Annotated in this window: 53 protein-coding genes (2 of these 53 cut by a window edge); 29 read left to right on the forward strand and 24 right to left on the reverse strand. The window is 35.0% G+C overall.

Features of this window, described 5'->3' with window-relative positions; all coding sequences use genetic code 11:
• Positions 1-569, forward strand: partial view of an acyl-ACP desaturase gene (locus AC000W_RS01510; protein ID WP_474745417.1) — the 3' portion only. Its footprint begins 436 nt before the window's first position; the window shows 569 of its 1,005 coding nt (coding positions 437-1,005); its start codon lies beyond the left edge, outside the window; the stop codon is at positions 567-569.
• Between the two features lie 36 nt (positions 570-605).
• On the opposite strand, the gene AC000W_RS01515 is transcribed toward AC000W_RS01510, so the two are convergent.
• Both AC000W_RS01515 and AC000W_RS01520 read right to left on the reverse strand, forming a co-directional pair.
• Positions 606-1,148 (reverse strand): hypothetical protein, encoded by a 543-nt coding sequence (locus AC000W_RS01515; protein ID WP_474745419.1) that lies wholly within the window; start codon positions 1,146-1,148, stop codon positions 606-608.
• A 25-nt stretch (positions 1,149-1,173) separates the two neighbouring features.
• On the reverse strand, positions 1,174-2,076 hold the full coding sequence (locus AC000W_RS01520) for an OmpA family protein (RefSeq protein WP_474745421.1): 903 nt from the start codon (positions 2,074-2,076) through the stop codon (positions 1,174-1,176).
• A 61-nt stretch (positions 2,077-2,137) separates the two neighbouring features.
• Between AC000W_RS01520 and AC000W_RS01525 the strand changes: the two genes are divergently transcribed.
• Entirely contained in the window at positions 2,138-2,368 is a 231-nt protein-coding gene (locus AC000W_RS01525; protein ID WP_474745423.1) for a hypothetical protein, read from the forward strand.
• A gap of 56 nt (positions 2,369-2,424) precedes the next feature.
• On the opposite strand, the gene amaB is transcribed toward AC000W_RS01525, so the two are convergent.
• The 5 genes from amaB to AC000W_RS01550 form a co-directional block, all read right to left on the reverse strand.
• Positions 2,425-3,978, reverse strand: a complete 1,554-nt coding sequence (amaB, locus tag AC000W_RS01530) for an L-piperidine-6-carboxylate dehydrogenase (protein ID WP_474745425.1) — start codon at positions 3,976-3,978, stop codon at positions 2,425-2,427.
• 89 nt (positions 3,979-4,067) lie between these two features.
• Complete coding sequence (locus tag AC000W_RS01535; protein WP_474745427.1) at positions 4,068-4,430, reverse strand: DUF1304 domain-containing protein; 363 nt, start codon at positions 4,428-4,430, stop codon at positions 4,068-4,070.
• 11 nt (positions 4,431-4,441) lie between these two features.
• Positions 4,442-4,981 carry a 3-hydroxyanthranilate 3,4-dioxygenase gene (locus tag AC000W_RS01540; protein WP_474745429.1) on the reverse strand — a complete coding sequence of 180 codons (540 nt, stop codon included), beginning with the start codon at positions 4,979-4,981 and terminating at the stop codon, positions 4,442-4,444.
• A gap of 78 nt (positions 4,982-5,059) precedes the next feature.
• Positions 5,060-5,542 (reverse strand): CAP domain-containing protein, encoded by a 483-nt coding sequence (locus AC000W_RS01545; RefSeq protein ID WP_474745431.1) that lies wholly within the window; start codon positions 5,540-5,542, stop codon positions 5,060-5,062.
• Between the two features lie 214 nt (positions 5,543-5,756).
• Positions 5,757-6,269, reverse strand: a complete 513-nt coding sequence (locus tag AC000W_RS01550; protein ID WP_474745433.1) for a CvpA family protein — start codon at positions 6,267-6,269, stop codon at positions 5,757-5,759.
• 68 nt (positions 6,270-6,337) lie between these two features.
• Between AC000W_RS01550 and AC000W_RS01555 the strand changes: the two genes are divergently transcribed.
• The 3 genes from AC000W_RS01555 to AC000W_RS01565 are packed head-to-tail and all read left to right on the forward strand — an operon-like array spanning position 6,338 to position 8,680.
• The gene (locus AC000W_RS01555) at positions 6,338-6,694 is read left to right on the forward strand and encodes a hypothetical protein (RefSeq protein ID WP_474745434.1); all 357 of its coding nucleotides are present in this window, start codon (positions 6,338-6,340) and stop codon (positions 6,692-6,694) included.
• Position 6,695: 1 nt separating this feature from the next.
• Positions 6,696-7,016, forward strand: coding sequence for an antibiotic biosynthesis monooxygenase family protein (locus AC000W_RS01560; RefSeq protein ID WP_474745436.1), 321 nt, complete (start codon positions 6,696-6,698; stop codon positions 7,014-7,016).
• Positions 7,013-8,680: a glycerol-3-phosphate dehydrogenase/oxidase gene (locus AC000W_RS01565; RefSeq protein ID WP_474745437.1), complete on the forward strand. Its 1,668-nt coding sequence runs from the start codon at positions 7,013-7,015 to the stop codon at positions 8,678-8,680. The genes AC000W_RS01560 and AC000W_RS01565 overlap by 4 nt, the downstream gene beginning before the upstream one ends.
• Here the strand turns inward: AC000W_RS01565 and AC000W_RS01570 are convergent.
• Together AC000W_RS01570 and AC000W_RS01575 are read right to left on the reverse strand one after the other, a co-directional pair.
• Positions 8,677-9,678 carry an NAD(P)H-dependent glycerol-3-phosphate dehydrogenase gene (locus AC000W_RS01570; protein ID WP_474745439.1) on the reverse strand — a complete coding sequence of 334 codons (1,002 nt, stop codon included), beginning with the start codon at positions 9,676-9,678 and terminating at the stop codon, positions 8,677-8,679. The two genes, AC000W_RS01565 and AC000W_RS01570, sit on opposite strands and share 4 nt — an antisense overlap.
• 212 nt (positions 9,679-9,890) lie before the next feature.
• Positions 9,891-10,745 carry an AraC family transcriptional regulator gene (locus AC000W_RS01575; protein ID WP_474745441.1) on the reverse strand — a complete coding sequence of 285 codons (855 nt, stop codon included), beginning with the start codon at positions 10,743-10,745 and terminating at the stop codon, positions 9,891-9,893.
• Between the two features lie 152 nt (positions 10,746-10,897).
• On the opposite strand from AC000W_RS01575, the gene AC000W_RS01580 reads away from it, so the two are divergent.
• From AC000W_RS01580 to AC000W_RS01595, 4 genes are all read left to right on the forward strand, one after another.
• On the forward strand, positions 10,898-11,872 hold the full coding sequence (locus AC000W_RS01580) for a phytanoyl-CoA dioxygenase family protein (RefSeq protein WP_474745442.1): 975 nt from the start codon (positions 10,898-10,900) through the stop codon (positions 11,870-11,872).
• 39 nt (positions 11,873-11,911) lie between these two features.
• Positions 11,912-13,591: a sodium:solute symporter gene (locus AC000W_RS01585; RefSeq protein WP_474745444.1), complete on the forward strand. Its 1,680-nt coding sequence runs from the start codon at positions 11,912-11,914 to the stop codon at positions 13,589-13,591.
• Between the two features lie 15 nt (positions 13,592-13,606).
• Entirely contained in the window at positions 13,607-14,401 is a 795-nt protein-coding gene (locus AC000W_RS01590; RefSeq protein WP_474745445.1) for an SDR family NAD(P)-dependent oxidoreductase, read from the forward strand.
• A gap of 76 nt (positions 14,402-14,477) precedes the next feature.
• Positions 14,478-16,076: a SulP family inorganic anion transporter gene (locus AC000W_RS01595; protein WP_474745447.1), complete on the forward strand. Its 1,599-nt coding sequence runs from the start codon at positions 14,478-14,480 to the stop codon at positions 16,074-16,076.
• An 11-nt stretch (positions 16,077-16,087) separates the two neighbouring features.
• Here the strand turns inward: AC000W_RS01595 and AC000W_RS01600 are convergent, their stop codons facing one another.
• The 5 genes from AC000W_RS01600 to AC000W_RS01620 all read right to left on the reverse strand — a co-directional run bounded on the left by AC000W_RS01600 (position 16,088) and on the right by AC000W_RS01620 (position 22,792).
• The gene (locus AC000W_RS01600) at positions 16,088-16,543 is read right to left on the reverse strand and encodes a DUF6326 family protein (RefSeq protein ID WP_474745448.1); all 456 of its coding nucleotides are present in this window, start codon (positions 16,541-16,543) and stop codon (positions 16,088-16,090) included.
• Positions 16,544-16,569: 26 nt separating this feature from the next.
• Positions 16,570-17,610, reverse strand: coding sequence for a ThuA domain-containing protein (locus AC000W_RS01605; RefSeq protein ID WP_474745450.1), 1,041 nt, complete (start codon positions 17,608-17,610; stop codon positions 16,570-16,572).
• Between the two features lie 119 nt (positions 17,611-17,729).
• Positions 17,730-19,502: a DUF4209 domain-containing protein gene (locus AC000W_RS01610; RefSeq protein ID WP_474745452.1), complete on the reverse strand. Its 1,773-nt coding sequence runs from the start codon at positions 19,500-19,502 to the stop codon at positions 17,730-17,732.
• A gap of 80 nt (positions 19,503-19,582) precedes the next feature.
• The gene (locus AC000W_RS01615) at positions 19,583-21,439 is read right to left on the reverse strand and encodes a hypothetical protein (protein ID WP_474745454.1); all 1,857 of its coding nucleotides are present in this window, start codon (positions 21,437-21,439) and stop codon (positions 19,583-19,585) included.
• A 12-nt stretch (positions 21,440-21,451) separates the two neighbouring features.
• The gene (locus AC000W_RS01620) at positions 21,452-22,792 is read right to left on the reverse strand and encodes a glucuronyl esterase domain-containing protein (protein WP_474745456.1); all 1,341 of its coding nucleotides are present in this window, start codon (positions 22,790-22,792) and stop codon (positions 21,452-21,454) included.
• Between the two features lie 144 nt (positions 22,793-22,936).
• Between AC000W_RS01620 and AC000W_RS01625 the strand changes: the two genes are divergently transcribed.
• Positions 22,937-23,956, forward strand: coding sequence for a DUF8021 domain-containing protein (locus AC000W_RS01625; protein WP_474745458.1), 1,020 nt, complete (start codon positions 22,937-22,939; stop codon positions 23,954-23,956).
• A gap of 4 nt (positions 23,957-23,960) precedes the next feature.
• Here the strand turns inward: AC000W_RS01625 and AC000W_RS01630 are convergent, their stop codons facing one another.
• The 4 genes from AC000W_RS01630 to AC000W_RS01645 all read right to left on the reverse strand — a co-directional run bounded on the left by AC000W_RS01630 (position 23,961) and on the right by AC000W_RS01645 (position 27,587).
• Positions 23,961-25,043 (reverse strand): glycoside hydrolase family 5 protein, encoded by a 1,083-nt coding sequence (locus tag AC000W_RS01630; RefSeq protein ID WP_474745460.1) that lies wholly within the window; start codon positions 25,041-25,043, stop codon positions 23,961-23,963.
• Between the two features lie 80 nt (positions 25,044-25,123).
• Positions 25,124-25,600: a c-type cytochrome gene (locus tag AC000W_RS01635; protein WP_474745462.1), complete on the reverse strand. Its 477-nt coding sequence runs from the start codon at positions 25,598-25,600 to the stop codon at positions 25,124-25,126.
• Between the two features lie 43 nt (positions 25,601-25,643).
• Positions 25,644-26,606 carry a YheT family hydrolase gene (locus AC000W_RS01640; protein WP_474745464.1) on the reverse strand — a complete coding sequence of 321 codons (963 nt, stop codon included), beginning with the start codon at positions 26,604-26,606 and terminating at the stop codon, positions 25,644-25,646.
• A 9-nt stretch (positions 26,607-26,615) separates the two neighbouring features.
• Entirely contained in the window at positions 26,616-27,587 is a 972-nt protein-coding gene (locus AC000W_RS01645; protein ID WP_474745466.1) for an NAD(P)H-dependent flavin oxidoreductase, read from the reverse strand.
• A gap of 132 nt (positions 27,588-27,719) precedes the next feature.
• Between AC000W_RS01645 and AC000W_RS01650 the strand changes: the two genes are divergently transcribed.
• Positions 27,720-28,196: an acyl-CoA thioesterase gene (locus AC000W_RS01650; protein ID WP_474745468.1), complete on the forward strand. Its 477-nt coding sequence runs from the start codon at positions 27,720-27,722 to the stop codon at positions 28,194-28,196.
• Here AC000W_RS01650 and AC000W_RS01655 read toward each other — a convergent pair.
• Both AC000W_RS01655 and AC000W_RS01660 read right to left on the reverse strand, forming a co-directional pair.
• Positions 28,180-29,073 carry a DMT family transporter gene (locus AC000W_RS01655; protein WP_474745469.1) on the reverse strand — a complete coding sequence of 298 codons (894 nt, stop codon included), beginning with the start codon at positions 29,071-29,073 and terminating at the stop codon, positions 28,180-28,182. The two genes, AC000W_RS01650 and AC000W_RS01655, sit on opposite strands and share 17 nt — an antisense overlap.
• The gene (locus tag AC000W_RS01660; RefSeq protein ID WP_474745470.1) at positions 29,070-29,423 is read right to left on the reverse strand and encodes an arsenate reductase family protein; all 354 of its coding nucleotides are present in this window, start codon (positions 29,421-29,423) and stop codon (positions 29,070-29,072) included. Before AC000W_RS01660 ends, AC000W_RS01655 begins: the two co-directional genes overlap by 4 nt.
• A gap of 79 nt (positions 29,424-29,502) precedes the next feature.
• Between AC000W_RS01660 and AC000W_RS01665 the strand changes: the two genes are divergently transcribed.
• Entirely contained in the window at positions 29,503-29,964 is a 462-nt protein-coding gene (locus AC000W_RS01665) for a DinB family protein (RefSeq protein ID WP_474745472.1), read from the forward strand.
• On the opposite strand, the gene AC000W_RS01670 is transcribed toward AC000W_RS01665, so the two are convergent.
• The gene (locus AC000W_RS01670) at positions 29,961-30,704 is read right to left on the reverse strand and encodes a DUF3298 and DUF4163 domain-containing protein (protein ID WP_474745473.1); all 744 of its coding nucleotides are present in this window, start codon (positions 30,702-30,704) and stop codon (positions 29,961-29,963) included. The two genes, AC000W_RS01665 and AC000W_RS01670, sit on opposite strands and share 4 nt — an antisense overlap.
• A gap of 200 nt (positions 30,705-30,904) precedes the next feature.
• Between AC000W_RS01670 and gdhA the strand changes: the two genes are divergently transcribed.
• The 3 genes from gdhA (at position 30,905) to AC000W_RS01685 (ending at position 35,488) form a co-directional block, all read left to right on the forward strand.
• On the forward strand, positions 30,905-32,248 hold the full coding sequence (gene gdhA / locus AC000W_RS01675; RefSeq protein ID WP_474745475.1) for an NADP-specific glutamate dehydrogenase: 1,344 nt from the start codon (positions 30,905-30,907) through the stop codon (positions 32,246-32,248).
• Positions 32,249-32,355: 107 nt separating this feature from the next.
• Entirely contained in the window at positions 32,356-33,075 is a 720-nt protein-coding gene (gene recO / locus AC000W_RS01680; protein ID WP_474745477.1) for a DNA repair protein RecO, read from the forward strand.
• Position 33,076: 1 nt separating this feature from the next.
• Positions 33,077-35,488, forward strand: a complete 2,412-nt coding sequence (locus tag AC000W_RS01685; RefSeq protein ID WP_474745479.1) for a TonB-dependent receptor — start codon at positions 33,077-33,079, stop codon at positions 35,486-35,488.
• Between the two features lie 56 nt (positions 35,489-35,544).
• Here the strand turns inward: AC000W_RS01685 and AC000W_RS01690 are convergent, their stop codons facing one another.
• Positions 35,545-35,958 (reverse strand): hypothetical protein, encoded by a 414-nt coding sequence (locus AC000W_RS01690; protein WP_474745481.1) that lies wholly within the window; start codon positions 35,956-35,958, stop codon positions 35,545-35,547.
• Between the two features lie 187 nt (positions 35,959-36,145).
• Here AC000W_RS01690 and ileS point away from each other — a divergent pair, with 187 nt between their 5' ends.
• The 4 genes from ileS to AC000W_RS01710 are packed head-to-tail and all read left to right on the forward strand — an operon-like array spanning position 36,146 to position 41,266.
• Positions 36,146-39,547 (forward strand): isoleucine--tRNA ligase, encoded by a 3,402-nt coding sequence (gene ileS / locus AC000W_RS01695; RefSeq protein ID WP_474745483.1) that lies wholly within the window; start codon positions 36,146-36,148, stop codon positions 39,545-39,547.
• A gap of 4 nt (positions 39,548-39,551) precedes the next feature.
• On the forward strand, positions 39,552-39,932 hold the full coding sequence (locus tag AC000W_RS01700) for a TraR/DksA family transcriptional regulator (RefSeq protein ID WP_474745484.1): 381 nt from the start codon (positions 39,552-39,554) through the stop codon (positions 39,930-39,932).
• A gap of 38 nt (positions 39,933-39,970) precedes the next feature.
• The gene (locus AC000W_RS01705) at positions 39,971-40,597 is read left to right on the forward strand and encodes a hypothetical protein (protein WP_474745486.1); all 627 of its coding nucleotides are present in this window, start codon (positions 39,971-39,973) and stop codon (positions 40,595-40,597) included.
• A 33-nt stretch (positions 40,598-40,630) separates the two neighbouring features.
• Positions 40,631-41,266, forward strand: coding sequence for a lipoprotein signal peptidase (locus AC000W_RS01710; protein WP_474745488.1), 636 nt, complete (start codon positions 40,631-40,633; stop codon positions 41,264-41,266).
• Here the strand turns inward: AC000W_RS01710 and AC000W_RS01715 are convergent.
• Positions 41,254-41,814: a 5-formyltetrahydrofolate cyclo-ligase gene (locus AC000W_RS01715; RefSeq protein WP_474745490.1), complete on the reverse strand. Its 561-nt coding sequence runs from the start codon at positions 41,812-41,814 to the stop codon at positions 41,254-41,256. The two genes, AC000W_RS01710 and AC000W_RS01715, sit on opposite strands and share 13 nt — an antisense overlap.
• Positions 41,815-42,411: 597 nt before the next feature.
• Between AC000W_RS01715 and uvrC the strand changes: the two genes are divergently transcribed.
• The 9 genes from uvrC (at position 42,412) to AC000W_RS01760 (ending at position 55,482) form a co-directional block, all read left to right on the forward strand.
• A complete protein-coding gene (uvrC, locus tag AC000W_RS01720) occupies positions 42,412-44,199 on the forward strand; it encodes an excinuclease ABC subunit UvrC (protein ID WP_474745491.1) in 1,788 nt (595 codons plus the stop codon).
• A gap of 17 nt (positions 44,200-44,216) precedes the next feature.
• Positions 44,217-46,475 (forward strand): patatin-like phospholipase family protein, encoded by a 2,259-nt coding sequence (locus AC000W_RS01725; RefSeq protein WP_474745493.1) that lies wholly within the window; start codon positions 44,217-44,219, stop codon positions 46,473-46,475.
• A gap of 344 nt (positions 46,476-46,819) precedes the next feature.
• The gene (locus AC000W_RS01730; protein WP_474745494.1) at positions 46,820-47,599 is read left to right on the forward strand and encodes a DUF3108 domain-containing protein; all 780 of its coding nucleotides are present in this window, start codon (positions 46,820-46,822) and stop codon (positions 47,597-47,599) included.
• An 8-nt stretch (positions 47,600-47,607) separates the two neighbouring features.
• Positions 47,608-48,570, forward strand: coding sequence for a tryptophan 2,3-dioxygenase family protein (locus tag AC000W_RS01735; protein ID WP_474745496.1), 963 nt, complete (start codon positions 47,608-47,610; stop codon positions 48,568-48,570).
• Between the two features lie 4 nt (positions 48,571-48,574).
• On the forward strand, positions 48,575-49,837 hold the full coding sequence (locus AC000W_RS01740; RefSeq protein ID WP_474745497.1) for a peptidoglycan DD-metalloendopeptidase family protein: 1,263 nt from the start codon (positions 48,575-48,577) through the stop codon (positions 49,835-49,837).
• 7 nt (positions 49,838-49,844) lie between these two features.
• Positions 49,845-51,482 carry a glucose-6-phosphate isomerase gene (gene pgi / locus AC000W_RS01745; RefSeq protein ID WP_474745499.1) on the forward strand — a complete coding sequence of 546 codons (1,638 nt, stop codon included), beginning with the start codon at positions 49,845-49,847 and terminating at the stop codon, positions 51,480-51,482.
• Between the two features lie 169 nt (positions 51,483-51,651).
• Positions 51,652-54,333: a TonB-dependent receptor gene (locus tag AC000W_RS01750; protein WP_474745500.1), complete on the forward strand. Its 2,682-nt coding sequence runs from the start codon at positions 51,652-51,654 to the stop codon at positions 54,331-54,333.
• A 94-nt stretch (positions 54,334-54,427) separates the two neighbouring features.
• Positions 54,428-54,865 (forward strand): hypothetical protein, encoded by a 438-nt coding sequence (locus AC000W_RS01755; protein ID WP_474745502.1) that lies wholly within the window; start codon positions 54,428-54,430, stop codon positions 54,863-54,865.
• Positions 54,866-54,888: 23 nt separating this feature from the next.
• On the forward strand, positions 54,889-55,482 hold the full coding sequence (locus AC000W_RS01760) for a 3-keto-disaccharide hydrolase (protein WP_474745504.1): 594 nt from the start codon (positions 54,889-54,891) through the stop codon (positions 55,480-55,482).
• Here the strand turns inward: AC000W_RS01760 and AC000W_RS01765 are convergent.
• Complete coding sequence (locus tag AC000W_RS01765; protein WP_474745505.1) at positions 55,477-56,514, reverse strand: endonuclease/exonuclease/phosphatase family protein; 1,038 nt, start codon at positions 56,512-56,514, stop codon at positions 55,477-55,479. The genes AC000W_RS01760 and AC000W_RS01765 overlap by 6 nt on opposite strands.
• 158 nt (positions 56,515-56,672) lie before the next feature.
• Between AC000W_RS01765 and AC000W_RS01770 the strand changes: the two genes are divergently transcribed.
• Positions 56,673-57,671: the 5' portion of a TonB-dependent receptor gene (locus AC000W_RS01770; RefSeq protein WP_474745507.1), read on the forward strand. Its footprint extends 1,704 nt past the window's final position; the window shows 999 of its 2,703 coding nt (coding positions 1-999); it begins with the start codon at positions 56,673-56,675; its stop codon lies beyond the right edge, outside the window.

The raw sequence follows: 57,671 nt of genomic DNA on the forward strand, positions 1-57,671 counted from the left end.
TTGCCGATGGTTTTGATATTGGCACCGATAGAGATCCCTATAAGAATTTTGTTTATACCTCTTTCCAAGAACTGGCAACCAATATTTCCCACAAAAGGGTGGGGCAAATGGCTAAGCAGAAAGGAAATAAACTACTTGGTAAAATGTGTACCATTATTGCAGGTGACGAAATGAGACACCACTTGGCCTACAGAGAGTTTATAAAAACCATTTTTGAGCATGATCCAAGCCAAATGATGTTAGCCTTTGCTGATATGATGAAAAAGAAGATTGTAATGCCCGCTCATTTCTTAAGGGAAACAGGGGAAAGAGCAGGAGTTGCATTTGAAAACTTTTCTGAATGTGCGCAAAAATTAGGAGTATATACAGCACAAGATTATATAGATATTCTTAGTAAGTTGAATGACTATTGGGAAATAGGTAGCATTAGAGCTTTAAATGATGAAGCTGAAAAAGCTAGAGACTATTTAATGAAACTCCCAGATAGATTACAACGTATTTCTGAAAGAATGAAACTCCCAAATGTTGACCATCATTTTAAATGGGTAGAAGCTAATGGAGTGATATAAAAAAAACCGGTTCCATTTGGAACCGGTTTTTTAATTTTACAACTTACCGTGTTTGTGTTCTTCTTGCCATTTATGGAGTTTTTTCCATTCTCCTTTATAGCACATTTTAGCTTGCATAGGCCATGATGCTGGGTCATGAATTTTATAACGGTCTCCACCAGATTCCAGTACTTCTTTACATTTTGCAACCTTGGTTTCAGAAAGAGCTTTCCATGTCTTAATTCCAAAATTATGGAAAAGACCTTCAATCTTAGGTCCAATGCCTTCCACAATTTTGAGGTCATCCTGTTTAATGGTTTTTCCAAAAATGCTCTTTGCAAGTTTGGCGTCAAAAGGAATAGCTGCCAAGGAAGCTACAGGGGCTGCCTTTTTAGTGGGGGCTTTAACTGTTAGTTTTTTGTTACAGGCATCAAGATCGGCCTTTAATTTGGCATTTTTATCGGTCAGAACTTTAAGTTCTGCAGAATTGTCTATAACAGTTTCTTTGCCTTTACCTAATAAGTAACCAAAAAGAGCTCCCAATAATGTGCACAGTAATGGAATTAACCAGCACCAAATGTTTATATTTTCAAAATCCATGTTTTATAATTTAATAGTTAATGTTTTAGTTTAAAGTGACAACCGTTCTTCTGTTAAGTGCTTTGCCTTCTTCAGTATCGTTAGTGGAAATAGGTTCTGTCTGCCCCTTGGAACTGGTCATTAATTTTGCATCAGAAATACCATTTCTAATAAAATATGCTTTAGCAAAATCTGCCCTACTCTGCCCAAGACCCATATTGGTTTCGGCATCACCAGTATTATCTGTGTGGCCCACTAAGGAAGCGGTAGCACCTTCTACTTTGTCCAAGTACCTGGAAATATCTGCAACCTTTTGTCTTTGTTCTGGAGTCAATGCAATAGAAGCTTCACCAGTATCAAAATAAAGAACAAGAGGATTATCTACTATCTTATCATGAAGTGCTTGTAGTTGTTCAGCAGAATCTTCAACCTCTCCATCTATTCCATATCCTAAAGGCCCTAAATACACATTCTCTTTTGGAGCCATTCCTTCTTTTAGCTCTCCATAAATGTTGATGAGGCGAGAAGAAATGCCATTAGAAACCAAATAATTTTTTACATCATTGGCGCGTGCCAGTCCCAAATTTGGAAAGATTGAGTTATTGGTTTCATCAGCAGTATAATAGCCGGTAATATTCACCTCTTTCCCAGGATTATCAGTCAGGAAAGTTTTTAAACTGGTAATACCATCTAATACCTTTTCAGATACGGGAGTCAAAATAGAGGAAGATGACACATTAAAATTAAAGTTGTCATTCGCACTATAAGAGAAATCACCATCACTCAAGGCAAAAGGGTAAGACGTTGCTTCGGGAATAACCTCTTCTACAACAGGAGCCATCTCTTCTTCTGCACCTGTGCCGCATTCACTGCACAAACAGACATAGAAATAGGTTCCTGCGATAATAGTTATCAGGATTCCCAACAGATTTGTTGTTGTTTTTGTCATTGTTAATAAAGGATTTAGTGTTTACGTTACAATGTATTAAAAAAAAGTTAAAAACGTTAAATTGAAATCATTAAATCTTGATTATCAATTGTTCAACGGCGCTGTGGATGGCAAGAATAATATTGAAAAGACTTTGAAAATGACCAGATATACAATATTTGGAACCATTTACAACTTTATAATACCTCCCAAGAAATATTATACTGTACTTCGTATAAGATTTAGAATAGAAACCCGATTTCTCCCAGCAAGGTTTGGCATTGAAATGGGACTATCAAATATTTTGAGTTAGTTTGTTTAGTTTATTAAAACCCGCTATTACTTCTTCCATCTAATTTGCGGGTTTTTTTATAGGTTAAATTTTATGCCTTGTGCTAAAGGCAATTCCGTTGTATAATTTATAGTATTGGTTTGTCTGCGCATATATACTTTCCATGCATCGGAGCCAGATTCACGACCGCCACCAGTTTCTTTTTCGCCACCAAATGCACCACCAATTTCTGCGCCACTGGTTCCAATATTTACATTGGCAATACCACAGTCACTACCAGAAACAGATAAAAACCGTTCAGCTTCCCTTAAATTATTGGTCATAATAGCGGAAGATAGTCCTTGCACTACATTGTTTTGTATGGCGATGGCATTTTCTACTTCACCACTATATTTAAGTAAATACAAAATTGGGGCAAATGTTTCTTCTTGCACAATGGAATATTCGTTTTTGGCTTCAGCAATTGCCGGTCTTACATAGCATCCACTCTCATAACCTTCTCCTTTTAGAACACCTCCCTCAATCAGTAGATTTCCTCCTTCATCTACTATTTTCTTTAATGCTTTTTCATACATTTCTACTGCTTGTATATCTATTAAAGGACCAATATGGTTTTTTTCATCCAAAGGATTCCCAATAGATAATTGCTGGTAGGCATTCACCAAAGCATCTTTTACCTTGTCATATAAAGATTCATGAATAATTAATCTACGGGTGGAAGTACACCGCTGCCCTGCAGTACCAACGGCTCCAAAAACAGCGCCAATAATGGTCATTTTTATATCTGCATCTGGTGTAACTATAATGGCGTTGTTACCGCCCAATTCTAATAATGATTTTCCCAAACGCGCTGCAACTGCTTGAGCCACAATTTTTCCCATTCTAATGGAACCTGTTGCAGAGATAAGAGGGATTCGGCTATCATTGGTCATAAATTCGCCAATTTTATAGTCGCCATTTATAAGACAGGAAATACCTTCGGGAAGGTTATTTTCTTTTAAAACTTCTGCAATAATATTTTGACATGCAATTCCACAAAGAGGTGTTTTTTCTGATGGCTTCCAAATACAAACATCACCACAAATCCATGCTAAAGCTGTGTTCCATGCCCAAACAGCTACAGGAAAATTAAAAGCCGAAATAATGCCTACAACGCCCAAGGAATGATATTGTTCATACATACGATGACCTGGTCTTTCCGAGTGCATCGTAAGTCCGTGTAATTGTCTGGATAAGCCCACGGCAAAATCACAGATATCTATCATTTCTTGAACTTCACCTAAACCCTCTTGATAGGATTTCCCCATTTCATAGGACACCAATTTTCCTAAGGATTCTTTATGTTCTCTTAGTTTTTCACCAAATTGACGTACAACTTCACCTCGTAGGGGAGCTGGTTTTGTTCTCCAAGACTTAAAAGCTTCAGTCGCAGTTTCCATTGTTTTTTCATAGTCGGCTTTGGAAGTCGTTTTTACTTTGCCAATAAGGGAACCATCAACGGGAGAAAACGATTCTATTAATTCCCCAGAACCAAAGTTATTTAAACCTGTTGAAGTACCATTATTTATGCCTAAAACGCCTAATTGTTTTAGGGCTTTTTGTATTCCAAAATCCTGAATAGAAATGTTCATTATATAACTTTTAGATATGTAATTGTTACGATTATTACAAAACTACAAATTAATAGTGGTTTTGTGCAGGGGATTATATTCAATATTTTTTATTGAACAAGTATTAATAAGAGGGCAATTAAAGCAGGGAGTGCTTGTACAAAAAATATTTTTTTGCTAGCAGTAAGAGCTCCATATATTCCAGCTACTGCAACACAACCTAGAAAAAAAATAGCAACATTGTTTTTCCAAATGGGGTCTTCAATAAAAAAAGACCAAATGAGACCAGCTGCTAAAAAGCCATTGTACAAACCTTGGTTGGCGGCCAATGTTTTGGTAGGTTCAAATAGATCTGAAGGAAAATTTTTAAAAACCTTTTTAGCTTTTGTGGTCCATGCAAACATTTCTAGCCAAAGAAAATAAAGGTGTAATAGAGCTACAATTCCGATTAATACATTAATTAATATGTTCATATGTTTTTAATTTATTCTTCAGCTAGAAACCTATCATCCATTGGCATTACTGTGCCACAGTCGTTACATGTTCGTAATTCTTCGGAACTGTAAAAATCTTTGAAATGACCTAAAAAATCCTTTTCAATATCTTCTAATGGAAAATAGACTTCATGCAATAAATTATTACAAGTATCACAGAACCAAAGAAGCCCATCTTTACCTTCTAAATCTGTACGCTTACGTTCTATTACCAAACCAATAGAACCCTCATGCCTTACGGGAGAATGTGGCACTCCAGCAGGATGAAGGTACATATCTCCTGGCCCTAATTGCATGGTTTTTTTGGTACGGTCTTCCTGTATGTGTACTTCTATAGTTCCCTCTAGTTGATAGAAAAGCTCTTCAGTTTCATTGTAATGATAATCTTTCCTAGCATTGGGCCCGGCAACAATCATAACAATATAGTCACCAGCATCTTTGTAGAGGTTTTTATTGCCAACAGGTGGTTTTAGGGAATCCCTGTTCTCTTCAATCCACTTATTTAGATTAAAAGGAGTTTGTATAGGCATAGACTTTTCTTTTGAAATTACTTGGGTTTAACACCAATCAATCAAATTTAAGAAAAGAAAATGGCTTATGGGATTCTTTTAGCGGTAGAACAATTGTGTAAAGTAGAGCTTTCCCTCAGAATTTTTCTTTACACTCACGGCGGTATGGGTAAATTCACCTTCCATTGTTTTGCGGTGATCGGAACTTTTTAACCAATTTTCAAATGCCTTTAAAGCTGATGGGTAATCTTTGGCCACATTTTCTGCCACGTATTGCGCACTTACTTCAGAAGAAATTTTGGAAGCTCTGGAGTTAAAATTATCGTGATTAATATCCCCAATAGATATCATATAATCGGTATGTAAATTGGCATATTCGTATGCCACGGAACTAAAGTCCAATGAATTTTGACCCAGTGAATTTCTATGGTCATTTACAATCGTTAATAACTCCGATTCTACTGCCGTAACATTTACCGCCTCAACACTTATTGTATTTGTATCATCCAAAGGCTCCGTTGTACAAGAGCAAAAAATAATTACAAATAAAACAAGGATAGCATAATGCAATCTCATTTTCATATAATGTTCTATTTGTAAGTAGGAAAGTCATTAGAGTTGGGGGGATACTCTAATTATAAATACGGGTGTTCATATCCGTTAGAGCAAATATTAAAAAAAAAATTAAGCAACCGATGTAGTTGTCTTTTTTTTCGATAATGTGTGCGGTTATGGCTATTATATGCAAGAATTATCGATGAACGGTATTTTTAGGGAAATGCAAAAAAAAGCATGCTTAAACATGCAAATCAGACGTATCTTCTCCCTTGTCTTTCAACACTTTACTAAAGATAAAAGCTCCAATTTCTTTTACAGGCTCATAAAGAATAGATTCTTTTTTAGTGTCTTCAGAAACAATATTTATGGTATTGTTCAATCGGTCAAAAAAGACAAGAATGGCACCCAAGATAACAGCAACTTTTAATGCTCCAAAGATAGCACCCGCAATTTTGTTTATTAATCCTAACAAAACAATATTGGCAACTTTGGTAAGCAATCTCCCGGCAAAGTGCACTACAATTACAATAATTATAAAAGTGATGATAAATGCAGTTGTGTTAATATAGCGTTCATTCCATTCCATATTTTTAGAAAGGTAATCACCAGCAATATAAGAGAAGTGAATAGCACCGTAAATACCAGCAATTAAAGCAAGAATGGCAGCAACTTCAACAAGGAGCCCATTTTTAAAACCTTTATAAAGACCCCAAATAAGGAATATACCTAAAACGATATCCAAGAAACTCATACTCTATTGTTTTGGGCAAATATAGAACTTTGATTTGTACCTTTGAATAGGATTAAAAAGCATAAAAAATGTCCAGAGATACACAGCTTAAAGAAAGGTGGAAAGAATTGGTGGAGAAGCTATCTAGTCAGTTTTCTGATGGAGATATGCTAGAGTTGGATTCCATCATCTATTTAGTGGGTGTACAGGAGTTGGGGCAGTACCATAAAAAATACAAAAAGGATGAAAAACTAAACCTGATGCATATTGCTATTTGTAGGTTGTTGGAGCCTTATGGGTATTATGAGTTTGATTATTTTGATGATGATAAGTGGCCACACTATAAAATAAAACAAGAATTGCCACCCTTAAAAGCCGGAGAGCAAAGTGTACTTATGAAAGAGGCGTTAGTTAATTATTTTATTGAAAAAGAATATATAGAGTAACATGGGCAGTACAAAACCATATTATGCAGTAATTTTTACAAACACTAGAACCAAACAGGATGAAGGTTATTCTGAAATGGCTCAACAGATGGAAGATTTAGCAAGGCAGCAACCTGGTTTTATAGATTTTGAAAGTGCTCGTGATGAAATTGGAATTAGTATAAGCTATTGGGAAACGCTTGATGATATTGCTAAATGGAAAACCAATGTAGACCACAAATTTGCACAAGATAGGGGAAGAAAAGATTGGTATACTTGGTACAAAACAAGAATATGTCTTGTAGAGAGGGAATACGAGTTTGTTAAAACAAAAAAGGAATGAAAGAATGCATACGGTTTTCCAATTTAGACAGAGAGAAAAACATACAGAAACTTTCTAAAGACCCGTATGACCTTATCATAATTGGTGGGGGAATTACGGGAGGTGGAATTGCATTGGATGCTGCTTCTAGAGGTCTAAAAGTTGCGTTGGTAGAAAAAGGGGATTTTGCCTCTGGCACTAGCAGCAAATCTACCAAACTTATCCATGGCGGATTGCGTTATTTAAAGCAGTTTGATTTTTGGCTGGTGAAAGAAGTGGGTTCAGAACGTGCCATTGTACATAAATTGGCACCGCATTTGGTCTTGCCAGAAAAAATGTTGCTTCCTTTAATTGAACATGGTTCGTATGGAAAATGGTTGACCTCAATAGGATTAAAAGTCTATGATATTCTAGCACAAGTGGAAGGTGATGATCAAAGGCGAATGTTAGAAAAGAAGGAAGCTCTAAAATTGGAACCACTTTTACCTAAAAAAATACTAAAAGGGGCAGGATATTATGCAGAATATAGGACGGATGATGCCCGGCTAACCATTGAGAATATAAAAACAAGTCTTAATTATGGAACAGTTGCCTTAAACTACGTTCAAGTTGAGGAATTTGTTTATGAAAATGAAATGATTGCGGGTGTTATAGCCAAGGATGTACTTTCTGGAAAGGAATTCGAGATTAAATCAAAATATGTAATAAATGCAGCTGGTCCATGGGTAGATGAGTTGCGGACTATAAATAAATCCAACCAAGGAAAAAGGCTGCACTTAACCAAGGGAGTGCATTTGGTTTTCCCTTTTGAAAAACTACCAGTTAAACAATCTGTTTATTTTGATATTCCCGACGGTCGCATGATGTTTGCGATTCCAAGAGGAAAGGTGACCTATATTGGCACAACGGATACAAATTACACACTGGATAAAAACAAGGTGAAGGTTGATATTGCGGATGCTATTTATTTGATTTCTGCGGTGAATAATATGTTTCCGGAGATTAATCTAGAAATGAGTGATATTATTTCCTCATGGGCAGGATTACGACCTTTAATTCATGAAGAGGGAAAATCGGCCTCTGAACTTTCTAGAAAAGATGAAATTTTTGTGTCCAAAACAGGACTCATTAGTATTGCTGGCGGAAAACTTACGGGATATAGAAAAATGGCAGAACGTACTGTGGACCAAATTGCAAAAAGAATGAATGAAGAACATAAGATGGAGCTAGAACCTTGTACTACAGATAAAATTCCCTTATGTGGTAGTGATTTTAAAAAGTACAAGCATGTAAAAAGATACATCTCTGAGGTTTTTCAGCGAATTGAAAAGGAAGGTTTTACGGAATATGATGCATGGTTCTTGGTTACCAACTATGGAAAGCAAACGGAAGTGATTCTTGAGATTTTTAACTCAATTAAAGAAGAGGATGTTCATATTAAAATGGTAAAAGCCGAGCTTCACTTTTGTTCTATCTACGAAATGATTCAAACCCCAATGGATTTCTTTATTAGAAGAACAGGGCGGCTCTATTTTGATATTGAAGAAATGAAAAAAATGACGAATTCTATTCTGGAGGAATTTCAAAACATATTCAATACCAAAGATTCAGAGATTTTAGAATATAGAAAAGAGTTGCAAAGTGCAATTGAGGAGCACTCTAACTTCATTATTGCCCGCGCTTAATTTATTTGGTCCGTAAGTTGTTCAAATGTTTTTTTTGGTGATTTGTTCTCATACAAAATCTTGTACACTGCATCTATAATAGGTGTTTTGGATTTCTTTTTATGCTTTTGGTTTAAAAGATGAGCGCTTTTGGTTGCATAGTATCCTTCGGCTACCATACTCATTTCCATCATGGCGCTTTTTACTGTGTAGCCTTTCCCAATCATATTGCCAAACATTCTATTTCGGCTAAAAGTAGAGTATCCAGTAACTAGCAAGTCACCTAAATAAGCAGAATTGTTAATGTTGCGTTTCATTTTGTGAACGCGACCAATAAAGCGTTTCATTTCTCTTATGGCATTGCTCATTAAAACGCTTTGAAAATTATCACCATATCCCAACCCATGTGCAATACCAGCAGCAATAGCATAGATATTCTTTAGCATAGCGGCATATTCGGTTCCAATAATATCATCAGAAATTTTGGTCTTTATATAATCGCTATTTAGGTTACTTGCCACAAGCTCTGCTTTGGCCTCATCGGCACAAGCTATTGTTAGGTAAGATAGTCGCTCTAATGCCACCTCTTCTGCATGGCACGGACCGGTAATAACCCCAATGTTTTTAAACGGAATGTTGTATTTTTCATGAAAATGTTCGCCAACAATCAATCCAGTTTCAGGGACAATTCCCTTAATTGCAGAAAAAATGATTTTATCTTTTATTGAAACTGATAATTTCTGTAATTCAGTTTCCAAAAAAGCAGATGGAATGGCAAAAATTAATACTTCGGCATTGGAAACAGTGGTATTTATATTACTTGTTAAATCCAACTGATTTGTATTGAACTCTACAGAACTTAAATAGTTGGGGTTGTGTTTTTCAATTTTTATATGGTTTAATGCATCTTCATTGCGCATATACCATGTAATGGTATCAAGATTTTCGGCAAGTATTTTAACCAAGGCTGTTGCCCAACTTCCACCGCCTAAAACTGCATATCTCACTTCTTCTTCCATTGAATACTAGTATCACCCAAAAGTAATTAAAAAAAGAAAGACACTAATAGCTATTGATTATCATTAAAAACGATATGATAAGAAAATTAGAATCCATGAGTAAGGGTATTTTTATGGATTACGTTAGGAATGTAGATTATTTACGACCATAAAGGTATTGGTTGGTTATTTAGTTAGAAACCGTCGCGAAATCTCACTATCGGGGCGGTTTTTTATTGATAAGAATTTGAAACCTTTGATTTAAATTTTGAAGGATTTACGCTTGTAATTTTTTTAAAAGTCCGGTTAAAATAGGAAAGGCTTTCAAACCCACATTCGTAGCAGGTTTCCCCCACATTTTTTCCTGATAATAGTAATCGTTTAGCCTGTCCTACTCTATATTGGTTTAAAAAATCTATAAATGTGTTGTTGGTGGCTTTTTTAAAATATCTACAGAAGGCAGCTTTTCCTAAGTTACATATAGAAGCTACTTCAATAAGTTCTATTTTTCTTTGATAATTATCATCTATAAAGGCATATACTTTCCTTAAGCGCTCTTGCTCCTTTTTGTTGTATTTGTTTTTAACTGGATGATCATGTAGCAAAACATACTCATCAGAAGTGGAGAGAATTTCAAAAATGTGTAGGATTTCCAAAAATTGTTGAAATGGGGAGAGGGTATATAGTCTCTTCATACGCTCCCCTATAATTTCTTTCGTCACACCTTTAAAAGCAATGCCATGCTGGGATTTTTCAAAAAGAGCAAATATTTTTGATAGCTCGGGAATTTCATTAAAAAACTTGTTCTTAAAGTTTGATCCTATTTGTAGGACTTCTTTTTTATATTCGGTTTGAATGCCGTAGTCAAAATTTAAATGAGGAATGTTAGAACCAATAAGAACCAAATCACTTTCTTTAAACGGACTAATATGGTTTCCCACATGCCGAGTTCCATCGGCCCCTTCAATATAAACTAGCTCAAATTCTGGATGGAAATGCCAAAAGAATAGGTGATTCAGCTTGGGATTATGTAATAACCTGAATGAACTTTTATCATCTGGACTAATATTTTCAAGTTGAATTTTCACAATTAAATTTAACTAAATTATCGTTATGAAGTAATATATGGTCAAAAAAATCAATATTGTTCAAATAATGGTCAAAATCAAGAATAGACATGTACACAATGAAATATACTTTTACTACATCAATTTAATATGAACCTAGAAGTAATATTCATATGGAAAAAATGAAGACTAAAATAGAAATGGCCAATAAGGCGCATGAAGATATACCTGGAAACCCCTCCACGGCTACAAGCAGTAAAATAAAATTGAACGACCGCTCTAATGGGAAACCTTTGCGGGTTTTAAGTGAAGAGGATTGGGATTTTTGGATAGAAAATGGATATATAGTTATAAAGAATGCAGTTCCAAAGAATCAGGTAAAAGCTACAGCAGATTTTTTGTGGGAATTTGAAGAAAAGGACCCTAATAATCCAAAAACGTGGTATGCTCCACCAAGAGCTGAAATGAAAATGAAAGAATTAACAGGCACGGGCATGGTAGAGGCGTATAATAATCAGCATTTATGGAACAACAGACAAATGCCAAAAGTGTATGATGCTTTTGTAGATGTTTGGGGTACTGAAAAGCTTTGGGTTACAATCGATAGAGCAAACTTAAATTTCCCCATGCGACCAGGACATGAGTATAAGGGTTTTATTCATTGGGACTATGACCCAGAAACTAAACCACAAAATGTACAAGGTGTTTTGGCTTTGGCTGATCAGACTGATGAAAATATGGGGGGGTTTCAATGTATTCCATGGTTATATAGAAATTATGATTCATGGAAATTAACGCAACCAGAGGATAGAGACCATTTTAAACCAAATGTTTCTGGTTTGGAAGACAAGATTGTAAAAGTAAAAATGGAAGCTGGAGATTTATTGATTTTCAATAGTACAGAGCCACATGGCATTAGACCAAACAAATCTGATGATAAAATACGTATGGCCCAATATATTTCTATGATGCCAGCTGAAGAAGACAATAAAGAATTAAAGGAATGGCGTGTAAACTCATGGAAAAATCGCATTGCTCCAGAGGGTTATGCTTTCCCTGGAGACCCTAGGAATTGGGAGCAAACTAAATACGAAACAGCTGTATTAACGGAATTGGGAGAAAAATTATTGGGATTAAAAACATGGTAAATATTTAATATAGTAGATTACTAATCAGACAACTAAACTATGCTAACAAGCCTCGGTATTTGGGATATCGCCATTATTGTTTTTTATTTTATAATAATTTTATGGATTGCCCAATGGGCCTCCAGAAGTAAATCTAAATCTCAGAGCGCAGTAGATTATTTCTTGGCCGGAAAAAATCAAGGGTGGCTTGTGGTAGGCGCTTCCTTGTTTGCTTCAAATATTGGATCGGAAATAATCTTAGGCGTTTCAGGAGCCGGAGCACGCGCCAATATGCCCATGGCCAATTTTGAGATTATTGCAGCATTGGTTTTGATCTTACTGGGGTGGGTATTTGTTCCTTTTTATCTAAGAACAGGAGTGTATACCATGCCAGAGTTTTTAGAAAAACGGTACTCAAAAGCATGTAGAACCTATCTTTCCGTGATTTCTATTTTAGCCTATGTTATCACTAAAATTTCATTAATCATTTTCGCAGGTGCCTTGGTTTTTGAAACCATTGGGGTTCCTTTTTGGACAGGTGCTATAATTACAGTAATTGCCACCGGATTATATACTGTACTTGGCGGACTTAAGGCAGTTATATACACAGATATGGTCCAAGCGGTAATCTTGTTGATTGGAACTATTGCGGTGACTTTGTTCGGACTTCATCATTTGGGTGGTTGGGACGAAATGATCAATACCATATCGCTTGCATCTGAATTGCCAGAAAATCCTCCTGTAGAACGCTTTTTTAACCTATGGAGACCAATGACAGACACTGAATATCCTTGGACAGGAATGCTATTTGGCGCGCCTATTTTAGGAGTTTGGTATTGGTGTACGGACCAATATATTGTTCAAAGAACTTTATCGGCAAAGGATGTAAGTAATGCCAGAAAAGGAGCTCTTTTTGCAGGATATTTAAAATTATTACCAGTTTTCATCTTTTTTATTCCAGGGGTTATTGCCTATGCTTTATTGCAAAAAGGAGAAATTAATTTCTCTATGGAAAATGCTGACCAAGCATTACCAGCCATGATTAATGGTTTTCTTCCCATGGGATTAAAAGGATTGGCAATTGCCGGATTATTAGCAGCCTTAATGAGCTCCTTGTCATCTGCTTTTAACTCTAGTTCTACACTGTTGACCATTGATTTTTATCAAAAATACAGACCCAAAGCCTCACAAAAAGACTTGGTGCGTTTTGGGCAATTAGCCACGGTTATTTTGGTAATCGTGAGCCTGGGGTGGATTCCTTTTATGAGATCTTTGATGGGCGGAGGAATCTTTCATTACCTACAAAGTGTACAGGCATATATTTCCCCACCGATTGCAGCCGTATTTCTTTTTGGATTGCTTTATAAATGGATAAATGCTAGAGGCGCCATTGTGGCTTTATGGACAGGATTCGCAATTGGAATCTTTAGATTGGTCACAGAGTTTCTTGCGAATGAAGGCACTATAATGGTACAAGATGCTTCTTTTCTTGGAATGTTTTTAGGAATCAACTTTTTACATTTTGCTTTGTTCTTGTTTATATTTTCTGCAACTGTACTAATGGTAGTTAGTAAAATGGGTGAGCAACAATCGGAAGCAGTCTTAAAACTGGTTACTTTTCAAAAGAAGGAGAAAAAAACTCCTTTTAAATGGACAAGTGATGTTATATTGACTATTATTTTAATTGTTCTAGTCCTTATTCTATGGTGGATTTTTAGCACATGGGGAATAGCGGGGTAAGAAAAAGCACAGCGGATGGATTTAAAATTAGAAGGAAAAACAGCATTTATTTCAGGATCTACAGCAGGTATTGGTTTTGCAACAGCTAAATTATTATTGAAAGAAGGTGTTAGCGTAATTGTTAATGGAAGAACCCAAAAAGGAGTTGATGCCGCCGTGGAAAAATTGAAGTTGAAGTTTCCAGAGGCAACTATTTTAGGCTTAGCTGCTGATTTTGGGAATGCAATGGAGGTACAATCTTTACTAAAAGAACTACCAAAAATTGATATTCTCATAAACAATGTAGGTATTTATAAATCCGAATCATTTTTTGATTCCACAGATGAGGATTGGTATAATCAGTTTGAAGTCAATATTATGAGTGGTGTTAGGCTATCCAGACATTGTTTGCCCAAAATGTTGAATGCTAATTGGGGACGTATTTTATTTATTTCTAGTGAATGTGCCACCTTGGTGCCAGTTGATTTAATAGGGTATAGCATGACGAAGACCGCCATGTTAGCTGTTTCTAGAGGCTTGGCACAATTGACCAAAGGCACCAATGTTACCGTAAATACGGTTCTTCCAGGCTCTACACTTTCTGAAGGAGCTGAACAATTTTTAAAAGATGCAGCCAAAAAAGAAGAAAAAACAAAAGCTGAAGTAGAAAAAGATTTTTTTACTAATGTCCGTACTTCATCCCTAATACAACGTTTTGCTACAGTGGATGAAGTAGCAAATACCATTACTTATTTGGTGAGCCCACTAGCATCAGCCACCAATGGTGCAGCAATTAAAGTAGATGGTGGTAGTACTGGCGGAATTCTATAAAATTGTTATTTTCTTCTGATAAAATGTCCAAAAAGGTCAAATAGCCCTATTTTTGCGGCTTCTAAGGAAGAAACCAATGAAAAAGTATCTCAACCTTTTTGACTTTTCACAAAAAGTAAACTATAAAACTGAAATTTTATCGGGTTTAACTGTTGCATTGGCACTAGTTCCGGAGGCTATTGCTTTTGCTTTGATTCCAGGATTTTCACCATTAACAGGATTATACGCTGCTTTTATTTTGGCTTTAGTCACCTCTATTTTAGGAGGTAGACCTGGAATGATATCTGGAGCTACAGGAGCCGTGGCTGTAATTTTTGTGGGATTGATTCTTGAATTAAAAAGGAACTTCCCTGGAATAGAACCAGAATCTATTTTGCACTACGTTTTTGCAACTGTGATTCTCGCAGGAGTTTTGCAAATAGCCGCAGGGTTTTTAAAATTGGGAAAATTCATAAGACTGGTACCGCATCCCGTAATGTTTGGATTTGTAAACGGATTGGCGATTATAATTTTTATGGCACAGTTCCCTAACTTTTATCAGAAAGGGACTGAGAATCTTTTGGCAGGAATGGATTTTGGAATTATGCTTGGATTAACACTGTTGACCATGCTCATTATTTGGGGATTACCAAAATTGACCAAAGCCGTACCATCTTCATTAGTTGCTATTTTAGTGGTTTCAGCCATTGTAATTGGTTTTGGTATAGATACGCTGACCGTTGCTGATACCATGAATGAAGGCGAAAGTATAAAAGGTGGTTTTCCTCCTATATCAATTCCTAATATTCCTTTGACGTTGGCCTCTTTAAAAATAGTATTGCCTTATGCTGCTATTGTTGCCGGAGTAGGATTAATAGAAAGTTTATTGACACTTAATATCATTGATGAAATTACCGAAACCCGTGGTAGTGGTAATCGTGAATGTGTTGCGCAAGGAACCGCAAATATCCTCTCTGGGTTTTTATCTGGAATGGGTGGTTGTGCTATGATTGGTCAAAGTTTAATTAACACATCATCTGGCGCTAGAGCTCGCTTATCTGGTATTACCGCAGCTGTAATGTTATTGGTATTTATCATGTTTGGTTCTGGCTTAATAGAACAATTGCCTATGGCAGCATTAGTAGGCCTTATGTTTATGGTGGCAATTGGTACTTTTGAGTGGGCAAGTTTTAGAACCTTTAAAAAAATGCCAACATCTGATGTTATTGTAATGATTTTAGTAACGTTGATAACAGCAATCACTCATAATTTAGCGGTTGCAGTTTTATTGGGAGTTATTATATCTGCATTAGCATATTCCTGGGAAAATGCAAAACGTATTCGTGCAAGAAAGCATTTTGATGATAATGGGGCCAAACATTATGAAATTTATGGGCCTTTATTTTTTGGTTCTGTTACTGCTTTTAATGAAAAGTTTGATGTACAGAATGACCCCGATGAGGTTTTTATAGATTTTAAGGAAAGCCGTGTAGCAGATATGTCAGCTATTGAAGCTTTAAATAAACTTACTGAGCGTTACCAAAAAGTTGGTAAAAAGATTCACTTAAAACATTTAAGCCGAGACTGCATTAAGCTTCTAAAAAATGCCAATGACATTATTGAAGTGAACGTATTGGAAGATCCAACCTATAAAGTTGCGGCGGACCAGATTAGAGAAGGGTATAAAATACTCTAATTAAGACGTAGTTATATTTTAGGCCATTTCCATGCATGCCATACAATTAATAATGTAATTATACTTTCTAAAATTGCTAGAAATACATAAAAGGAATACCAAGCAGAAATAGATGTAAAAGCAATTAATAACATCATTAAGGTATATAACACTCCAAAAATAATATTGAGCCACTTATTAAGCGTTGGTTTTAAGAGAACAGATAGAGCAATCATTATGGCAGGAATTGCCAAGACTACTGATGCCATAAACAATTTAGTAGGGCTGTCTAATATATTTATACCACTTACAAGCCCTTCTACTTTTTTGGGAACGTACAGTTCAAAATAATCTCCATACACATAACAAAACATAACTGATGTCCATAAGACAGCAAGTTTAATTTTAACATCTATTTTCTTATTCTCTAACATTTTAACCCCTTCTTTCTTATAAGACGAATTAATCAAAGAAAAGGTTGCCTGCACTATAAAAATGTATTTTGAATATTATTTTATTTCATGGTCCATTTTCTGGAAACTACTTCTTTATCAGTAGGAAAATCTTCTGGAATAGCTTGTGTAACATTGCCGGTGGCAACCCATTCCGCACCTCTTTGTAGCACGGTAATAAACCCTGAGCATTCTTGGGAATAGTCAAAATGTCCTAGTGTGGTATGAAACACACGCCCTTCTCCATAATTAATTGCCATTAAAGAGGGTACATGCTGCCCCATTCCTTTTACCGCTGGGTTCCAAGGTGGTGCATTGCCTTCAACATCAGAGAAGGCAGTTGCCAAAACCGTTGCGTTTTCAAAAGGACCTCTCATACGCTCGTACATTTCATCTTGAGCATGCATCCATTCCGTTGGTAATCCTTTCATAATAGGGTGTTCTGGCGCGCGTGTTGTAATAACAAAAGGATATTCAGCACCATGCGATCCACTTGGTCCTTGGGAATAGTCTTTTTCCAGTTCACCAGCATCATTGTAATATACGTATGGACCCGTAATACTATCGCGACCACCCCATGCACCAATGCCAATCATTTTATTAAACTCATCCCAGTCTCCCCAAGCATTATCAGCGGCATGCACAACAACCAAGCCGCCACCTTCGCTCATATATTTTTCAAAACTCTTTTCAGTTGCTTCGGGCCAACGTGGTGTGGCTGCGCCCAAATTGGATATAACTAGGTCATATTTGCTAAAATCAATAGAGAAACGAGATGTTTTTATGGGTTTATGAGAAATACCATATTTAGTAGAATCTAAAGGATAGGTTTCTATAAAAGAAGTATAAGGTTCTGGTCTATGTTCTTGGTATTTGGTACCCAACCAAACGGAATCCATTCTATGAATATCCACATCAAAAAGAGCAGTTTCTTCCAAATAATCCTGCATCATCATGGTGGTTTTTGGCCAAACATAATGGTTGTTTTGACCATCTATAATTAGAGCTTTTAGCTTTTCTGGCTGTGGTTCTTCTTTTTCCTTTTTTTGACCGCATGCAGTCACTAATAGTACTACGGCAACAATCCAGATTAATTTTTTCATTTTGTTTTGATTTAATGAGTCTAGTCTGATACTAGAAAGATACGGATAAAATTAAAGAAGGCTAGTCCAGAATGAGAAGTATAGCAACATAAGTGAACCTCAATAAAATTAGATATAGTTTATTTATTGTTGTTTTTTTCCAGAAATGTATATTTTCCAAGTCTTAAAATACAGAAAAAAACTAGTGTGACTGCCTGTAAATTATAGTCCGAATATTGTAAAAATGAATGAGCAATATTATTTCTCAAATTCTTTCCTTTTTGAGTAAAAGTGTATTTAAATAATTCGATGTCCTTTTCCGTAAAATGTTTCTTAGTTGTTGAATTATCTAATAGTTCTTCAAGAAGTTGTTCTTTTATTTCTCCTCTTTTCGAAGTACAAGTATTACCTCCAGATAAACGAATAAAATCTCTTAAAGCTCCTTCAAATTTGATTGTCAATGAATCCATTGCAAGTATGAAATTGTTGATTTTATTAGTGTTCATTAAAATTGAAAGTTCAAATTGAGCAAACAAATTATGAATCCCAGGGGCAAGCATTGTCAACCAAGATGAGTTTTCATCAATTTCATTATCTGTCATTCCTCTTTTGAATTTCATTCCATACCAAGTTTGGGTTTCTAAAAATTCAAATATTTTATAATAGTTTAATTTGCCTGTTAAAATTCCATCAACGAATACTTTTAGGAAAAGACTAAAACATTTTACTCCATGAGCAATTGCATAGCTTTGAATTATTTCTTTATCAATTTTCTCAGAATCTTTAAGGTTTTTAAAATTGCTATTTATATCAAAAACACTAGCGCTAAATAAACTACTAATTGAGTTTTTTATAGATTTTTTTGCATTTTCTTCATTTTCAAGAGGGTCTACCAAAATATCTTCGTTCATTGAAAAAAAAGCAAGTATTTCATCAGTTGTCATATCCAAAATGATTTTTGATTTCATATTTAGATATTCGTTAAACATTTCTGTTTCTTTCTCACCAAGTTGCCAACTTACTTTTCCAAGTTTTACTGTTTGCTTTAATCTATTGTATTCTTTAAGATTTTCTTCAGCTTCCTCTATTTTGCCAGCAAGCCTTAAATATTTTGCCTTTGTACCAATTGTGGTAAACTTGACAAAATTAGTGTCTTCTTGATGTTGCTGTAAAATTAAATCTTCGTTTTTTGCCAATAATTCATATAACTTATTAATCGGAAGTCCAATCAAATTATAAAGTCTTAAACCAATTTCTAATTTGTTTTTGTTTGAGAAATATGAAACTGGTTTATCATCTTCTATCCATTTCGGCAATTTATCAGCTATATCATTCAACTCTAGATTTGAAAGAATATTATTGTCCAAAATAGAACTTAGAATATTTGATTTAAACCAATTCGGTAAATCATTTACCAATGTTATAGCTGTCTCCTTAGCTACTTCTAATTTCTTCTTTGATTTTTTTGATATATATAATATAGCAGAGAGAACAATAGGTAATTCACGAATTTCATCCGCTTTAATTCTATTTATTATTTGAATATAATTATCAATTGCAATTTCAGCATATTTGTTATGCCTTGTTCCTTGCCATAATAAATGTGAATATCTAGATTTGAGCCAAGTATTTTCAGTTACTTCTAATCTGTCTTTTAAATATTCAAAGTCACTTTTATCTAATCCAATACTCACTATTTGACCATTAGTGTCAGTAACTTGAACATTAGTTATTAGTTCTCCTTTATTTAAATTATAGTTTAATGACTTTCTCTCAACGATTAGTTTTTTTTCCCAATCACCATCGATTTTTTTTATTGGCTTAAGCTCCCTTTGAATATTCCAAATACTCAATGAATGAAGATTTTCAATAGAGTTGTAAAAATCAGTTAGTTCTTTTGGAATTTCATTCATATGAGTTTTGTCAAACTTACATCTAGTTTAGGGATAGAGAGTATATGCTCTTTACCTTGTCAAGGCATTAATTCTCTGAATTAATCAATCTTAAAAGCCTTAAACGAATGTGGCAGGATTGTTATATTATAACTATACTTTTCAGGAGCAATAACACGCCCAAAAAACTCAATTTTTGGGATAATTGTTTCCGTAACTTCTGTATTGCCCGTTAAATCGGTAATGGCTTTTTTCTTTTCCTTAAATACTACTTGAACTTCTATGACCTCGTCATTAAATGATTCCAACACAAAAGTGTTGTTATCATAAAGAAACAGTGATGTCTTTGCTGGGCCGTGCAAGGTCATTCCTAGGTGCCCCGTAATTTCATCTCTTAACCTGTTTAATACAGGCACTGGCATTTTGTACAAATCAGTAAAATTTTCGGGGATTACCCAAAGGTACAAATTGCCCTCGCCGTAATCGGCTTGGTGCAACAAGGGCCAGCCCAATTCATCGTCCATACCAGAGATAACCTCCCAAGAATCGTTGGTGGAATATTGTATTTGTGGAATGGTCATACGATGCTCTCCCTCAAGGGCAGACCAACCCATTAAATAATCTTTAATCTCAGCCTTTCTAGTGGTGTATTCCAGATTCACAATGTTTCTGATGCCTCTATCTTGTAGCGCTTCTAAAAGACCAGAAGTAATGACCACATCTTTACCGTTAATTAAACGTTGTTCTATTTTTTGAACGAGCTCTGGGTCTTTGCTAGCGTGTTCGGTCAGAATAATGAGCTCATCTTCCATGGGAAATTCGGGCACCAAATCCATAGGAATACCCATAGTGCCAAAATAGTTTTCTAAAAAGTCCTCTCCGCTGGAATGGTAAGGTTTGTAACTTTTTATTCCGTAAGGTTCTCCCAATTTACCCGCAACTTCATCAACAATTTCCAAGGCATGACCTGCCGCTGCCGCCCAAGTACCACCTTCTTTTAAAGGTAAGAAAGAATCATAATCAAAACTAGTGGTCTCATTTTTCCACGCGGGAATTACATTTTCAGTTAAGGGTGAAAGAATACCACGATAATCGAACAAGGTCTGTTCCGGGGCTTTTGCCAAAATAGTAAGCCACAATTGCTCAGCATAACGGTCTAAATGACTAGAACCATAAATATCTACCCATCCGCCGCCATTACCACCAGGTTTTAGGTTGTTAAAATATCTGTATGCCAAATAACCCAAATAGGGTTGTAAGTGTTGGTTGCTGTTTACGGCATCGCGAGTCTCGGTACCTGTATGTACTCCATCGAACATTTTGGGCTGCGTTTCTAGGTTAAACCCAAGTTCATGAAAATGGTCGTACCAGTTTGGGTATTTTACCACCACTTTTACATTGGGGTTTACCGCCTTGGCGGGATTGATTATGACGTTCTCGGCCGTTTCGGTCATCATTTCCAGTCGGTAATCAGCCCAACTTCGGTCTCCTTTTTTCTCAATGCAGACATTGCATTTGCAACTGGTAAAAAAGAAATCATCTAAAATTAGTTCATCAAATAGGGAAGCTGAGTATTCCACGATTTCCTGTACTTTTTTACGGTCTTCGGGCTTGGAATAGCAAAAGGTTTCAAAATTGTTGCTCTCGTCAATGGTCAAGGTAATTCCCGTAGCTACTTCTAACCCTTTGCTTTCAAAGAATTTTTTTGCCTTTTTCATTGTTCTTTCGTCGACAATCAATAAATCGCGATGCGATTCCAAATAAATTTTATCGACTTTTAATTGCGAAGAAATAGTTTCCCAAGAGTCCTTCATCCATTGGGTGTCTTCCATTTGCTGTACCTCGTAGGCACGTGTGTAAATGGCTACTTTAAAATTATCGTAGTTGTTTTGCGCTGCTATTGGTGTGGTCAAATACAAGCACAAGAGTAAGAAAAAAAATGTTTGTAGTGTTTTCATTAGTTAAGTGTTTTAGTTGAAATATTTCCTAGCAAATTCAATAAAGGTAGCCCAATTTGGAGCTGGAGTGTGCCCTTCGGTATGCTGTCTAAAAGCAACATCACCATCTATTAAAGCGGTTTCAATCTTAGGAAATTCATCTGTACCGACACCTTTTTCCCCCAATAGTTCATATACAGGGCTGGCCATCGCTGCTGCCATAAACATGCCTCTAGAATCTACCCAATGGTCACCATCATTACCACCACCAATAAACACAGGTTTTGGTGCGCAAACCGCTATTAAATGATGCGCATCTACAGGGAGGTCGTTCCAACCCAATGGCCCAGCATATTTTATAAAGTTACCCGCCATCCAATGATACTCGCCAGAACCAGCAACGTTTTCTACAATTTCACCATAGTTTCTACGGAAAAGACTTGCGCCACCCGCTCCCGAGGAAGAAATATACCCGATAGCAAATCGGCTATCATAAGCCAAGGTTACAAGAGCCGCTTTTCCAAAACGGGAATGCCCAGTAATACCAACCTTGGTGCCATCAACCAAATCATCGGTTTCAAAATAATCCAAAGCTCTGCCAGCTCCCCAAGCCCAAGCTTTTAAAGAACCCCAATCATCTGGTTTTCTATTTTTGCCTTTATTGGCAAGACCTATAATACCAGAAGTAAGCCCAGCACCATTATCATCTTGGATACTTCCAGCTTTTAAATCAGCAAAGCCCCAACCTTGTTCAAGCAATTGCATTTGCCATTTAGGCACTTCATTTTGTTCTCTTCTTGGAAACCATGAAGGCCAGCTAAAACCAAATTGCATCATAATTGGAACGGCAGATTTTGCGTTTTCTGGAACCGTTAAGGTTAAATCTATGTCAACCGAAATTTCGGGATACATACTATTATCAACATGACCTATCAGTTTTTTTGTAATGACTTTTATATTTTCTTTTTTCTCTTTTATTTCTTCAACAAGTTCCCATGTAACTCCAGGAAGGTTTTCAGGAGTTCGCCCATACATTTCTCGGTCTAGTTGTTCATAAATTTCCTTTTCTCTGGCCGGCCAATCTTCAATGGAGTTCACCATTTTACCATCATTAAATTGAAGAGGATTGGGGTAATGTGGAAAAGGATTGGCTTTTTCTTCGTCATAATTGGCAGCATTTGAGGCTTCTGGGTCACGACCATTGGCTCCATGGCGCGCTTCGGTAATATGCAATTGAGCAGTCATGTTTTTATAATCCACTTGGGTGCGTGCATTTAATTCATCACGCTGTTTTTGCTGTTCAGGAGTCAATTGAAATTGTGCCGAGGATAAATGAGTGGTGAATATCAACAAGACAAAGAGTAAAGGTTTCATATTTTTAGTTTTATGGTTTAAAGGTTAGATATTAATTGATTGAGTAGTAAGTTAATACAAAAAATTCAGAATACAATTTTGAGCGTTAGAACCTCCTAAAGTGTTAAAATAAGTTATATTTAAAGACACAAACAACCAATTATCATGATTAGAAAGCTTAGAATTATACAAAAGAGTATATATCTACTATTAGTTGTTTTCACTTTTTCTTCTTGTGGAGATAAAGAAGAGAAAACAGTTAAGGAAGTAGTGGATGGTAAAATATATACAAGAGCACAATTACAAACCATGATGGAAGATTACATTGATGCCATGGTGGCTCACGACCCTAGTGCAATTCCCTTGTCGGATAATGTAAAATTCACGGAAAACACCTCTGAAATTAAAGTGGGTGAAGGCTTGTGGGTAGGTGCATCGAAAGCACCAAGTGATTTTAAAATTTTTGCAATTGATTCGGTGAGCAACCAAGTTGGGTTTTATGGTATTATGGAAGAGCGTAATAATCCTGTCATCGCTGCAATTCGGTTAAAAATTGAGCATGATGAAATTACTGAAATAGAGCAAGTGATTTCTCGTAGAATAGGTGATATGAGCACTAAGAAGTTTGATGCTCCAAGAGCTGCATTTTCAACACCAGTTCCTAAAGACCAACGAAACACACGTGAAGAATTATTTAAAATCGCAGACTCTTATTTTGATGCCTTGGAACAGGATGATAGTAGTGTTGCCCCTTTTGCTGATGACTGTGTGCGTCATGAAAATGGCACGCAAACTACAACGAATGAACGCCCAAACCCTGCTGATTTTGGTGATAGTCCAGAAGAGCAAGCTAGATTAGATATGGCCTATGTAGATGCTTGCGGATGTGCGAAGCAGATAGATATTCAAAGCTTGTCTTATATTACTAAGATTCAGCCTAGAAGACTTCATATTATTGATGAGAAACTAGGGTTGGTATTTGGCTTTCCCATGTTTGTACATTTAAGTGATATACAGGCTATAAAATTGGAAGGGCTGCCAGAAGTAGATTCAATTCCAAAACCTTTTCCACCGTTTAATTTACCTGCTGGGGAAATCTTTAAAATTTATGGAGGTCAACTTCATGAAATTGAAGCAAATGGTGTTATGGCTCCCTACGGAATTAAAAGCGGCTGGGACGATTAAGGGTCTATTCTATAATAGTAAGCACTTTAATTAATTCTTTATTTGATTTTTCTGGGTCTGGTAAATGTTCAGAGTCAAAATAGGCGGCATAGGTATCTTCATGGTATGCATGGCACGTATAACTTAATTGGTGTTCATTCGCAATGTCTAAAATGTCTTTTATCCATTGCAACCCTCCTTTGTTATTTTTAAAAGTATGTACACAAGTGCCAAATTCGCCCATATATAGAGGAACTTGCTTTTGGTTAGACCAATTAACATAGCGATCTAAAACAGCTTGCAGATAATTCTTATCTCTTTTGTACGCGGTGTTTTTTGAGTTATCATAACCTTCTGTTTCAATGATGTATTCCGAAATGTTTGTGTCAGGATAACGACCTTCATCACCTAAGCCAGCCCAATCTATTAATTGATGGGTATACAAGTAAGGCTGATAGGTATGAAATTCATAAACCACATTATCATCTTCAATAATTGGAAAGTTTAGGTTTTCATCCTCGATAAAATCCCCTTTTATGTGCTTTGTTCTTTCCACAAAAATGATGTGATTTTTATCAACTGTCCTAATATCGTCTACAAGCCGTTGTGCAAATTGTTGCCATTGAAGAATTGATTTTGTGGGAACAGGTTCGTTTAACAAACCATACCCAGCAATTTGAGGTTCTTCATGATATCTCTTTGCTATTTTGAGCCAAAAAGCAGCGATTCTATCTTGGTAATTGGTTTCATTCCAAATGCCATCACCATCTCCCAAAGATTGGAATCCGCCTGGAGCAATATGTAAATTTAAAACGAGATAAATGCCATATTTTTTTGCCCAGGCAATGTTTTGGTCTAGCCATTTCCATCCTTCAGCTTTATCAGTATAAGGAGCTATATCTTCTTCAAAAGTTCTGTAATTAAGGTAAAACCTAATGGCATTCATTCCCATGCCTTGCAATCGCTCATAGTCAATTTCTGAATGATGGTTTAAAGGAACTTCATCTGTATTCCAAACCTCATTTCCAAAAGCAAAACCTTGCAATCTAATGGGTAGGTTGTCTGCATTTACAATTTTTGTTCCTGAGGCGTGAAGAAACTGAGTCATAGAAAAATTAAGATAAATAAAAAGTGCTTTTACTCCTTAATAAAAAGAATAAAAGCACTTCTATAGGATAATAAATAAAATTACAATGTTCTTAAATACTCAGCAATAGACCTAGCTTCGTCTTCATTAAGATTTTGGTTGAGCATAACGGCATTGTTATATTCTTTAAGAAGCGCTTTTGCAATAGGGTCTTCTTTAATCATCCCATCAGGATTCATAATCATGTTCATAACCCATTCTGGACTTCTTCTATCATAAACACCGGCTAGAGCAGGACCAATCATTCTTTGGTCAGCTAAGTGACATGCAGTACATATTGCCTTAAACTTTTCTTCTCCTTTTGCTGCCATTTCGGTATTTACTACATCACCAAAAGCTACAGCTTTAATTGGACCAACCCCTTTGTTTTCAAGATCCACAGGAACACCCTCAGCTTCCACTACTTTAGGCTCCTCTTTGGTACGGTTAATTTCAAAACCTTCTTTTTTCTCTTCTTTCTTTTCCCCGCAACTTACAATTAGTGTTGCAAGTGCCATTAGGGCGAATATTTTTTTCATTTGTTAAGATTATTTAGCTTATAAATATATGAAATACATGATTCTAAAATGACTCTTGTAGAAACTTTATCACCCTTTTTTCTGTATATGTTATATTATGGCGACCATAAAAGCCTACGTGACCTCCATATTTAGGGACTTCTAAAAACAAATTGGCATTGTTTTCTGCTTCGTGAAAAGGATAGCATTCTGTTCCTAAAAAGCTATCATTCAGAGAATTGACAATTAATGTAGGTACTTTTATATGAGGTAAAAACTGTAGGGAACTGCATTGTTCGTAATAATCCAGCGCATCCTTAAATCCATGTGCTTTGCTGGTATAGATATCATCAAAATCTTTTAATGTTTTAATAGCTTCAATATCAGCATTGGATATCTTATCTGGGAACTTTTGTTGTTTAAGTTTCAATTTTTCTATTAAATGCTTTCTAAACCGGTTTGAATAGAGAATGTTTTCAAACGACATTAACTTCTTAAGAGAACTATAAAGTGAGCACGGAGCTGAAATTGCAAGACCTGCTTTGACTTCTTTTGGAACCTTATCCCTTTCACCTAAATATTTTAGTAGAAGGTTTCCTCCCAAACTAAACCCTTTCAAATATATTTCTGAGTACTCTTTTGTTTCAAGTATATGCTGAATTACAGCTTTTAAATCTTCGGTAGCACCAGAATGGTATGAGCGAAATAAATTGTTGGATTCCCCGCTGCAAGCTCTGTAATTTATAGCACAAGCATCTACCCCTTCCAAATTAAATTGTTTGGCGCTACCTGTTATATAGTGACGTTGCCCATCTCCCTCTAAACCATGCAACAGAATAACTACTTTATTGCTTTCTTTTTTTGCAAAACTCCAATCTAAATCCAGGAAATCTCTATCCTGGAGTAGAATCCGTTCTCTTTCTTGCTTAATCCCATGCACTTGCCTAAAAAGGCCAGCATAGATAGTAGACAAATGCCCGTTTTTAAAAAAAAGGGGAGGATTATAGGTTGATGATATAAGTGGCATTTTTGGGTTTTATGATAAATCTTCCAATAATTTTGCCTGTTCTTCTATAGCCGATTTGTATTCCGATTTTAACTGAGCCACAAGTTCTGATACACTCAAAACATTATCAATAGTTGCCACGCCTTGGCCAGCAGACCATATTGTTTTCCATGCTTTAGCTTCTGTGTCCAATTCCTTTCCAAAATCTATTTTCGTATCTTTTTTTAGGTCTTCGGGCGTAAGACCAGCAGCACTTAAACTAGCACCCAAGAAATTGGCATGTACTCCAGAAATGGCTGCAGTGTAGACTACATCACTTGCACCAGCTTCAATAATCATTTTACGATATTCTTCTGGAGCCTTGCTTTCTTTTGTGTTGATAAAACGGGTGCCCATATAGGCCAAATCTGCTCCCATTTGTTTGGCAGATGCGATATCTCTACCAGTACTAATACAACCGGAAAGTATAATAGTTTTTTTAAAGATTTTTTTAATTTCTGCAACTAAGGTCATAGGGTTTATGGTACCTGCATGACCTCCTGCACCAGCAGCCACAAGAATTAATCCGTCTACTCCAGCTTCAGATGCCTTTTCAGCATGTCTTTTTTTAACAATATCATGAAAAACCAAACCACCATAACTGTGTATGGCATCTACCACCATGGCCACCGCCCCTAAAGAAGTTATAACCAATGGTACTTTATGTTTCATACATAATTTTACATCGGCTTCCAATCTAGGATTGGTTGGGTGTACAATAAGATTTACACCAAAAGGAGCAGCTTTTTTCCCTGTTTCCTCTTCAAATTTTTTAAGTTCTGTTTTTATTTCAACAAGCCATTCTTCAAAACCCTCGCTGGTTCTTTGGTTAAGGGCTGGGAAAGTTCCTACAATACCATTTTTACAACATTCTGTAACCATTTTTGGGTTGGACAGTAAAAACATAGGTGCCGCTATGGCTGGTAAGGAAAGGTCTTTAATAAATGCTGCTTTATTGCTCATTTGCTTGAAAATTAGGTGGACTTAAATTTAGTGATAATCATCAAAATTTAATCTGTTGATACTGTTTCTTCTTCAAAACTATGCTATTTTTGAATATATTATGCACGCATAACAATTAAATATTTTTGATTTATGTATTTAAAAGAGTTTGAAATCCGTTGGAACGATGTTGATGCAAATAGGCATTTGGCCAATTCTGCCTACATCAATTTTATGAGCCATACTAGAATGTCGTTTCTTACTGAAATTGGTTTTGGGCATAAAGAATTTCTTGAATATGGTATTGGGCCAGTCGTTTTTTATGAACACATCTATTATTTTAAGGAAGTCTTTCCTGGGAAACCTGTTAGAGTTTCTTTGGAATTGATGGGAATGAGTGAGGATGGAAAATTCTTTGAATTTCATCATAATTTTTATGATGTTAAAGGGCGAAATGTTGCGCATTGCGAAATGATGGGTGCATGGATAGATATGAAAAGTAGAGCCTTGATGATGCTACCAGATGCTATTCTAAATATTTTTAATCAGATAGAAAAAGCGGAAGGTTTTAAATGGCTTACAAAAGAAGATACCAGAAAATTTGCCAAGCAACCTAAGGACTTGGTTTAGGTCTTTTGCTTGCCAAGTAAACCCCTATCAGCACTAAAGAAGCAGCTACAACTTTTACAATAGTGAGATGGTCCATTCCCATTATTAAGGCAAATACAATACCAATAACGGGTTGCAAATAGGAAAAAGAACCTACTGTAGATGCTTTTAATTGAGTTAGTGCAAATATGTTAAACAAGTATGTTAAAAATGTAGTGCATATTATAACGTATGCAATAGAACCAATAGCTTTTAATGGAAGTTCCGTCCATTGAATTTGGGAAACCTCTGAAAAAGTAATAGGAAAATTAATGACTACGGCGATGGTAAAAAGCCATTTCATAAAAGTAAAAGGATGATACTTCTCAATTAGTTTTTTTGCTAGTATCAAGTAGGTTCCATAACAGATGGAGTTTATAATAAACAAAGTGTTTCCCAAAGGAATGTTTGGTGCATCTTGCCTTATCTCGCTTCCAAAAAGTATCAACGCCAGAGCCCCAATAAAACCAATTATAATACCCGATGCCTTGTATCCTGTAATTTTTTCTTTGATAAGAAAAGCGGATAGGATAACCACAATAATAGGTGTGATGGTGACCAAAACAGAACTGTTAATCGGGGTAGAAAGCTCCAAGCCTTTAAAAAAGGACAGCATATTTATAACCATTCCAAAAACCGCACATATAACTAAGCGCCCCCAATCTTTTTTCTCTATTTTCTCTTTTGGACCAAAAATGGAAACAATCCAAAATAAAATGGCCGCTCCCGTAACCCGAAGCATAATAAAGCCAAAAGGTTTTATATAGGTAGGCATAACCCCTTTTGCAATAGAATGGTTAAGCCCATAAATGGTTGTTGCCCCAATGGCGGCTAATATGGCTAGGGTTCTTTTATTCAAGAGTGGATGACTTCTTTTGCGGCAGCAACTACATTTTTACTATTCCCAATAAATATTTGTTCGTTGACCAAAATTACGGGGCGTTTTAAAAAAGTATATTGTTCTAGAATAAGGTTTTTATAATCGGTTTCGGTAAGCTTTTTTTCATGCAATCCTCGTTGCCTAAAAAGCATCGCCTTTCTACTAAAAAGAGATTCATAACTACCCGCCAAAGCTTTCATTTCTTCCAATTGCGTTAGTGTAATAGGGTCTGTCTTAATGTTCTGTAACTTAAAATCATCTACTGGAGCCAATTCTTTTAAAATTCTTTGACAGGTAGAACAGGTTTTTAGGTAGTATATTTTTTTCATAAAGTGTAAAAGTTGATAGATACAAAGTAACCCATTTAGTGCCAATTGTACTATTTTTATCAGCCTTTAAACAAAGAACATGGAAAAACTATTTGATATCACAGAAAAGAATCGGATTATACTTCATAGGTTCCTAACAGGAACACATAAAGAGCAGTTGTTGAAGATCCCAGAAGGCTTTAATAACAATATGTGGTGGAATATTGCCCATGTTGTTGTTACGGAACAGTTGTTGGTTTATAAAATGAGTGGTCTTCCAATGAATATTGATGACGTTTTTGTGGACAAGTTTAGAAAAGGAACAGCTCCAGATGGTAAGGCAACAGACGAAGAAATAAAGAAAATGGAAACACTACTATTTTCACTTCCAGAGCAGACCAAGAAAGATTATGAAAAAGGTCTTTTTAAAGAGTTTGCAGAGTACACCACATCGCCCAATATTACTTTAACAAGCGTGGAAGATGCCATAGCTTTTAATGCCTTTCATGAAGGTTTACATTTAGGCTCTCTTTTAGCATTGAGACGAGCAACTGCTAATTAAGACTTAATTTTAAAAGAAAGGTAATTTTTCACCTCGTTGAAAGGAATAATTAGAACAATGGGACCATCCGCATAGGATGCTACTTCGTATTGGTTGTAAAGTAGAACAAGACCTTCTTTAGTAAAACCCATATTTTCTGGTAGATGAAATGCATCATCCTCAAACATAAAACCTGTATTGTTAATAGCTCCGTCTTGTGGTATGTTTTCTTGGATTCGAAATTTGGTTTCAGCAAATTTCATAAAATGTTCACTATCCCTAAAAAGCTCCCAATTCTCCAATTCAGTTCCTTTTTTCTTGTCAAAAGTTAAATATCTATTGGAGTTATACCCATGTGCACCGCCGGTGAACATGAAAGAATTGAGTTGTATGGAGAGCAAATTTTTGTCTTCATAAGTTATTTCGCCGGTTATTTCTGCTTCCCAATTTTCGCTTTCATCATGAAATATCTTCTTTATGTCTAAATATCCATTGTTAAAAGATGCAAGGGCTTCCTTAATTGTGGTAATATCTATTTCCTCATCAAAAGTCAATAAAGAAATCAACTCTTCTCTTATGGATGTGTTTACTGTTTGAGCTATTTTGGAGTTATCTAATGCCTTGGGAATATCAATTATAACTTTTGGACAATCTTTACAAGAATCATTGGAAAGATTTAAAGACTCAAACGTTAGCTGATTTTCATTTTTACAACCAAAAACTAGTAGTAATAAAACTAAAAGCAGTGATGTTTTGTACATAAATTTGGGGTATTTTTAACAAAGGTAGTGTTGTAAATGAGATAAATAAAAAGAGCACGATATGAAATCTATCTATTAGAAAAATAATTTTTAGAATAGTTCAAAAAAAAGATAAAAAACAAGCATCAAATTATATTATTAACATAATTTTGCCGTTGTGTTATCAATTTAACAAAATCATACACTAAATAAAGTCTTTTATGGAAGAAAAAATTAAAGGGTTTATGGATGAGGTGAAGGCCCGTAATGGTCATGAACCCGAATTTATACAAGCGGTACAAGAAGTAGCCGAAACAGTTATTCCTTACATAGTGCAGCACGATATCTATTATGGTAAGAACATTCTTCTTAGAATGGTAGAACCAGAGCGGTTGATTTCTTTTAGAGTAGCATGGGTAGATGATAAAGGGGAAATACATGTAAACCGTGGGTATAGAATACAAATGAATTCTGCTATTGGACCTTATAAAGGGGGATTGCGTTTTCATCCTACAGTAAATGCCAGTGTTTTAAAATTCTTGGCTTTTGAGCAGGTTTTTAAAAATAGCCTTACAACACTTCCTATGGGAGGTGGTAAAGGAGGCTCGGATTTTGATCCAAAAGGAAAGTCAGATGATGAGGTAATGCGTTTTTGCCATGCTTTTATGTTAGAATTAAACCGCCATATTGGTCCTAATACAGATGTTCCCGCTGGGGATATAGGTGTGGGAGCAAGAGAGATTGGTTTCTTGTTTGGCATGTATAAAAAAATTAGGAACGAGTTCACAGGTGTTTTAACGGGTAAAGGTCGTTCTTGGGGCGGGTCGTTAATTCGTCCAGAAGCAACAGGTTATGGCACGGTATACTTTGCTCATAGTATGCTACAGACTCAAGGTAAAGATTTTTTGGATAAAAATGTTGTGATTTCTGGCTCAGGAAATGTAGCGCAATATGCGGCCCAAAAGGCAATTCAATTGGGTGCTAAAGTGTTGACGCTATCTGATTCTCAGGGATATATATATGATAAAGATGGAATTGACGAAGAGAAATTAGAGTTTGTAATGAACTTAAAAAACAATAAGAGAGGCCGTATTTCTGAATATGCAGACAAATATAAATCTGCTACTTTTCATAAAGGAAAAACCCCTTGGGAAGTATCATGTGATATTGCATTGCCATGTGCTACGCAAAATGAATTGAATGGGGATGATGCAAAAGCATTGATAAAAAATGGGTGCGTTTGCGTGGCAGAAGGTGCCAATATGCCTTCCACACCAGAAGCAATCCATGAGTTCCATGAAGCCAAAATATTATTTGCTCCTGGAAAAGCATCCAATGCTGGTGGGGTAGCAACTTCAGGTCTTGAAATGTCTCAGAATTCATTGCGAATTAGTTGGACTAGAGAAGAAGTAGATGGTCGTTTAAAAGATATTATGAATGATATTCATGATTCTTGTATTCAATATGGAAAGGATGAAGATGGGTATTGTAATTACGTAAAAGGAGCTAATATTGCTGGTTTTGTGAAAGTTGCGGACGCTATGTTAGCGCAGGGAGTAATTTAAACCGCTTAATAAATTATTTAAAAGGCTTTCCAAGTTTGTTGGAAAGCCTTTTTGTTTTAGCACAAGTTCATTAGGATACTTTTATCTTTGAATATCCAACAATAAATATGCAAGTAACCACCAAGGCCATTGTTCTATCTTCTTTAAAGTATGGAGACACCAGTTTAATTGTAAAGGCATTTACAGAATCTAATGGGTTAAAATCCTATATGCTCAAGGGGATTATGTCATCCAAAAAAGGAAGGTTAAAAACGGCTTATTTTCAACCATTGACACAATTAGAACTAGTAGCCATACATAGGGACAAAGGGACTTTGGAAAGTATTAGAGAGGCAAAAGTAAATTACCACTATAAAAGTTTGCATACGGATATTTCTAAAAATGCAATGACCATGTTTTTGTCTGAAATGTTGGGAAGTAGCATTCATGAGGAGGAGCAAAACCAAGGGCTTTTTCATTTTTTGGAAGCCTCTTTCCAGTGGCTGGACACCCATGATGAAATCTCCAATTTTCACATCTTTTTTTTATTGACTTTAACGAGGTATTTGGGATTCAGCCCCGATACATTGAACAGTGATGCGCCTTATTTTGACCTACAGGAAGGAGAGTTTACGCACTCCATTTCATTGAACCCTATTCTGCAAGGTGAAAATCTGGAATATTTCAAAAGGTTTTTAGGCATAAATTTTGATGCTATACATACAATCAAAATGATGAAAACCAATAGGCAAGAGCTGTTACAATCACTCATTCTTTATTTTGAATTACATTTGCAGGGATTTAGAAAGCCCAAGTCCCTGGCTATTTTGAACAAAGTTTTCAGTTAGCATGCGCAAGTTAAGTTTCTTCATAATTTTGTTATTATTTCAACTGACTTTGGCTCAGGAAGTAACCATTTTAGATGCTGAAACTAAACAACCAATTCCCAATGTCGCTGCTTTTAATTTAGATAAATCCAAAACGGCGATTTCAGATTTTGACGGCAAATGCGACCTTTCCATTTTTAATACAAACGAGCGGATTGTCCTTGCCCATATAAGCTATGAAAATAGACGAACAACAAAAGCCAATTTACTACAGCGAGGAGGTAAAATACACCTTAATTTAAAGGCCGAACAATTAGACGAGGTGGTTATGTCCATTTCTAAATGGGAGCAACAAAAAAAGCACATTCCCCAAAAAATAACTTCTGTTAACGCAAGAACAATTGAGTTTACTAACCCACAGACTTCGGCTGATTTATTGCAGAACAGCGGAAAAGTATTTGTACAAAAAAGTCAATTAGGAGGTGGCAGCCCTATGATTAGGGGATTTGCTACCAATAGATTGTTATTAATTGTGGATGGGGTTCGCATGAACAATGCCATTTTTAGGGGAGGAAACATTCAAAATATTATATCTATAGACCCTTTTACCATTAAAAATACAGAAGTGATTTTTGGACCTGGCTCTGTAATTTACGGTAGTGATGCCATTGGCGGAGTTATGAACTTTTATACAAAAGACCCACAATTTTCTAATAATGATAGTTTATCTTTTTCTGGAAACTCTAAATATAGATATGCTTCGGCGAACAATGAGAGTACAGCACATATAGATTTTGCAATTGGCAAGAAAAAATGGGCATTTTTGACTAGTGTGACTTATAATGATTTTGGGGATTTAACAATGGGAAGTAGTGGCCCAGATTCTTATTTGCGAAACAGATATGTTTCTAAGCAGAATGGACAAGATGTTTTAGAAACCAATAACAACCCTAAAAAGCAAGTTACAACTGGTTACAATCAAATGAACCTAATGCAAAAAGTTGTATATAGCCCCAACCGCAGTTGGAATTATAATATGGGACTATATTATTCTGAAACCTCAGATTATTCTAGATATGATAGATTAATTCGCCCTTCTAGTGATGGCCTGGGACTTCGTTCAGGGGAATGGTATTATGGTCCACAAAAGTGGTTTATGGGAAATTTTCAAATATCTCAAAAGGGAAAAGGAAAGTTTTATGACGGATTAAAAATAACAACTGCCTATCAAAATTTTGAAGAAAGTAGAAATAATCGTGGTTTTGGGAACCCCATTTTATTTTCTACCAAGGAGCAAGTGGATGCCATATCAATGAACGTGGATTTTGAAAACAAAAGAATCGGCAACCTTAGATTATATTATGGAGGGGAATATGTATTTAACAAGGTGCATTCTGATGGAAGTCAAAAAAACATAGAAACAAACCTTATTTCTAATGGGGCTTCCAGATATCCTGATGGCGCTACTTGGCAGACCATGGCAGGCTACATAAATGGAGAATATAAAGCAAAACCCAACCTTACATTTTTGTCGGGTTTACGATACAGTCATGTTTGGATAGATGCCGTTTTTGACAAAACTTTTTTCCCTTTCCCGTTTGATAATGCTGATTTAAGTACTGGCGCACTAACTGGGAGTATAGGATTAAGCTGGTTTCCTAAAGCTAACTTACAATTTACTTGGAATGGCTCTACAGGTTTTAGAGCACCAAATATTGATGATGTGGGAAAAGTGTTTGATTCTGAACCCGGTTCTGTTGTAGTGCCTAATCCCAATTTGGAGCCGGAGTATGTTTACAATACCGAGTTGGGGATACAAAAAAATTTCAATGATAAGGTGGTTTTAAAAGGAACAACATTTTACACATATATGGTGGATGCTTTGGTGCGTAGAGATTATCAATTCAATGGAGAGCCCCAAATAGATTATAATGGGGAACTAAGCAATGTACAAGCAATACAGAATGCAGCAAAAGCGTATGTTTATGGTTTTGAGCTTGGTTTGGAAGCTTTCCTAACTGAGAATTTATCAGTTACATCCAACCTAACAATTACTAAAGGAATTGAAGAGGAAGAAGATGGAACGGATTCTCCCGGACGACATGTGGCACCAGCTTTTGGAGATTTTCATGTAGTTTGGAAAAATCAAAAATTACAAGCAGATATGTTTATTAACTATAATGGGGAAATCACAAATGAAGATTTGGCGCCATCGGAGCAAAGCAAGGACTATATTTATGCTTTGAACACAGATGGCAACCCATATTCACCTTCTTGGCACACTATAAATTTTCGTTCCCAATACAATATTTCAAATTCATTAAAAGTGTCTTTGGGAGTTGAAAATATTACGGATAAAAGATACCGTTCCTACTCATCTGGAATAGTTGCCCCGGGAATTAATCTGATTATGGGATTGGGATATACCTTTTAAAAAGCAAAAAGCCCAGTCATATGACTGGGCTTTTTATATCAAAATAGTGAATAAAACTAGTTGTTGTCCTTTACAACATCTTTTACCTCTTTAGCCGTTTCTTTGGCTTTGTCGATAGCTTTTTCACCTGCTTCTTTTACATCTTTTCCAACTTCCTTGGCAGCATCTACCGCATCACCTGCAGCTTCTTTTGTTGCGTCCACTGCATCACCAGCTGCGTCCACAGCGTCATTTGCAGCTTCTTTTGTTGCGTCAACAGCATCGTCTATGGTGTTCCCAGCAGCATCTACCGCCTCACCTGCAGCATCCATTACGTCTTCACCTGCTTCTTGGAGATCATCCCCAGCCTCTTCCAAAGCTTCACCCGTTTCTTCAACGGCATCTTTGGTTTTGTCTGTACAGTTGTTACAAGATTGAAATGAAAACCCTAGAGCTATCATTAAAACTGAACCTAAAATTACTTTTTTCATTTTGTTTAATGTTTAGTGTTAAAAATTATAGTTAATGTAGATACGAAGTTAATGGAAATTTAGACGACACATAAATATTTCTGTTTTTTGTAAACATTTAGTAATGAAGATTTCATCATGTTATTCAACCGATAATTCAATCTAAATTTATAATTTTGCACCCTTATTTGGAATAAGGAAGGACTATATGAAGTTTGCAGAATATAAAGGGTTGGATTTACCAAAAGTAGCCGAGGAAACTCTAGGCTATTGGAAAGACCACCACATTTTTGAAAAAAGCATTTCTAGCAGAGAAGGCAAAGAGGCGTACGTTTTTTATGAAGGTCCGCCATCCGCAAATGGTATGCCTGGAATTCATCATGTAATGGCTCGTACCATAAAGGACATTTTTCCTAGGTATAAGACCATGAAAGGCTTTCAAGTAAAAAGAAAAGCGGGCTGGGATACACATGGACTTCCTATAGAGTTGGGGGTTGAGAAAGAACTAGGAATAACAAAAGAAGATATTGGCACCAAAATATCTGTAGAAGAATACAATGCAGCTTGTAAAAAAGCTGTAATGCGCTATACGGATGTTTGGAATTCCATGACAGAAAAGGTGGGGTATTGGGTAGATATGGATGACCCTTATATTACCTACAAGTCAAAATATATGGAATCTGTTTGGTGGTTGCTTAAGCAGATATATGATAAAGGGTTAATTTATAAGGGATATACCATTCAGCCCTATTCTCCCAAAGCGGGTACTGGGTTGAGCTCACATGAGCTAAATCAACCTGGAACCTACCAAGATGTAACGGATACTACTGTTACAGCTCAGTTTAAGGCCAAAAGGGAAACCTTACCATCAATATTTGATAAGATTGATGGCGACATTTATTTTCTTGCTTGGACGACCACTCCATGGACTTTGCCAAGCAATACTGCATTGACAGTTGGTCCTAAGATTGAGTATGTTTTGGTTGAATCTTACAATCAATACACTTTTGAACCAATAAGCGTAATTCTTGCCAAGGCCTTAGTGGGGAAACAATTTGCAGGAAAATATGTAGAAGTTGAAAGCAAAGAAGAGTTAAAGGGGTATAAAAAAGAAGATAAGAAAATTCCTTTTATTGTTGGTAGAACTACTTTGGGCAAAGATTTGGTTGGAATCAAATACGAGCAATTATTACCATATACATTACCATATCAAAATCCTGAAAATGCCTTTAGGGTCATAGCAGGGGATTTTGTGACTACCGAGGATGGTACTGGAATAGTGCATACAGCCCCAACTTTTGGAGCAGATGATGCCTTGGTTGCAAAACAAGCAACACCAGAGGTACCGCCCATGCTAATTTTGGATGAGAATGGCAACCCAGTTCCTTTGGTAGATTTGCAAGGAAAATTTAGACCAGAATTACAGGTGTTTGGGGGCAAATATGTAAAGAATGAATATTACGATGAAGGCGAAGCACCGGAAAGGTCCATAGATGTTGAGATTGCCATCAAACTAAAAGAAGAGAATAAAGCATTTAAGGTAGAAAAGTATGTACACAGTTACCCTAACTGTTGGCGTACGGATAAGCCTATTCTGTATTATCCCCTGGATTCTTGGTTTATTAAGATTACAGATGTTAAGGATAGAATGTTTGATTTAAACCAGACCATCAATTGGAAACCTAAGGCCACAGGAGAAGGCCGTTTTGGTAATTGGTTGTCCAATGCCAATGATTGGAACCTTTCTCGTTCTCGTTACTGGGGAATTCCATTACCTATTTGGAGAACGGAAGATGGTAAGGAGGAAATTATCATTGGCTCTGTTACCGAGCTTAAACAAGAAATGAAAAAAGCTTTGGACGTAGGAGTTCTTAAAGAAGATATTTTTGCTGATTTTGTTGTGGGCGATATGAGTGATGAGAACTATGATAAAATAGACTTACATAAAAATATTGTTGATCAAATTACTTTGGTTTCTCCATCTGGAAAACCCATGAAACGGGAAAGCGATTTAATAGATGTTTGGTTCGATAGTGGTTCCATGCCCTATGCACAATGGCACTATCCTTTTGAGAACTCAGATTTTATTGATAAAGGAGAAACTTTTCCGGCCAACTTTATTGCAGAAGGAGTGGATCAGACCAGAGGTTGGTTTTATACGCTTCATGCCATTGCCACTATGGTCTTTGATTCAGTTGCCTATAAAAATGTAGTGTCCAATGGCTTGGTGCTAGATAAGGAAGGCAAAAAAATGTCCAAACGTTTAGGAAATGCTGCAGATCCTTTTGAAACTATGGATAAGCATGGGGCAGATGCAACGCGTTGGTATATGATTTCCAATGCAAACCCTTGGGACAATTTAAAATTTGATGTTGATGGGATTGTTGAGGTAAAACGTAAATTCTTCGGCACACTTTATAATACTTATTCATTCTTTGGATTGTATGCAAATATTGATGAATTTAAATATGAGGAAGCGGACATTCCTTTAAATGAACGACCGGAGATAGATCAATGGATTTTAAGTGAACTACATACGCTTATTAAGAAAGTTGATGAGGCCTATGCAGATTACGAGCCTACTAGAGCCACAAGAATGATATCGGATTATGTTCAAGAAAATTTGAGCAACTGGTATGTTAGGTTATGTAGAAGACGTTTTTGGAAAGGAGATTATGAAAAAGATAAAATATCTGCCTATCAAACTCTATATACTTGTTTGGAAACAGTAGCTAAGTTATCGGCTCCTGTTGCACCATTTTTTATGGATAGGCTTTATAGGGATTTAACCAATACTACTCAAAAAGAGACTTTTGAAAGTGTGCATTTAGCAAACTTTCCAGAATATGATAATTCGTATGTGAATCAAGAACTAGAGGGTAAAATGCAGAAAGCACAGATTATATCTTCTTTGGTATTATCCATTCGTCAGAAGGAAAAAATAAAAGTGCGTCAGCCTTTACAAAAAATAATGATTCCTATTTTAGACCAAAAGCAAAGATTGGAAATTGAAGCAGTTGCAGATTTGATAAAATCGGAAGTGAATGTAAAAGAGATAGATTTATTGGATGATGCTTCAGGAATCTTGGTTAAGCAGATAAAGCCTAATTTCAAGACTTTGGGACCAAAATTTGGTAAAGATATGAAGCAAATTGCGCAAGCAGTTGCAGGATTTAACCAAGAAGATATCCAAAAAATTGAACAGGAAGGCGAAATATCATTAAATATTGAAAATAAAACCATTAATTTACAGTTAGATGATGTAGAGATTTCTTCTCAAGATATAGAAGGTTGGTTAGTTGCTAGTTCAGGCCCTTTAACAGTTGCCTTGGACATTACTATAAATAATGAGTTAAGGGAAGAAGGAATCGCCAGAGAACTTGTAAACAGAATTCAAAATCTTAGAAAAGATTCTGGCTTAGAAGTTACTGATAAGATAGATGTTAAAATAATGAAAGATGGTTTAGTAGAAAGAGCCATCCAAAGCAATATAAATTATATAAAAGCTGAAACATTGACAGCTGAATTAAATTTTGAAGAAAAATTGGAAAAAGGCATAGAAATTGCCTTTGATGAAGTAAATACTAAATTGTTTATCCAAAAACATTAAAACTATGGCACAAGATTTAAAAATAAGATATTCTGATAAAGATTTAGAAGAATTTAAAGTTCTAATAGAAGAGAAAATAAAAAAAGCGAATAGTCATTTAGAGTTGCTTAAAAGCGCCTATATGAATGATGGCAACAATGGTACAGATGATACCTCTCCTACCTTTAAAGCTTTTGAAGAAGGTTCGGAGACCATGAGCAAGGAAGCTAATACTCAACTTGCGATAAGACAAGAAAAATTCATTAGAGATTTAAAGAATGCCTTGTTACGTATTGAAAATAAGACGTATGGAATATGTAGAGTTACTGGTAAGCTCATTAACAAAGAGCGATTAAAGCTAGTGCCACATGCTACACTAAGCATAGAGGCAAAAAATATGCAATAAAATAATCAAAACGCCTTTAGGGGCGTTTTTTTATGTCTATGGTTAAGAGAACAGGAATTTTTATTTGTTGTTTGTTGGCTATTAATTATGTTGAGTCTCAGAAAATTGTAAAGAGGTCTATAATTAATCCTGAGACAAATTTTATTCAGATTGATGTTACTAAGTGTTTTCAATTGAATATGGAAACTAGTGAGTTAGACGAACTAATGGTAGAAGCCATTATTGATGGGGAATATCAAAAAGATTTATTGTTAGATGTTATTGAAGATGGACAAACAGTTAAAGTGAACACAGAGTTTCAACCAAGTTTCATCAATCCAAATGACAAGCTAAGTGCCCACAAAGTAATATCCATAGCTTTGAACATTAAAGTCCCAAAAAACATGAAAGTCCAAATATTTGGCTCTAGTTGTAATGTGGAAATTAGTGGAAATTATAGAAGTTTGTCTGTTACACTAGGAGATGGAAAATGTACTTTAGACAAAGTAGGAGAAGAAGTATTTGTCGCTACGCAGAGCGGGGATATAAATATAAAAAATCCAAAAGGCGAGGTTGATGCCACTACAAAGTATGGAAAAGTATTTAAGAAGATAAACCAAGAAGGAGACAACCATTATAAGGTGAGTTCTGTAACAGGAAACATCTACTTAAGCAAAACCGAATAATATCCTTATTTTTGCGCAATCGATATTTTAAGAATGAATTTAAAAAAGTCTTTGTTGCTGATTGCGGCAATTTTAATAATTGACCAAGTAAGCAAAATATATATAAAAACACACTTTCAACTGGGTGAATCAGTCACCGTTTTTAGTTGGTTCAAAATACTTTTTATAGAAAATGAAGGTGCAGCGTGGGGCACAAAACTAAGTGATTTGTTGCCTATTTCCGACTCCGTTGGAAAACTAGTGCTAACGATTTTTAGACTTTTTGCCATTGCAGGGATTGGTTATTGGTTGTATGACATTATTAATAAAAAAGCATCTAGAACGTTAATATTGGCTTTGTCACTTATTTTTGCAGGGGCTTTAGGTAATATTCTGGACTCGGTTTTTTATGGAGTGCTATTTAACGACAGTTACAATCAAGTAGCCACCTTGTTTTCTAATGAACCTTATGGAAGCGTTTTCTATGGTAAGGTTGTAGATATGCTATATTTTCCAATGATTGACACTACATGGCCAGAGTGGGTCCCTTATTTTGGAGGGAACAATTTTCGCTTTTTTGAACCTGTTTTCAATATTGCGGATACAGCAATTAGCACAGGTGTGGGTATTTTGATAGTATTCAACAAAAAAGCTTTTGGAAAGAAAGAAGAAGAAAATCAGAATTTATAGATTTTGTCGGGAGTCACGCAATAATCCAAAGGAAAATCATACTCATTAATATCAGAAATTTTGTCTTCTGGCTTAAAGAGAGATAACCCTATTTTTATTACGTTGGGTATACATTCTTTTAGAAAAGTATCATAAAACCCTTTTCCATAACCGACCCTATTTCCAAATTTATCGTAGGCAAGCAAGGGAACAAAAACGACATCTATTTTTTCTGACGGAATTTCAATTCCATTTTCCGGTTCGGGCACCCCCCAACTATTTTTTCGAATAATGGTACTATCTGTTAACAGTATATTTGTTAGGGTATTTTGGAAATTAATTTTAGGTAGAATTACATTTTTATCCTTACCATGGAGAATAGATAAAATGAAGCTGGTGTCAATTTCATTTTTTTCTGGGATAGGTAAAAAAATATGATAATTACCATAAAACCAAATAGGAAGTTCTAAGAGGTTGTTGGCAATTTTAATACTTAAATCTCGTAAATTTTCTGAAGATATTTTTCTTCTTTGCTGAATATAGTTTAATCGCAAGTCTTTTTTGAGCATTGGTATTGACTAAACTAGATAATATGGGGAACTGATATATAAACTATTCTTTAACCGATACGGCAACGTATATTTTAAAGAAAAGCATCAAAATCAGGTACATTCCCAAAACGATAACATAATTTTCCATCTGACATTCAATTTTGATGAAATAAATATAACTAAAATATCATTACAAATTCCACGAAAAGCACCCTTTTCTCGACGAAATACACTTTTTTACAAAAAATTTAACGTTAAGAAAATTTATGGCACTTAAATTATTTTTTAGATAAACACGACTATAACGTTGATTATATGTAAATTAACTCCTTTTAATTATCAAAAAAATATTAATTTTTATCCTTTTAAATTTTTACTTTTTTTAACAAAAATCAAAGATTTGAAAAGAAATTATAACACATTTATTCAATTTTTTTTAGGATTTTAAAAATAAGACTAATCATTTTGAGAATATCACATTTAAAAACCACTTAATTTTAAATTTGAAAACCTTTTTTGTTGAAGTTAAAATTAAATATATGTCTATGCATTTTCATAAAAACAAAGTAATTTAACTGTCAGGTATTAATATAAAAATATTCTTCCTAAAGTTACATGACAGATATTCCCATTAAAGTACAACTTGTTAGTTTACCCAGCGGCCCTGGGGTATATCAATTTTATGACAAAGAACATGTAATTCTTTATGTAGGGAAAGCCAAAAATTTAAAAAAGAGAGTATCCTCTTATTTTAATAAAAAACATGAGTATGGTAAGACTAGGGTATTAGTAAAGAGAATAGTAACCATAAAACACATTGTTGTACCTACAGAGTCAGACGCTCTTTTATTGGAGAATAACTTAATTAAAAAATACCAGCCCAGATATAATGTAATGCTTAAGGATGATAAATCCTATCCATGGATTTGCATTAAGAATGAACGTTTTCCAAGAATATTTCCCACAAGAAGGCTTATTAAAGATGGTTCCGAATATTATGGCCCTTATACTAGTATGCATACTGTTAAAACACTTTTAGACCTTATAAAAAGTGTATATCCATTAAGAACATGCAATTATGATTTGTCAAGAGAGAAAATCCAAGCAAAGAAATACAAAGTATGTTTGGAGTATCATCTGGGAAACTGTCTAGGTGGTTGCGAAGGTTTGCAGAAAGAGGAAGACTATCATAAACAGATAGATGATATAAGACAGATTGTTAAGGGTAATTTTAAATCTTCCCTAACTTATTTTAAAAAACAAATGGAGTCACTGGCTAATGAGATGAGATTTGAAGATGCCCAGCGAATAAAAGAAAAGGTGGAGGTCTTGGAAAATTACCAGTCAAAATCTACAATTGTCAATCCGAAAATTAACAATGTGGATGTTTTTTCTATTATTTCTGATGAAAGTCATGCATACATTAATTTTTTACAACTTTCCCATGGTTCAGTAATTAGGTCACATACGGCTGAAATAAAGAAAAAGTTAAATGAAACAGATGAAGAATTACTTCAACTAGGGATAATAGATATTCGGCAACGGTTTAATTCACAATCAAATGAACTTTATTTACCATTTAGAGTTGTTTTGGAACCTCATTTGAAAATTACAGTTCCCAAACTAGGGGATAAAAAGAAGATTTTAGACCTATCAGAGAGAAATGCAAAATTTTATAGGTTAGAAAGGTTTAAACAAATTAAAATTACCGATCCAGATAAACACACAAATAGAATAATGGCGCAAATGAAGAAGGATATAAGACTTTCTGAAGAGCCTAGGCATATTGAGTGTTTTGATAATTCTAACATACAAGGAACATACCCGGTGGCTGCATGTGTTGTTTTTAAAAATGGGAAGCCGTCAAAAAAGGAATACAGGCATTATAATATAAAAACAGTAGAAGGGCCAGATGATTTTGCATCCATGGAGGAAGTGGTCTTTAGGCGCTATAAAAGATTATTGGAAGAAGATCAATCGTTACCCCAACTCATTGTCATAGATGGCGGAAAAGGACAATTGTCATCGGCCTTAAAAAGCTTGGATGTTTTAGGTCTAAGAGGAAAAATAGCCATTGTAGGAATTGCAAAGAGACTGGAAGAAATTTATTTCCCAGGGGACTCCATACCACTTTATTTGGATAAAAAATCTGAAAGCCTAAAAATAATTCAACATTTAAGAAATGAAGCTCACCGTTTTGGAATAACCTTTCATAGAAATAAAAGAAGCAAAGCCGCTATAAATTCTGAATTGGAAAATATTGATGGAATTGGAGGAAAAACAGCAGAGCAATTGCTGAAAAAATTTAAGTCGGTCAAAAGAGTTAAAGAGGCATCTGTTGAAAATTTGGCAGAAGTAATAGGAATGACAAAAGCAATGAAAGTATATGCAACCTTTCACTAAAAATGTATCTTAATTATATGAAAAGCATACTACTACTTTTTACATTTTTGTTTTCAACTATATTATGGAGCCAAGATGTTAAAGATGAGAACATTAAGGTGGGCCTTGTGTTGAGCGGTGGTGGCGCAAAAGGGCTTGCACATATTGGAGCCTTAAAAATTATGGAAGATGCAGGTGTTAAGATAGATTATATAGGAGGTACAAGCATGGGAGCAATTATTGGGGCGCTGTACGCCTCAGGATATTCTGCTAATGAGCTGGACTCGCTTTTTACAAATGTAGATTTCTCCAAACTTATTCAGGATGATTTACCAAGAGACGCCAAAACATTTTATGAAAAGGAAGATGCGGAAAGATATGCGTTAACACTACCCTTCAATAATTTTAAAATTTCATTTCCAGAGGCTATATCTGGGGGACAAAATATTTATAATGAATTGGTGAAAGCATTGTATCATGTAAAGGATATAAGCAATTTTAAGGAACTGCCAATTCCCTTCTTTTGTATAGCAACTAATGTAGAAACAGGTGAACAGGTAATGTTGGACAAGGGATATTTGCCAGAGGCCATTATGGCAAGCGGTACATTTCCTTCACTATTTGAGCCTTCAGAAATTAATGGGCAAATATTGATTGATGGAGGAGTAACAAATAATTATCCAATAAAAGAACTAAAAGATTTAGGGGCCAATTACATCATAGGAGTTGATGTACAACACGGACTTTCTAATAGAGAAGCATTATCGTCTGCAACAGAGGTTTTACTACAAATAAATAATTATAGAACTGTAAGTGATATGGTGGAAAAATCCAAACAAACCGATATTTACATTAAGCCCGATATAGAAAAATTCTCCGTTATAGATTTTGATTTAACTGAAGAAATAATTCAAAGTGGGCAAATTGCTGCTATGGAGAAGTTTGAAGTATTAAAGGAAATTGCTATCAAACAAAATATAAAAGAAAAAAAGGAAAACACCATAACACCAACAGATTCTATAACAATTAATAGATTAAGGTTAACAGGGAACAATAATTATAGTAGGGGTTATATAAAAGGGAAGCTAAGGTTTGATCTTTCAGAAAAGACAACTTTTGAAAAATTGCAAAAAGGGATTGGTAATTTGGCCGCCACAGGAAACTTTAAAACTATAAGATATCACTTAAAATCTAATGGAGCAGGTGAAGACTTAATAATGAGATTAAGTGAAAACCCAAACAAAACATTTATTAGACTAGGAGTACATTATGATGATTTGTTTAAAAGTGCAGCACTTATAAACCTTACTAAGAAAAATTTTTTAATGAAAGACGATGTTGCTTCTTTTGACTTTATTCTTGGCGATAATCTTAGATATAATATGCAGTATTATGTTGATAAAGGTTCCTATTGGAGCTTTGGGGTAAACTCCAAATACAACAGTTTTGACCAAGAAATTAATTATGATTTAATACAGTCCAATTTTAATGTTCCCATTGATGATAATATTAATAATATCAATTTAGATGTAACGGATCTTACTAACCAATTTTACTTACAAACAGTTTGGCAAGAAGAATTTGCCTTTACTGTTGGCATAGAGCATAGGTTTTTAAAATATAGCACTAGAACTTTGGATGAATTTCAAGAAAATAGTCTTCCTCAAAGTTTAACATCTTCTAGTAGTAGAACAATTTTTGATAAAAGTCATTATTATAGTACTTACGGACAATTGACCTTGGATACATATAATGACAAATATTTTCCTTCAAAAGGATTATACTTCAGTGGAAATTTTCATGTATACCTTTTATCTACTGATTTTAATGATAATTTTAAAGAATTCTCTATTGGAAAAGCTAGAATGGGAGCAGCTTTTAAAGTAGCTAAAAATTTGTCTTTGAATGTAGAAACAGAAGGTGGGTTTAAATGGGGAGACTCTAGAGTGACTTCTATGGATTTTATATTAGGAGGTTATGGTAGTACAATGGTAAATAATTTTGTTCCTTTTTTAGGGTATGACTTTCTTTCTTTACCAGGGAACAGTTTTGTAAAGGCCTATAGTAAATTAGATTTTGAATTTGCCCCTGAGAATCATTTAATGTTTGCCGCCAACTTTTCCAATGTGGATGATGATCTTTTTAGAACGGGTGAGTGGTTTACCGCACCAGATTTTTCTGGCTATGGCATAGGTTATGGATGGGAATCTTTTTTTGGACCTGTCCAAGTTATATACTCATGGTCTCCAGAGGTAGATTCTTCAATAGCATTTTTTAGTATAGGGTATTGGTTTTAGACGTGTTCTGGAATGAAAAACTGCATTTAAAACATCATCATTCCTAACAAATCCTTAAATTTTAAATGTAAAATATAAATTACTGTTAAGGCAATAGTTAAAGTACGTTAAAACAGTTTTTGATGTCAAAAGTTACATTATATTTGTGTAAACGTAAGGGGTGGTTCCCTTATAACTTTAAGTATTGGTTTTTCATAATTTAAAGTTTGGTTGGTTATTTAGGAAAAGCCCAGTTTTATAGCTGGGCTTTTTTTATACAATACTTTGGCTTAAATTTTGTTTAAATAATTGTAAACCAGAATTAGTTTAATAAGGTTTTAGTACTTTTAATCTAAGTATTTGCTATGAAAAAGATTTCAATCATACTATTCCTACTTCTTGGAATGTCGCTTAGTGCGCAGAAAAATCGCCCTGCTTTTAAGGCTGGGGAATGGCTTAAATTTAGAATTCACTATGGTTTCTTAAATGCTAGCTATGCTACACTTCAGGTAAAATCTAAGGAATTAGATAGCATTCCTGTATACCATGTTGTGGGACGAGGAAAAACGTCTGGGTTTGCAAGCATATTTTTTAAGGTAGATGATACTTATGAGAGTTATTTTGGCAGATGGGACGGTAAACCGCATAAGTTTGTTCGTAAGATAAATGAAGGTGGGTATACCAAAGATATAGAGATAGATTTTGATCATATTAATGATGAGGCTATCTTAAATGATAAAAAGAACAATAAAAAGTTTAATTTTACCATTCAGGACAACATTCAGGATTTAATTTCTGCCTTTTATTATCTAAGGAACAATTATACTTTTGATGATTTGGTAGAAAATGAATCAATACAATTGAATATGTTGTTTGATGATGATGGAGTTTTTAAGTTCAAGCTTAAATATTTGGGAAAAGAAGTTGTAAAGACCAAATATGGAAAGGTAGAGTGTTTAAAATTTAGACCTTATGTACAATCTGGCAGGGTTTTTAAAGAACAAGAAAGTCTTTCCTTATGGGTTTCCAATGATTTTAACAAAATTCCTATCCGAATAAAAGCGGATCTAGCAGTAGGTTCTATAAAAGCAGATTTGGATGGTTATAATGGGCTCAGAAACCAATTCAAGATTATAATGGATTAAGCCTTTAGATGAAGAATAAAAAGGATATTGACGAAAGAATATCTAAACTTGAAGAAAAATACAAAGACTCTGGACAGGATTTAAATTCCTATTTAGACGGACTTCTCTACCAACGCTACCTTACTTATTGGGACTATATTCATTTAGATACTCTTTTGAGCATTCAAGTACCCAGAACCCATTTCCCAGATGAAGAAATTTTCATCATGTACCATCAAATTACTGAGCTATATTTTAAGTTGATTCTCCATGAGCAAAAGCAAATTGTGGATGATAAAACACTAAATGGGGAGTTTTTCATAGAAAAAGTCAATAGAATAAATAGCTATTACAAAGCACTTATCTCCTCTTTTGGTATTATGATAAAGGGAATGGAGAGAGAGCAATTTTTACAATACAGAATGGCACTTTTACCAGCTAGCGGATTTCAATCGGCACAGTATAGAATGATTGAGATTTATGCAACTCCATTAGAGTATTTAGTGCATTATACAGAAAGAAAATTGTTCAATTCATCAAATGAAATAGAAGAACTATATGAGCATATATATTGGAAAAAGGGAGCTACAGATATAAAGACTGGGGAAAAAACATTAACTCTTAAGCAATTTGAATATAGATATACCCCAAGATTGGTACGTATAGCGAAGCAGGTTAAGGACAATACTATTTTTCACAAGTATCAACTACTATCAGAAGAGAATAAAAAGAACAAGGCTTTAATTGAAGCATTAAAGGCTTTGGATGTAAATGCAAATGTAAATTGGCCTTTAATGCATATGGGATCGGCCTACCGTTATTTAAACAAAGAAAATGCTCCCATAGATGCTAGTGGTGGTACTAATTGGAAAGAATATCTTCCCCCAAGCTTTCAAAAAGTAATCTTTTTTCCAAATCTATATACAAAACAAGAGTTAAATAATTGGGGAAAACAATGGGTAGACCATATCTTTAACCCAGAAAAAGGTTAGAATAATGCATAAATATTGGGGCGCATTTTTAGTATTGGTTTTTTTGACATCATGTAAGGAAGATAAATCCAGGAAAGAAGAAATAGCAATAAAGACAATTGAAAAACCTGTTGTAGTTAAGCAATATGGGTTTAATTTAGATGATTTTAATGTACTGCAAGATACTGTAAAAAGCGGAGATAGCTTTGGAGAATTAATGCTGCAAAACAAGGTGGACTACCCTAAAATCTATAAAATTTCTGAAGAATACAAAGATACTTTTGATGTCCGTAAAATTGTAGTTGGTAAACCGTATACAATATTAAAATCTAAAGATACTTCCCAAACCGCTCAGGTATTTATTTATGAAAATGACCGCATAAATTATACAGTAATAGATATGCGGGATAGCGTGGTTGCATATAAAAACAAAAAGGAGGTTAAATACGTAACTAAAGAAGTCTCTGGAACTATTAAAACATCATTATCCGAGGCTATTTTGGAACAAGGAATAGACTATAATGTCACAAATAACTTAGCAAATGTTTACGCATGGACCATAGATTTTTCTAGGTTACAAAAGAATGATAAGTTCAAGGTTATCTATAAGGAAAAATATATTAATGATACTATTTATGCAGGTTCAGAACCTATAGAAGCGGCATATTTTGAACATAATGGCACACCTTTGTATGCTTTTGAATACAAAGCAGATTCTCTAAAAAATATTACGGATTACTTTGATGAAAAGGCTAATAATTTAAGACGAGCTTTTTTAAGAATGCCAGTTGAATATGGTCGGTTGTCCTCTAGATATAATCTTAAAAGGAGAATTGCTTATTATGGATATAAGGTGCGTCCTCATAAAGGAACTGATTATGCAGCACCTGTGGGAACACCCATTATGGCCACAGCAGATGGTACTGTAACGGAATCTACAAGAAGAGGAGGTAATGGAAAATATGTTAAAATAAGACATAATGGAACGTACAGCACGCAATATCTTCATATGAAAAATCAAAATGTAAGACGTGGAGATTTTGTAAGGCAAGGAGATGTAATTGGATGGGTAGGTATGACAGGAAACACTGGCGGACCACATGTTTGCTATCGTTTTTGGAAAAATGGAAGACAAGTAGACCCATTACGAGAAAAGCTTCCTGAGGCTGAACCTATTGCAGATTCTATTAAAGTTGAATATTTAGAACATATAGTATCTATAAAAGATCAATTGGATTGTATTGAGTTCTTTGAGTCACCAGAGGAAGAATTGTTAACACTAAACTAAATAAAGAATGTCCCTACCAAATATAAATCCAACCACTACTCTAGCTTGGGAAAAACTTACTGAACATTTTCAAGAAAGAAAAGGTGTTCACCTTAAAACACTTTTCGACTCAGATAATAAAAGAGCAAAAGAGTTTACTATTGAATGGGAAGACTTTTTGGTGGATTATTCTAAAAATAGAATTACTAAAAAAACAATAGGTCTTTTGCTAGATTTGGCTAAAGAAGTTGGATTAAAAGAGGCTATTAAAAAATATTTTAATGGAGAGGCCATTAACCAAACCGAAGGCCGTGCTGTTTTACATACAGCATTACGGGCAAAAGAGGAAGATGTTGTAAAAGTTGATGGGGAAAATATTGTCCCGCAGGTTTATAAGGTAAAGAACAAAATAAAAGATTTTACTGATGCCGTAATTTCTGGTAAAAAGAAAGGATATACTGGCAAAACATTTACCGATGTTGTTAATGTTGGTATTGGCGGTTCAGATTTAGGACCTGTAATGGTTGTGGAGGCATTAAAATTCTATAAAAACCATTTAAAAACCCATTTTGTAAGTAATGTTGATGGGGATCATGTGCATGAGATTCTAAAGGAATTAAATCCAGAAACAACTTTGTTTGTTATAGTTTCCAAAACCTTTACAACTCAAGAGACGTTGAGTAATGCAACAACCATAAAAAAATGGTTCTTAAAATATGCTTCGCAAGAAGATGTTGCCAAACATTTTGCTGCAGTATCAACAAATACCGTTAAAATAGCTGATTTTGGGATAGATGCCCAGAACGTATTCCCTATGTGGGATTGGGTAGGTGGTAGATTTTCTCTATGGAGTGCTGTTGGGCTTTCTATTGCACTGGCCGTAGGATATAAAAATTTTAATGACTTGTTGATGGGAGCTAACCAAATGGATGAGCACTTTAAAACAACTGAATTTGATAATAATATTCCTGTAGTTTTAGCACTTTTAAGTGTATGGTATAATAATTTTCATGGAGCAGAAACTGAAGCTATTATTCCTTATTCACAGTATTTGAATAGGTTTTCGGCCTATTTACAACAAGGCATCATGGAAAGCAATGGCAAGAGTGTAGATAGAAATGGAGATAATGTAGAGTATCAAACAGGAACTATTATATGGGGTGAACCAGGAACCAATTCCCAACATGCGTTCTTCCAATTAATACATCAAGGAACAAAATTAATTCCTGTTGATTTTATTGGTTATAAAAAATCTTTGTATGGTGATGTAGATCATCATAATAAATTAATGGCCAATTTTTTTGCTCAAACAGAGGCTTTAATGAATGGTAAAACTTCAAAAGAAGTTAAAGAAGAGCTAAATTCAAAAGGGATGTCTCAAATAGAAATTGAATCTTTATTTCCCTTTAAGGTTTTTGTAGGAAACAAACCCACCAATACTCTTTTAATAGATAAGCTCACTCCTAAAAGTTTAGGTGCTCTTATTGCCCTTTATGAACATAAAATATTTGTGCAAGGGGTCATTTGGAATATCTTTAGCTATGACCAATGGGGTGTAGAGTTGGGAAAACAATTAGCAACCACCATTCTAAAGGACATCAACAATTCCGAAATTGCTGATCATGATGGTTCAACGTTGCAACTATTGCAAACTTTTAAGAGTTAATCTACCACTTTTCTATTTGTTAAAAGCTTTTTATAAGTTCTTGTACTACAGTGTTTTTAAATAAAATTTTATGTTAAATTTGGCACGGCTAATTTAACATTGTCTTAATGTATATGTGTTTAAAATAAAGCACATTTGCAGACTGATTAAAAACTAAAACACAAGAAAAATGAAAAAAATGTACTTCGCAATTGTGGCATTTTTAATGACTACAATTGCTTTTTCACAAGGAACAATCACAGGTACTGTAATAGATGGCGACATGGGTGACCCTTTACCAGGAGCTAGTGTTGTTGTACAAGGAACATCCAATGGAACAGCTACAGATTTTGATGGAAACTTCTCTATAGACGTTTCAGAAAATTCTGGAACCTTAGTTGTTTCCTATATTGGTTTTATTGCCAAAAGAATACCTTTTACTTCAATTGGAGAAATTGGTAGTATTACATTGCAAGTTGATGCAGAAGAATTAGAAGGAGTTGTTGTTGTAGGTACTGGTATTATTGACCTTGCCAGTGATAGACGAACACCAATTGCAGTTTCTTCCATTCCTGTAAAACTTATTCAAGAAAAAATAGGAACACAAGATATTACCATGACATTGGTAAATACACCTTCTGTTTATGTTTCGGGTCAAGCAAGTGGTTTTGGAGATACCAATATGAGAGTTCGTGGTTTTGACCAGGACAACACAGCTTTTCTATTAAATGGACAGCCGATTAACGGTATGGAAGATGGATTAATGTATTGGTCTAACTGGTCAGGATTAAATGATATTGCAAGTGGTGTTCAGATTCAGCGAGGTCTGGGTTCTTCTAAGTTGGCAATATCTTCTGTTGGTGGAACGGTTAACTTTGTAACAAAAGCCACTGAGATGGATCAAGGAGGTTTTGCCTATTCTACTATCGCCAATGATAATTATTTAAAAACATCAGCGGGTTATAATACAGGTGTTTCTGAAAAGGGATGGGGTTTAAGTGTTATGCTTTCTCATTGGCAGGGAGATGGTTACAATGAAGGAAATTTTGGCGAGGGCCAAACTTATTTCATATCTGCTGGGTACAGACCTAACGATTCTCATAATTTCAACTTTTTGATTACTGGGGCGCCACAGTTTCACGATCAAAATTTTACAAAATCAATTTCTGACTATTTAGAGCACGGTTTAAGATATAATAATAACTGGGGAACATATAATGGCCAATATCTAACTGAGAGAAGAAATTTTTATCACAAACCAGTAGCTAACTTAAACTGGGATTGGAATATAAATGAAACTACCAACCTATCAAGCGTGCTTTATGCCTCATGGGGTAATGGAGGTGGTACAGGTAACCGCGGAAATAGGATTAGGACAGCAGAAGGACGTATAGACTACGATGCTATTTATGACCAAAACTCCCAAGTTACAAATGGGGATGCGGTTTATTTTGGTTCAGAAGACGCGTATGTAACAAGAGCTTCAATGAACTTGCATAGCTGGTATGGATTTATTAGCAATATGGAAAAACAACTTTCTGATAACCTTACTTGGAACTTAGGTTTTGATCTTAGAACTTATTATGGAAAACACTTTAGGGTTGTCTCTAATTTCCACGGATTAAATTCATGGACAGAAAATATTCGCTTAAGAGACCAGAACAATAACCACGATACCTATGGTAGTTTTGGAACTTATAAATTTGTAACTGCGACAGAAAGTTTTAAACCTTCGGGTTGGGAAGCAGCCTTTGCAACATATGATGAAGACCAAAAAATAGCTTATAGTAATGATGAACGTATCTCCTACGGTGGTTTGTTTACGCAATTGGAATATGCAACAAATGATTTTTCTGCTTTTTTCCAAGGATCCGTCTCTAATCAATACCACCAAAGGTTTGATTTTTTCCAATATGCCGATCAGTCGTTAATAGATGGAACATCTTCTCAAGGTACTGATGAACCATTGCCAGCTGGAATAACGGATGGGGTTGATTCTGAAAAAATTAATAATTTTGGGTATAATGCTAAAGCTGGGTTTAGTTATAAACCGTCAGATGCCCATGGCTTTTATTTTAACACAGGCTTTTATAACCGCCAGCCTTATCATGATAATATTTATTTGAATTTTACAAATCAAGTAAATCCTTTAACTGAGAATGAAAAGATTTTTGGTCTAGAAGCGGGCTATGGCTTTTCTAGCTCCATATTTTCAGCTAATGTAAACATCTATAGGACTTCTTGGAAAGATAGAGTGGTTACTAGTGCTGACCTTGTTGATGACGTTGTTACGTTCACAACTAATTTTGGAACAGAACAATTACATTCTGGTGTAGAATTGGATTTTAAATTGAAGCCTACAACTGGATTATCAATTAATGGTTTTGCCTCAATTGGCGATTGGATATATAAAGGTGAAGCGGTTACTCAAGTTACCGATGAGGAACGAAATGTATTAAGTACAGAAACAAATGATTTCGATGGAGGCAAAGTAGGTGGTGCCGCCCAACTTTCAGGAGGTCTTGGGTTAGGATATCAAATAACAGAAAATTTCTCTGTTGATTCTGATTGGAGATATTATGACAATCTTTATTCGGATGTTGGGGCAGTAAAAGAAAATCTTGAATTGCCATCTTATAGTTTGTTGGATGCAGGTCTTACCTTTAGGGTACCACTTGGAGCAGATAAATTAAAGCAATTAAAGATTAGAGGTAATATTAACAACCTTCTTGATACAGAATATATTTCTAGATTGTCAACCGCTAACTTTGTTGAGGCTGGAGATGAGACTTATGATGGTCTAGCTGTTTCTAACAGGGGATATTTTGGTTGGGGAAGAACTTGGAATGTAACTTTACGTTACGATTTCTAAACTAACTTGTATACATATACTAAAAACCCTGCTATCGGCAGGGTTTTTTTATGCCCAAAAATCACTACATTTAAGCAACTAAAAACTAAAATTGATGTACGAAACTATACTTAATCTGCATTCCTATTTGGCCTATGCAGTTTTAGCAATATTATTTTTAGCAGTAGCCAATGCTATTCTAGGTTTAGTAGGCAAAAAAGATTTTACCATGGAAAAAGATTTAAGGATAAGCTTATTTGCTCTTATCTTAACTCATATACAGGGGTTGGTCGGTCTTATTTTGTTTTTTGTATCCCCAAATGGGTACAAAGCAATTAGTGCTTTGGGAATGGGAGGTTTAAATGCACCAGCGAGACTCTTAGCAGTAGAGCACCCTTTCATCAATATTATAGCGATAGTATTAATTACTATTGGGTGGTCCAAGCACAAGAAGGTAATGGAGGCAGCTAAAAAGTTTAAACTCATTGCTATTTTTTATGGACTGGGCTTGCTTTGTATTCTATCTAGAATTCCATGGGGACAGTGGTTTTAATTAATTTATTACATATACTTAAAATGAAAAATATTTTCACATTTGCACTAACAGCGCTTGTATTATCATTAACAAACGCACAAGAAAAATCATTATTCAATGGCAATGATTTAAATGGTTGGACTAATTATGGTACCGAAAAATGGTATGTAGAAAATGGGCTTTTAGTTTGTGAAAGCGGTCCTGATGCCCAATATGGATATTTGGCTACCAATGAGCATTATAAAAACTTTGTACTGGAATTAGATTTTAAACAAGAAGCAGATGGCAATAGTGGTGTTTTTATACGGTCTACCATTGAGGGAACCAAGGTTAGTGGCTGGCAAGTAGAAGTTGCACCTCCAGGTCACGATACAGGGGGAGTGTACGAATCGTATGGTAGAGGTTGGTTAATAAAGCCAGATGCAGAAAAAGACAAAGTACTTAAAGAAGGCGAATGGAATCACATGAAAATTAAGGTTAATGGTGATACTATTACTTCTTGGTTAAATGGAACAGAAATGATTACCCTCACAGATGAGATAATTGGAAAAGGAGAAGGCTCTATTGCCCTACAAATTCATGATGGAGGTGGTATAAAAGTGAAGTGGAAAAATATAAAACTAACGGAATTATAATTCCTCCTTCTTTATAAGATACATATATACAGGAAAATGGTCGCTGTAACCTCCGGAGTAACTTCCACCGGCATAGGTTCTAAAAGGATATCCCTTGTACTTTCCTTCTGAGGTTTTTAGATAGTTTGGATTAAAAACCCCAGCTTTCCAAAAAGAGAAAGAATTGTTGCTGGCCTCCAACAAGTTTGGAGTAAAGAAAATCTGGTCAAATAAATTCCATTTATCGCGATAGGCTAAAGAACCTATACCTTTTTTATACAGTTTTTCCATTGGGTTAAATAGGCTTAAACTGTCCAATTTTTTCTTTTTTCCTTTGCTATGGAGAACTTTTCTAAGGCTTTCATCAATAGGGTCATCGTTTAAATCACCCATGCTTATAATTCTAGAATCTATATCTATTCGTTTAATAGAATCTATGATTCTTTTGTTGAGTTTTGCAGCAGCTAGTCTATTGGGTTTACTTCTTGCTTCACCACCACTCCTAGAAGGCCAATGATTCATAATAAAATAAAACTCCTCATTGTCTAGAAAACCACCAACTACCAATTGGTCTCGCGTATAATCTCTGTATCCTTCAGTATTTTGTAACAACAATCTATGACTTTTAAAAGACGAAGGAATAAATACTGATTTCTTATATAAAAAGGCAACATCGATTCCTCTTTCGTCGGGGGAATCAAAGTGTACAATGCCGTAATCTTTGTTTCTTAGGTTGGGGTGATTTACTAAATCTTCAACTACCTGTTTATTTTCAACTTCACATAAACCAATAATATCAGGAGATGTTTTGGTGGTTGCTAATCCAATTTCAGAAAGTACTTTAGAAATGTTGGTTAGTTTCTGACTATATCTTTCTAACGTCCAATGGTCTTTACCCAAAGGAGTACGATTATCATCAAAAGTTAAGGAATCATTTACAGTATCAAACAAGTTCTCAACATTATAAAATGCAATGGTTCTCACTTTGTAGTTCTCTTGGGAAAAGCAAGTACAAGTAAAAAATACAAGTAAGAAAGTTAGAAGATACTTCATAAGAACAATTTAAGAGAAATAAATATATCATGAAAATATTGAAATTGGTGTTTTTAATTAATAATTGAAAGTTTTTAAATTTTATTCCTTAATATTAAAATACCATTAACTAAAAACAGGGAGTATTGCGATTTATCTCATTACTTTATTTTGCATTTTTGACACAGATTATTGCGGCGCAGCAGATAAATTCTGTTAAGGGTAGAATATTGGATTCAGCCACAAAATCCGAAGTTAGTAATAGTATTGTTTCTATTGAAGGCACTAAAATTTCTGTAAATACTGATTCAAAAGGGGACTTTATAATTGAAACTTCTCTTAGGGGTGACTATGTTCTACAAATTACTGCCAAGGACTATATAGTTAAAAGAATTCCACTTGCATTAAATAAAGCAACTTTGGATTTAGGAATGCTTTATCTAGAGCGAGATATTACTGTTGAAAAAGCTGACAATCTTATTACTTTGACAGATGCAGATTTGTCTGATGATGAAAGTATTTCCATGTCTTCTGGACTATTGCAAGCCACTCGAGATGTTTTTCTCAATAGAGCTGCTTTCGATTTTGGGCAAGCTTTTTTCAGAGTTAGAGGGTACGATTCTCAAAATGGAAAGGTTCTCATTAATGGAATTTCCATGAATAAATTGGTTGATGGGCGTCCTCAATGGAACAATTGGGGCGGACTAAATGATGTAACTAGAAATCAAGAATTTAGTAATGGTTTAAATGCTTCAGACTATAATTTTGGAGGAATTTTAGGTACTACAAATATAGACATGAGGCCTTCTGGATTTAGACCAGGAACAAGATTGTCTACTTCCTATTCTAATAGAACGTATGCAGGTAGATTAATGGCAACTTATAGTTCTGGCGTGCAGAAAAACGGATTAGCCTATACCTTTTCTGCTTCCAGAAGATGGGCTAATGAGGGTTATATTAATGGAACTCTCTATGATGCTTATTCCTTTTTTGGAGCATTGGAATATCAAATAAATTCAAAGAATTCTTTTGTTCTGACCTCAATGATGGCTTCTAATAGAAGAGGTCGTTCTTCTGCACTTACAGAAGAAGTTTTTGATTTAAAGGGAAGAAAATACAATCCTTATTGGGGGATTCAAAATGGAGAAATTAGAAATTCCAGAGAACGTAATATTCAG

The organism is Saonia sp., assembly GCF_056326165.1.

Coding starts and splice junctions, on each gene's coding strand:
- AC000W_RS01515 (WP_474745419.1), bottom strand. CDS start 1,148: ATGGATTTTGAAAATATAAACATTTGGTGCTGGTTAATTCCATTACTG.
- AC000W_RS01520 (WP_474745421.1), bottom strand. CDS start 2,076: ATGACAAAAACAACAACAAATCTGTTGGGAATCCTGATAACTATTATC.
- amaB (WP_474745425.1), bottom strand. CDS start 3,978: ATGAACATTTCTATTCAGGATTTTGGAATACAAAAAGCCCTAAAACAA.
- AC000W_RS01535 (WP_474745427.1), bottom strand. CDS start 4,430: ATGAACATATTAATTAATGTATTAATCGGAATTGTAGCTCTATTACAC.
- AC000W_RS01540 (WP_474745429.1), bottom strand. CDS start 4,981: ATGCCTATACAAACTCCTTTTAATCTAAATAAGTGGATTGAAGAGAAC.
- AC000W_RS01545 (WP_474745431.1), bottom strand. CDS start 5,542: ATGAAAATGAGATTGCATTATGCTATCCTTGTTTTATTTGTAATTATT.
- AC000W_RS01550 (WP_474745433.1), bottom strand. CDS start 6,269: ATGAGTTTCTTGGATATCGTTTTAGGTATATTCCTTATTTGGGGTCTT.
- AC000W_RS01555 (WP_474745434.1), top strand. CDS start 6,338: ATGTCCAGAGATACACAGCTTAAAGAAAGGTGGAAAGAATTGGTGGAG.
- AC000W_RS01560 (WP_474745436.1), top strand. CDS start 6,696: ATGGGCAGTACAAAACCATATTATGCAGTAATTTTTACAAACACTAGA.
- AC000W_RS01565 (WP_474745437.1), top strand. CDS start 7,013: ATGAAAGAATGCATACGGTTTTCCAATTTAGACAGAGAGAAAAACATA.
- AC000W_RS01570 (WP_474745439.1), bottom strand. CDS start 9,678: ATGGAAGAAGAAGTGAGATATGCAGTTTTAGGCGGTGGAAGTTGGGCA.
- AC000W_RS01580 (WP_474745442.1), top strand. CDS start 10,898: ATGGAAAAAATGAAGACTAAAATAGAAATGGCCAATAAGGCGCATGAA.
- AC000W_RS01585 (WP_474745444.1), top strand. CDS start 11,912: ATGCTAACAAGCCTCGGTATTTGGGATATCGCCATTATTGTTTTTTAT.
- AC000W_RS01590 (WP_474745445.1), top strand. CDS start 13,607: ATGGATTTAAAATTAGAAGGAAAAACAGCATTTATTTCAGGATCTACA.
- AC000W_RS01595 (WP_474745447.1), top strand. CDS start 14,478: ATGAAAAAGTATCTCAACCTTTTTGACTTTTCACAAAAAGTAAACTAT.
- AC000W_RS01605 (WP_474745450.1), bottom strand. CDS start 17,610: ATGAAAAAATTAATCTGGATTGTTGCCGTAGTACTATTAGTGACTGCA.
- AC000W_RS01610 (WP_474745452.1), bottom strand. CDS start 19,502: ATGAATGAAATTCCAAAAGAACTAACTGATTTTTACAACTCTATTGAA.
- AC000W_RS01615 (WP_474745454.1), bottom strand. CDS start 21,439: ATGAAAACACTACAAACATTTTTTTTCTTACTCTTGTGCTTGTATTTG.
- AC000W_RS01620 (WP_474745456.1), bottom strand. CDS start 22,792: ATGAAACCTTTACTCTTTGTCTTGTTGATATTCACCACTCATTTATCC.
- AC000W_RS01625 (WP_474745458.1), top strand. CDS start 22,937: ATGATTAGAAAGCTTAGAATTATACAAAAGAGTATATATCTACTATTA.
- AC000W_RS01630 (WP_474745460.1), bottom strand. CDS start 25,043: ATGACTCAGTTTCTTCACGCCTCAGGAACAAAAATTGTAAATGCAGAC.
- AC000W_RS01635 (WP_474745462.1), bottom strand. CDS start 25,600: ATGAAAAAAATATTCGCCCTAATGGCACTTGCAACACTAATTGTAAGT.
- AC000W_RS01640 (WP_474745464.1), bottom strand. CDS start 26,606: ATGCCACTTATATCATCAACCTATAATCCTCCCCTTTTTTTTAAAAAC.
- AC000W_RS01645 (WP_474745466.1), bottom strand. CDS start 27,587: ATGAGCAATAAAGCAGCATTTATTAAAGACCTTTCCTTACCAGCCATA.
- AC000W_RS01650 (WP_474745468.1), top strand. CDS start 27,720: ATGTATTTAAAAGAGTTTGAAATCCGTTGGAACGATGTTGATGCAAAT.
- AC000W_RS01660 (WP_474745470.1), bottom strand. CDS start 29,423: ATGAAAAAAATATACTACCTAAAAACCTGTTCTACCTGTCAAAGAATT.
- AC000W_RS01665 (WP_474745472.1), top strand. CDS start 29,503: ATGGAAAAACTATTTGATATCACAGAAAAGAATCGGATTATACTTCAT.
- AC000W_RS01670 (WP_474745473.1), bottom strand. CDS start 30,704: ATGTACAAAACATCACTGCTTTTAGTTTTATTACTACTAGTTTTTGGT.
- gdhA (WP_474745475.1), top strand. CDS start 30,905: ATGGAAGAAAAAATTAAAGGGTTTATGGATGAGGTGAAGGCCCGTAAT.
- recO (WP_474745477.1), top strand. CDS start 32,356: ATGCAAGTAACCACCAAGGCCATTGTTCTATCTTCTTTAAAGTATGGA.
- AC000W_RS01685 (WP_474745479.1), top strand. CDS start 33,077: ATGCGCAAGTTAAGTTTCTTCATAATTTTGTTATTATTTCAACTGACT.
- AC000W_RS01690 (WP_474745481.1), bottom strand. CDS start 35,958: ATGAAAAAAGTAATTTTAGGTTCAGTTTTAATGATAGCTCTAGGGTTT.
- ileS (WP_474745483.1), top strand. CDS start 36,146: ATGAAGTTTGCAGAATATAAAGGGTTGGATTTACCAAAAGTAGCCGAG.
- AC000W_RS01700 (WP_474745484.1), top strand. CDS start 39,552: ATGGCACAAGATTTAAAAATAAGATATTCTGATAAAGATTTAGAAGAA.
- AC000W_RS01705 (WP_474745486.1), top strand. CDS start 39,971: ATGGTTAAGAGAACAGGAATTTTTATTTGTTGTTTGTTGGCTATTAAT.
- AC000W_RS01710 (WP_474745488.1), top strand. CDS start 40,631: ATGAATTTAAAAAAGTCTTTGTTGCTGATTGCGGCAATTTTAATAATT.
- AC000W_RS01715 (WP_474745490.1), bottom strand. CDS start 41,814: ATGCTCAAAAAAGACTTGCGATTAAACTATATTCAGCAAAGAAGAAAA.
- uvrC (WP_474745491.1), top strand. CDS start 42,412: ATGACAGATATTCCCATTAAAGTACAACTTGTTAGTTTACCCAGCGGC.
- AC000W_RS01725 (WP_474745493.1), top strand. CDS start 44,217: ATGAAAAGCATACTACTACTTTTTACATTTTTGTTTTCAACTATATTA.
- AC000W_RS01730 (WP_474745494.1), top strand. CDS start 46,820: ATGAAAAAGATTTCAATCATACTATTCCTACTTCTTGGAATGTCGCTT.
- AC000W_RS01735 (WP_474745496.1), top strand. CDS start 47,608: ATGAAGAATAAAAAGGATATTGACGAAAGAATATCTAAACTTGAAGAA.
- AC000W_RS01740 (WP_474745497.1), top strand. CDS start 48,575: ATGCATAAATATTGGGGCGCATTTTTAGTATTGGTTTTTTTGACATCA.
- pgi (WP_474745499.1), top strand. CDS start 49,845: ATGTCCCTACCAAATATAAATCCAACCACTACTCTAGCTTGGGAAAAA.
- AC000W_RS01750 (WP_474745500.1), top strand. CDS start 51,652: ATGAAAAAAATGTACTTCGCAATTGTGGCATTTTTAATGACTACAATT.
- AC000W_RS01755 (WP_474745502.1), top strand. CDS start 54,428: ATGTACGAAACTATACTTAATCTGCATTCCTATTTGGCCTATGCAGTT.
- AC000W_RS01760 (WP_474745504.1), top strand. CDS start 54,889: ATGAAAAATATTTTCACATTTGCACTAACAGCGCTTGTATTATCATTA.
- AC000W_RS01765 (WP_474745505.1), bottom strand. CDS start 56,514: ATGAAGTATCTTCTAACTTTCTTACTTGTATTTTTTACTTGTACTTGC.